The 56,218-nt window shown below is 61.3% G+C and carries 56 protein-coding genes and 1 tRNA gene (2 of these 57 only partly in view); 35 read left to right on the forward strand and 22 right to left on the reverse strand.

Features of this window, described 5'->3' with window-relative positions; translation table 11 throughout:
- A protein-coding gene (chrA, locus tag C7U61_RS03220; protein WP_106996666.1) for a chromate efflux transporter crosses the window boundary here: on the forward strand, positions 1-909 show its 3' portion. It extends 495 nt beyond the left edge of the window; the window shows 909 of its 1,404 coding nt (coding positions 496-1,404); the start codon falls outside the window, past its left edge; the stop codon is at positions 907-909.
- A 20-nt stretch (positions 910-929) separates the two neighbouring features.
- On the opposite strand, the gene C7U61_RS03225 is transcribed toward chrA, so the two are convergent.
- The gene (locus C7U61_RS03225) at positions 930-1,826 is read right to left on the reverse strand and encodes a DMT family transporter (protein WP_106996667.1); all 897 of its coding nucleotides are present in this window, start codon (positions 1,824-1,826) and stop codon (positions 930-932) included.
- A 174-nt stretch (positions 1,827-2,000) separates the two neighbouring features.
- Here C7U61_RS03225 and C7U61_RS03230 point away from each other — a divergent pair, with 174 nt between their 5' ends.
- Positions 2,001-2,891, forward strand: a complete 891-nt coding sequence (locus tag C7U61_RS03230) for a LysR family transcriptional regulator (RefSeq protein ID WP_106996668.1) — start codon at positions 2,001-2,003, stop codon at positions 2,889-2,891.
- 262 nt (positions 2,892-3,153) lie between these two features.
- The gene (locus C7U61_RS03240; protein ID WP_106996670.1) at positions 3,154-3,555 is read left to right on the forward strand and encodes an aldehyde-activating protein; all 402 of its coding nucleotides are present in this window, start codon (positions 3,154-3,156) and stop codon (positions 3,553-3,555) included.
- A gap of 18 nt (positions 3,556-3,573) precedes the next feature.
- On the opposite strand, the gene C7U61_RS03245 is transcribed toward C7U61_RS03240, so the two are convergent.
- Positions 3,574-7,212 (reverse strand): ATP-binding protein, encoded by a 3,639-nt coding sequence (locus tag C7U61_RS03245; protein ID WP_106996671.1) that lies wholly within the window; start codon positions 7,210-7,212, stop codon positions 3,574-3,576.
- A gap of 221 nt (positions 7,213-7,433) precedes the next feature.
- Between C7U61_RS03245 and C7U61_RS03250 the strand changes: the two genes are divergently transcribed.
- Together C7U61_RS03250 and C7U61_RS03255 are read left to right on the forward strand one after the other, a co-directional pair.
- Complete coding sequence (locus C7U61_RS03250; RefSeq protein WP_069612335.1) at positions 7,434-7,880, forward strand: phasin; 447 nt, start codon at positions 7,434-7,436, stop codon at positions 7,878-7,880.
- A gap of 216 nt (positions 7,881-8,096) precedes the next feature.
- Positions 8,097-8,173, forward strand: a tRNA-His gene (locus tag C7U61_RS03255).
- A 52-nt stretch (positions 8,174-8,225) separates the two neighbouring features.
- Here C7U61_RS03255 and C7U61_RS19440 read toward each other — a convergent pair.
- Positions 8,226-8,372 carry a hypothetical protein gene (locus tag C7U61_RS19440; RefSeq protein ID WP_181315773.1) on the reverse strand — a complete coding sequence of 49 codons (147 nt, stop codon included), beginning with the start codon at positions 8,370-8,372 and terminating at the stop codon, positions 8,226-8,228.
- Positions 8,373-8,554: 182 nt separating this feature from the next.
- Here C7U61_RS19440 and C7U61_RS03260 point away from each other — a divergent pair, with 182 nt between their 5' ends.
- On the forward strand, positions 8,555-8,761 hold the full coding sequence (locus tag C7U61_RS03260; RefSeq protein ID WP_106996672.1) for a hypothetical protein: 207 nt from the start codon (positions 8,555-8,557) through the stop codon (positions 8,759-8,761).
- Positions 8,762-8,782: 21 nt separating this feature from the next.
- Here C7U61_RS03260 and C7U61_RS03265 read toward each other — a convergent pair whose 3' ends face one another.
- On the reverse strand, positions 8,783-9,664 hold the full coding sequence (locus C7U61_RS03265; RefSeq protein WP_106996673.1) for a LysR family transcriptional regulator: 882 nt from the start codon (positions 9,662-9,664) through the stop codon (positions 8,783-8,785).
- Positions 9,665-9,788: 124 nt separating this feature from the next.
- On the opposite strand from C7U61_RS03265, the gene C7U61_RS03270 reads away from it, so the two are divergent.
- From C7U61_RS03270 to C7U61_RS03310, 9 genes are all read left to right on the forward strand, one after another.
- Positions 9,789-11,285, forward strand: a complete 1,497-nt coding sequence (locus C7U61_RS03270) for a CoA-acylating methylmalonate-semialdehyde dehydrogenase (protein WP_106996674.1) — start codon at positions 9,789-9,791, stop codon at positions 11,283-11,285.
- Between the two features lie 145 nt (positions 11,286-11,430).
- A complete protein-coding gene (locus C7U61_RS03275) occupies positions 11,431-11,778 on the forward strand; it encodes a VOC family protein (protein ID WP_106996675.1) in 348 nt (115 codons plus the stop codon).
- Positions 11,779-11,933: 155 nt separating this feature from the next.
- Positions 11,934-12,422: an iron-responsive transcriptional regulator RirA gene (gene rirA, locus C7U61_RS03280; protein ID WP_106996676.1), complete on the forward strand. Its 489-nt coding sequence runs from the start codon at positions 11,934-11,936 to the stop codon at positions 12,420-12,422.
- Positions 12,423-12,763: 341 nt separating this feature from the next.
- On the forward strand, positions 12,764-14,359 hold the full coding sequence (locus C7U61_RS03285) for an ABC transporter substrate-binding protein (protein WP_106996677.1): 1,596 nt from the start codon (positions 12,764-12,766) through the stop codon (positions 14,357-14,359).
- An 89-nt stretch (positions 14,360-14,448) separates the two neighbouring features.
- Positions 14,449-15,453, forward strand: coding sequence for an ABC transporter permease subunit (locus C7U61_RS03290; protein ID WP_106996678.1), 1,005 nt, complete (start codon positions 14,449-14,451; stop codon positions 15,451-15,453).
- A 9-nt stretch (positions 15,454-15,462) separates the two neighbouring features.
- Positions 15,463-16,356 (forward strand): ABC transporter permease subunit, encoded by an 894-nt coding sequence (locus C7U61_RS03295; protein ID WP_106996679.1) that lies wholly within the window; start codon positions 15,463-15,465, stop codon positions 16,354-16,356.
- A complete protein-coding gene (locus C7U61_RS03300; RefSeq protein ID WP_106996680.1) occupies positions 16,356-17,372 on the forward strand; it encodes an ABC transporter ATP-binding protein in 1,017 nt (338 codons plus the stop codon). The genes C7U61_RS03295 and C7U61_RS03300 overlap by 1 nt, the downstream gene beginning before the upstream one ends.
- Entirely contained in the window at positions 17,369-18,322 is a 954-nt protein-coding gene (locus C7U61_RS03305; RefSeq protein WP_106996681.1) for a peptide ABC transporter ATP-binding protein, read from the forward strand. The genes C7U61_RS03300 and C7U61_RS03305 overlap by 4 nt, the downstream gene beginning before the upstream one ends.
- A gap of 264 nt (positions 18,323-18,586) precedes the next feature.
- Positions 18,587-19,114, forward strand: coding sequence for a gluconokinase (locus C7U61_RS03310; protein WP_106996682.1), 528 nt, complete (start codon positions 18,587-18,589; stop codon positions 19,112-19,114).
- A 9-nt stretch (positions 19,115-19,123) separates the two neighbouring features.
- On the opposite strand, the gene C7U61_RS03315 is transcribed toward C7U61_RS03310, so the two are convergent.
- From C7U61_RS03315 to C7U61_RS03325, 3 genes are all read right to left on the reverse strand, one after another.
- On the reverse strand, positions 19,124-20,371 hold the full coding sequence (locus tag C7U61_RS03315; RefSeq protein WP_106996683.1) for an FAD-binding oxidoreductase: 1,248 nt from the start codon (positions 20,369-20,371) through the stop codon (positions 19,124-19,126).
- A 116-nt stretch (positions 20,372-20,487) separates the two neighbouring features.
- Entirely contained in the window at positions 20,488-20,985 is a 498-nt protein-coding gene (locus C7U61_RS03320; RefSeq protein ID WP_106996684.1) for an isoprenylcysteine carboxylmethyltransferase family protein, read from the reverse strand.
- A complete protein-coding gene (locus C7U61_RS03325) occupies positions 20,985-22,037 on the reverse strand; it encodes a type III polyketide synthase (protein ID WP_106996685.1) in 1,053 nt (350 codons plus the stop codon). Before C7U61_RS03325 ends, C7U61_RS03320 begins: the two co-directional genes overlap by 1 nt.
- 196 nt (positions 22,038-22,233) lie before the next feature.
- Here C7U61_RS03325 and C7U61_RS03330 point away from each other — a divergent pair, with 196 nt between their 5' ends.
- From C7U61_RS03330 to C7U61_RS03350, 5 genes are all read left to right on the forward strand, one after another.
- Complete coding sequence (locus C7U61_RS03330; RefSeq protein ID WP_106996686.1) at positions 22,234-22,776, forward strand: tetratricopeptide repeat protein; 543 nt, start codon at positions 22,234-22,236, stop codon at positions 22,774-22,776.
- 61 nt (positions 22,777-22,837) lie between these two features.
- Positions 22,838-23,482, forward strand: coding sequence for an RNA polymerase sigma factor (locus tag C7U61_RS03335; protein WP_245410724.1), 645 nt, complete (start codon positions 22,838-22,840; stop codon positions 23,480-23,482).
- The gene (locus C7U61_RS03340) at positions 23,475-24,278 is read left to right on the forward strand and encodes an anti-sigma factor (protein WP_181315774.1); all 804 of its coding nucleotides are present in this window, start codon (positions 23,475-23,477) and stop codon (positions 24,276-24,278) included. Before C7U61_RS03335 ends, C7U61_RS03340 begins: the two co-directional genes overlap by 8 nt.
- Positions 24,279-24,424: 146 nt before the next feature.
- Complete coding sequence (locus C7U61_RS03345; RefSeq protein ID WP_106996687.1) at positions 24,425-26,002, forward strand: Ppx/GppA phosphatase family protein; 1,578 nt, start codon at positions 24,425-24,427, stop codon at positions 26,000-26,002.
- Complete coding sequence (locus C7U61_RS03350; protein ID WP_106996688.1) at positions 25,999-26,736, forward strand: RlmE family RNA methyltransferase; 738 nt, start codon at positions 25,999-26,001, stop codon at positions 26,734-26,736. The genes C7U61_RS03345 and C7U61_RS03350 overlap by 4 nt, the downstream gene beginning before the upstream one ends.
- A 74-nt stretch (positions 26,737-26,810) precedes the next feature.
- On the opposite strand, the gene C7U61_RS03355 is transcribed toward C7U61_RS03350, so the two are convergent.
- Positions 26,811-28,241, reverse strand: coding sequence for a DHA2 family efflux MFS transporter permease subunit (locus C7U61_RS03355; RefSeq protein WP_106996689.1), 1,431 nt, complete (start codon positions 28,239-28,241; stop codon positions 26,811-26,813).
- Between the two features lie 345 nt (positions 28,242-28,586).
- Between C7U61_RS03355 and C7U61_RS03360 the strand changes: the two genes are divergently transcribed.
- The 6 genes from C7U61_RS03360 (at position 28,587) to C7U61_RS03385 (ending at position 34,144) form a co-directional block, all read left to right on the forward strand.
- Complete coding sequence (locus tag C7U61_RS03360) at positions 28,587-29,459, forward strand: MBL fold metallo-hydrolase (protein ID WP_106996690.1); 873 nt, start codon at positions 28,587-28,589, stop codon at positions 29,457-29,459.
- Positions 29,460-29,639: 180 nt separating this feature from the next.
- Positions 29,640-31,124, forward strand: a complete 1,485-nt coding sequence (gene guaB, locus C7U61_RS03365; RefSeq protein WP_106996691.1) for an IMP dehydrogenase — start codon at positions 29,640-29,642, stop codon at positions 31,122-31,124.
- Positions 31,125-31,127: 3 nt separating this feature from the next.
- Positions 31,128-31,718: a hypothetical protein gene (locus tag C7U61_RS03370; protein WP_106996692.1), complete on the forward strand. Its 591-nt coding sequence runs from the start codon at positions 31,128-31,130 to the stop codon at positions 31,716-31,718.
- A 149-nt stretch (positions 31,719-31,867) separates the two neighbouring features.
- Positions 31,868-32,290: an MAPEG family protein gene (locus tag C7U61_RS03375; RefSeq protein WP_106996693.1), complete on the forward strand. Its 423-nt coding sequence runs from the start codon at positions 31,868-31,870 to the stop codon at positions 32,288-32,290.
- A gap of 144 nt (positions 32,291-32,434) precedes the next feature.
- Positions 32,435-33,316: a dienelactone hydrolase family protein gene (locus C7U61_RS03380; protein WP_106996694.1), complete on the forward strand. Its 882-nt coding sequence runs from the start codon at positions 32,435-32,437 to the stop codon at positions 33,314-33,316.
- 198 nt (positions 33,317-33,514) lie between these two features.
- Complete coding sequence (locus tag C7U61_RS03385) at positions 33,515-34,144, forward strand: TetR/AcrR family transcriptional regulator (RefSeq protein ID WP_106996695.1); 630 nt, start codon at positions 33,515-33,517, stop codon at positions 34,142-34,144.
- A 39-nt stretch (positions 34,145-34,183) separates the two neighbouring features.
- Here the strand turns inward: C7U61_RS03385 and C7U61_RS03390 are convergent, their stop codons facing one another.
- Entirely contained in the window at positions 34,184-35,137 is a 954-nt protein-coding gene (locus tag C7U61_RS03390; protein WP_106996696.1) for a LysR substrate-binding domain-containing protein, read from the reverse strand.
- Between the two features lie 200 nt (positions 35,138-35,337).
- On the opposite strand from C7U61_RS03390, the gene C7U61_RS03395 reads away from it, so the two are divergent.
- From C7U61_RS03395 to C7U61_RS03405, 3 genes are all read left to right on the forward strand, one after another.
- A complete protein-coding gene (locus C7U61_RS03395) occupies positions 35,338-35,637 on the forward strand; it encodes a DUF1127 domain-containing protein (RefSeq protein WP_106996697.1) in 300 nt (99 codons plus the stop codon).
- A 191-nt stretch (positions 35,638-35,828) separates the two neighbouring features.
- On the forward strand, positions 35,829-36,407 hold the full coding sequence (locus C7U61_RS03400) for a dienelactone hydrolase family protein (RefSeq protein WP_106996698.1): 579 nt from the start codon (positions 35,829-35,831) through the stop codon (positions 36,405-36,407).
- A 149-nt stretch (positions 36,408-36,556) separates the two neighbouring features.
- Entirely contained in the window at positions 36,557-38,155 is a 1,599-nt protein-coding gene (locus tag C7U61_RS03405; protein WP_106996930.1) for an ABC-F family ATP-binding cassette domain-containing protein, read from the forward strand.
- A 7-nt stretch (positions 38,156-38,162) separates the two neighbouring features.
- Here C7U61_RS03405 and C7U61_RS03410 read toward each other — a convergent pair whose 3' ends face one another.
- From C7U61_RS03410 to C7U61_RS03420, 3 genes are all read right to left on the reverse strand, one after another.
- Positions 38,163-39,041 carry an aldo/keto reductase family oxidoreductase gene (locus C7U61_RS03410; protein ID WP_106996699.1) on the reverse strand — a complete coding sequence of 293 codons (879 nt, stop codon included), beginning with the start codon at positions 39,039-39,041 and terminating at the stop codon, positions 38,163-38,165.
- Between the two features lie 125 nt (positions 39,042-39,166).
- The gene (locus C7U61_RS03415; RefSeq protein WP_106996700.1) at positions 39,167-40,036 is read right to left on the reverse strand and encodes a DUF937 domain-containing protein; all 870 of its coding nucleotides are present in this window, start codon (positions 40,034-40,036) and stop codon (positions 39,167-39,169) included.
- Positions 40,037-40,171: 135 nt separating this feature from the next.
- A complete protein-coding gene (locus C7U61_RS03420) occupies positions 40,172-41,545 on the reverse strand; it encodes a glutamate--cysteine ligase (RefSeq protein WP_106996701.1) in 1,374 nt (457 codons plus the stop codon).
- Positions 41,546-41,787: 242 nt separating this feature from the next.
- Between C7U61_RS03420 and C7U61_RS03425 the strand changes: the two genes are divergently transcribed.
- Positions 41,788-42,402 (forward strand): LysE family translocator, encoded by a 615-nt coding sequence (locus C7U61_RS03425; RefSeq protein ID WP_106996702.1) that lies wholly within the window; start codon positions 41,788-41,790, stop codon positions 42,400-42,402.
- Between the two features lie 4 nt (positions 42,403-42,406).
- On the opposite strand, the gene C7U61_RS03430 is transcribed toward C7U61_RS03425, so the two are convergent.
- The 5 genes from C7U61_RS03430 to C7U61_RS03450 form a co-directional block, all read right to left on the reverse strand.
- Entirely contained in the window at positions 42,407-43,144 is a 738-nt protein-coding gene (locus tag C7U61_RS03430) for a 16S rRNA (uracil(1498)-N(3))-methyltransferase (RefSeq protein WP_106996703.1), read from the reverse strand.
- A 69-nt stretch (positions 43,145-43,213) separates the two neighbouring features.
- On the reverse strand, positions 43,214-44,749 hold the full coding sequence (locus tag C7U61_RS03435) for an inorganic phosphate transporter (RefSeq protein WP_106996704.1): 1,536 nt from the start codon (positions 44,747-44,749) through the stop codon (positions 43,214-43,216).
- Between the two features lie 96 nt (positions 44,750-44,845).
- Positions 44,846-45,343 (reverse strand): NUDIX hydrolase, encoded by a 498-nt coding sequence (locus C7U61_RS03440; RefSeq protein WP_106996705.1) that lies wholly within the window; start codon positions 45,341-45,343, stop codon positions 44,846-44,848.
- A 317-nt stretch (positions 45,344-45,660) separates the two neighbouring features.
- Positions 45,661-46,224 (reverse strand): O-acetyl-ADP-ribose deacetylase, encoded by a 564-nt coding sequence (locus C7U61_RS03445; RefSeq protein ID WP_106996706.1) that lies wholly within the window; start codon positions 46,222-46,224, stop codon positions 45,661-45,663.
- A 30-nt stretch (positions 46,225-46,254) separates the two neighbouring features.
- Positions 46,255-47,151, reverse strand: coding sequence for a LysR family transcriptional regulator (locus C7U61_RS03450; protein WP_106996707.1), 897 nt, complete (start codon positions 47,149-47,151; stop codon positions 46,255-46,257).
- Between the two features lie 119 nt (positions 47,152-47,270).
- Here C7U61_RS03450 and C7U61_RS03455 point away from each other — a divergent pair, with 119 nt between their 5' ends.
- The 3 genes from C7U61_RS03455 (at position 47,271) to glcF (ending at position 51,459) form a co-directional block, all read left to right on the forward strand.
- Positions 47,271-48,710, forward strand: coding sequence for an FAD-linked oxidase C-terminal domain-containing protein (locus C7U61_RS03455; protein WP_106996708.1), 1,440 nt, complete (start codon positions 47,271-47,273; stop codon positions 48,708-48,710).
- The gene (locus C7U61_RS03460) at positions 48,707-49,906 is read left to right on the forward strand and encodes an FAD-binding protein (RefSeq protein ID WP_106996709.1); all 1,200 of its coding nucleotides are present in this window, start codon (positions 48,707-48,709) and stop codon (positions 49,904-49,906) included. Before C7U61_RS03455 ends, C7U61_RS03460 begins: the two co-directional genes overlap by 4 nt.
- Before the next feature lie 233 nt (positions 49,907-50,139).
- Positions 50,140-51,459, forward strand: a complete 1,320-nt coding sequence (glcF, locus tag C7U61_RS03470; protein ID WP_106996711.1) for a glycolate oxidase subunit GlcF — start codon at positions 50,140-50,142, stop codon at positions 51,457-51,459.
- Here the strand turns inward: glcF and C7U61_RS03475 are convergent.
- The 4 genes from C7U61_RS03475 to C7U61_RS03490 all read right to left on the reverse strand — a co-directional run bounded on the left by C7U61_RS03475 (position 51,456) and on the right by C7U61_RS03490 (position 54,564).
- Positions 51,456-51,815, reverse strand: coding sequence for a hypothetical protein (locus C7U61_RS03475; RefSeq protein ID WP_245410725.1), 360 nt, complete (start codon positions 51,813-51,815; stop codon positions 51,456-51,458). The genes glcF and C7U61_RS03475 overlap by 4 nt on opposite strands.
- Before the next feature lie 64 nt (positions 51,816-51,879).
- Entirely contained in the window at positions 51,880-52,551 is a 672-nt protein-coding gene (locus tag C7U61_RS03480; protein WP_106996712.1) for a porin family protein, read from the reverse strand.
- A 312-nt stretch (positions 52,552-52,863) separates the two neighbouring features.
- Positions 52,864-53,550, reverse strand: coding sequence for a L,D-transpeptidase (locus tag C7U61_RS03485; protein WP_181315784.1), 687 nt, complete (start codon positions 53,548-53,550; stop codon positions 52,864-52,866).
- 231 nt (positions 53,551-53,781) lie between these two features.
- On the reverse strand, positions 53,782-54,564 hold the full coding sequence (locus tag C7U61_RS03490; protein ID WP_106996714.1) for a L,D-transpeptidase: 783 nt from the start codon (positions 54,562-54,564) through the stop codon (positions 53,782-53,784).
- A gap of 300 nt (positions 54,565-54,864) precedes the next feature.
- On the opposite strand from C7U61_RS03490, the gene C7U61_RS03495 reads away from it, so the two are divergent.
- Together C7U61_RS03495 and C7U61_RS03500 are read left to right on the forward strand one after the other, a co-directional pair.
- Complete coding sequence (locus C7U61_RS03495) at positions 54,865-55,494, forward strand: DNA-3-methyladenine glycosylase I (RefSeq protein ID WP_106996715.1); 630 nt, start codon at positions 54,865-54,867, stop codon at positions 55,492-55,494.
- A 29-nt stretch (positions 55,495-55,523) separates the two neighbouring features.
- A complete protein-coding gene (locus tag C7U61_RS03500; RefSeq protein WP_106996932.1) occupies positions 55,524-56,018 on the forward strand; it encodes a hypothetical protein in 495 nt (164 codons plus the stop codon).
- Between the two features lie 3 nt (positions 56,019-56,021).
- Here the strand turns inward: C7U61_RS03500 and C7U61_RS03505 are convergent, their stop codons facing one another.
- A protein-coding gene (locus C7U61_RS03505) for an HAD family hydrolase (protein WP_106996933.1) crosses the window boundary here: on the reverse strand, positions 56,022-56,218 show its final stretch. Its footprint extends 508 nt past the window's final position; the window shows 197 of its 705 coding nt (coding positions 509-705); its start codon lies off the right edge, out of view; its stop codon occupies positions 56,022-56,024.

A 56,218-nucleotide genomic window follows, 5' to 3' on the forward strand; every position in this document is an offset into this window, starting at 1 on the left:
TTCGTGGCGATCTTCTTCCTGCATGTTCCGTTCCCGATCATCATCGTCGGAGCCGGACTGACCGGCTACATGGCCTCCCGGGCAGGGGTCGCTGCCTTCAAAACGGGCGGCGGCCACACGTCTGGCTCGGGGGCAATTCTGGAAGACAAGGACTCCGTTCTTGGCGAGGATATCCCTTCGCATGCCAGACCAAACCTCGCCTGGTCTCTTAAGACGTCAGGTGCGCTGGCGGCCGCGTGGCTCATTCCGGTTGCGGCTCTCCTGATGACGGCTGGTCCAGACAATGTCTTTTCGAAAATCGGGATATTCTTCAGCGAAATGGCAATCGTCACCTTCGGAGGTGCCTATGCCGTGCTGGCATATGTCGCGCAGGAGGCCGTGCAGCAGCTGGGCTGGCTGCGTCCGGGCGAGATGCTGGATGGCTTAGGGATGGCAGAAACGACGCCTGGACCACTGATCATGGTCACGCAGTTCGTTGGTTTCCTGGCGGGCTATCGCAACCCCGGCGCCCTCAGCCCTCTTGCGGCGGCAACTTTCGCTGCCGTGCTGACAACATGGGTCACTTTCCTGCCGAGCTTCCTTTGGATTTTCGCAGGCGCGCCCTTCATCGAGAAGATGCGCGGCAATGTGGCGCTGACCGGCGCCATGTCGGCGATAACGGCAGCCGTCGTGGGCGTCATCCTGAACCTTGCTATTTGGTTCGGGCTCCATGTGCTGTTCCGCGAGACCACGAGCTTCACCTATGGCTTCTGGACGATGGATCTGCCTGTCCTGACCTCGCTTTCATTGCCCTCGCTGGTGCTGACCCTTTTGGCCGCCATCGCCATCTTTCGCCTGAAGATGTCGGTGATCTCGACCTTATTGGCATCTGCCGCTTTGGGGGTCGGCTGGGCGGGGTTCGTTTCCTGATAGCAGAGGCCTGCGCGCTCTCAACCACGTGAGGTCAGCCAAACGCCCACCAGCGTCACCGCCAACCCGACAAACATTGCCGTTGTCAGCGGTTCGGAAAACAGAGCCCAGGCCCATAGCATCGTCACGGGCGGGCTGAGGTAGATCGCTGCGCTGACCTGCGCGACGGGGAAGAGCCGCAGGCTGGTATAATAGACCGAATAGGCGACGAAGGTTGCGATCAGCACCAGCCATATGATGCCGATCATAAAGCCGCGCGTCATCGGCGGGGCTAGATCGCCGTGCATCATGGCGCAGATGCCGAACAGCACCGAGCCCGTCAGGGTATGGATGCAGAGGCTTTGATGAACGGGCATATGCCCGGTCCGCCGCCGCTTGTGCAGAACCGATGCGAAGGCAAAGATCAGCATGGACCCGACTGTCAATCCGTAGGCCCAGATCGGCGCGGAACCGAAGGTGAGGCTATCCAATGACACGATCAACACTCCTGAGACTGCGATCGCCGTTCCCAGCCATTGGCGTCCGCTCAGCCTCTCCCCCAGCAGGGGTTGGGAGAGGGCCGCGATCGCGAGCGGCAGGAGATCTGAGATCAGCGCCACCAACCCGGTCGGCACCCGCTGTTCGATCGCCAGCGCAAAGCCGCCGAGATAGAGAAAGACCGACATCACCCCGAACAGCATCTGCTCGGCGATTGCGCGCATCCGCATCCGCGGGCCGATCGAGAGAGCAAGGGGGAGCAGGATCAAACCCGACAGAAGCGTTCGCCAGAACAGGAGCAGCATGACGCTGGTCTCCCGGCTGGCATAGCGGATGCCGACGAATCCTGAGCTCCAGCTGACGATCAGCAGCGCGGCCATCAGCGGCCAAAGGAAGCGCCGCTGGTTCGGCGCGGTCCGGGAGAGGCTTTGATCGATCATCGTGTTCTCGATTGAATGGCCGCACTGCCAGCCATAGGCGAGCGGCCGTCGGATGACACATGACAAATATCGATCAGGCCATGACATTTCAGTCTCAAAGGTCATGGCAATTTGCCAGATCCCGCTAGAAAGGGCATCCTTTATACACGACCATGACCGAGCCCAGTTTTTACCATGACTGAATTGACAAGCCGACGATTGGAAATCGATGCTCTGCGTGCCCTGTGGGCGATCCGCCATCATGGCGGCATTACCCGAGCCGCCGAGGTTCTGGGCCTGTCGCAATCCGCCGTCAGCCACAAAATCAAGCGGCTGGAGACCAGCCTCGATTGCGATCTCTTGAGCCGCAAGCCCGGAGCGCCGATGTTCACCCCTGCCGGCGAGGATTTGCTGGATTATGCCGGGCGCATCCTCGGCCTGCATGACGAGGCGCTTCTGAGCCTCTCGAAGACATCGCTCGCCGGCCGCGTCGCCCTCGGCCTGACGGAAGATACGACCTGCACCGACCTCGCCCGCATATTGGGGCGCTTCCGCCGCCTGCACCCGAATGTCTCCGTGCGCACCAAGGTCCGCATGAGCCTCATCCTTCGGGCAATGCTGGAGCGGGGAGAGCTCGACGCCGCCATTATACAGGTCTTCGCCCATGAGGTTCGCCCGACCGATCTCGTTCTCTTTCGCGAGCAGCTGCATTGGGTCAAACACCCGGATTTCGCCCTGTCGCCGGAAGGCCCGGTGCCATTTCTATCCTTCGATGACGAATGCTTCTATCGTCGATGGGCGCTCGATATCGGGCAGGATGGCGGCGTGGTGCTGGAAACCGTATTCGAATGTGCAAGCGCGGCGGGGATCGTTGCCGCCGTAACCTCCGGCCTGGGCGTGGCCTTGCTGAACGGCCGTCACTTGCAGCCCGAGATGGAGATCATCACCCAAGGCCTGCCTGTGCCGCCCGCCTTGGCCTATGTGGTCAGACGCGGCCGAAGGGTGAGAAATCCCGCGCTCGATACGCTGGTCGGAGAGATCGAGAGCGAGATCAGCCGCTATGGGGGGCTGGCTCTGGTGAGCTAGAGCAATTCCAGGAAAAGTGCGGAGCGGTTTTCCGTCCGGAGTTGCGTAAAAACAAAGAGATAGAGCATTTTCGCGATTCGAAGAAAAGCGAAACGGCTGTAAGCGGTGAGACGATTGTCCAGCAGGACAAGCCATGTCTCCGCGGGTGCATTCGTCGAATACTTGCTGATGTTCGAAGGGCGAAGCCGCTTCGAAGGTTTGCAGGCATTGCTCGACTGAGGCACAATGCTGTTCTCGACCAGGCAGCGAATGGGGCCTCATCATGCTGATCGGCTCATGTCATTGCGGCAAGACGGGCTGGACGCTCGAAGGCGATCCAAGCTCGATTACCGCCTGCAACTGTACGCTCTGCCGGCGCTACGGCACGCTGTGGGCCTACGACTACGAAGGAGTGCGGGTCTCCGTCACCGGGCAGACCGCCTCCTATACTCGCGCCGGCAAGGACAAGCCGTCCCTCGAAATACTGTTCTGCCCGTCCTGCGCCTGCGTCGTGAGCTGGCGAGGCCTAAGACTGCAAAGGAATGGCCGCCGGCGCATGGCCGTCAATGTTCGGCTGGCGCCGCCCGATCTCGTTGCCGACCTGCCGATCGATCATTTCGATGGGCTCGATACGTTCGAAGATCTTCCTTCCGACGGGCGATGCGTGCGCGACCTCTGGTTTTGACGCCGAGCCGAAGTTTTTTCAGTTCGCCAGTACCCTCGGCGAGGGGAAGGTGATCTCGACCAGCGTGCCCTCGTTCGGGGCCGAGTTGATCGAGAAGGTTGCCCGGTTGGCGTCGACCATGGCCTTGGTCAGCGGCAGTCCCAGGCCGGTGCCGTCGCCGCGTTTGCGGGAATTGGTCGAAACCTGCCGGAAGGGCTTCATCGCCTGCTCCAGCTCCGAGCGCGTCATGCCGACGCCGGTATCACGGATGCGCATCACGACGCTGCCATTGCCCTCATAGGAGGTCGATACGACGATCTGACCGCCCGACGGGGTAAAGCGGATGGCGTTCGAGAGAATGTTGAGCGCTATCTGCTTGATCGAGCGCAGGTCGGCAACGACATTCGGCACAGCCTGCGACAGGGCGGTGCGGATGATGACGCGCTGGCTGTTGGCCTGCGGCTGTATCAAAGACACAGCTTCGGTGATCGCTTCGTTCAGGCCGACAGAGGCGAAATCCAGATCCATCTCGCCGGCCTCGATCTTGGAGATATCGAGAAGATCGTTCACGATGTCGAGCACGTGCCGGCCGGAACGGCCGATATCGGTGGCATATTCGATATAGCGCGAGTGACCGATCGGCCCGAAGCGCTCGCCGGCCATCATGTCGGAAAAGCCGATGATGGCGTTGAGCGGCGTGCGGATTTCATGGCTGACACGGGCAAGGAAATCCGTCTTGTGGGCATTGGCGGTTTCCGCAGCGCGCTTGGCGTTGCGCAGCTCTTCTTCCGTGCGCTTCCATTGCGTGATGTCGCGGATGACGGCGCAGTAACCGTTCGAGGAATTCAGCCGACCCATGGTCATGAACAGCGGCACAAAACCGCCGGAAGCCTCGCGGCCGATCACTTCGCGGCCATCGTTCAGAACGCTGGCGACGCCATGGCCCGAAAGGCCGCCGAGATAATCGAGCACCGCCTTCTGGCTTTCATGCGCAAACAGCATGACGAAGGGTTTCCCGCGGGTTTCCTGATCGTCATAGTTGAAGAGTGCGCTCGCCGAGCGGTTCATCGAGCGGATCTCGCCGTCCTGGCCGATGATGATCACGCCATCCGTCGCCGTCTCCAGCGTCGAGCGCAGTTCTTCGATCTCTACCTGCAGCTTGGCGACCTTTTCGAGGATGCGCTCGGGGCGGGCTTCTTCAGGAATTGGCGGCGGGGCCGGCGGCTCGTTTCTTTCCACCGGCATCAGCGCCAGCATCAGGGCCGTACCCTCTTCCCAGCGGATCGACTGCAGCCGGGCCGTCACCGGCACCAGCGCATCATCGGCACGCACGACCATCATTGCGCCGGGCTGCTCGGTCTTGCCTTCGAGGTCGTTGCGCTGCAGCAGCGCATCCAGTCCGCCGACATGCTCGAGTTCATCGAGGCTGTCATAGCCTGTCAGCCGCAGGAACTCCGGATTGCCGTGGATCAGGCGGTCACCGGCATGGATGAGGATCGCGAGTGGCAGCTGGTCGATAATGTCGGGCGACAGGCCCGTGCGCATCTTCACGCGCGGTGGAATGGCGTTGTTCAGAACGTCGAGGGGATCGAAATCCTCCTCCGGCTCGGCCGATGCCGGCGTCACGTCGACGGTAGCCTCATCAGCCGTTTTCAGGCTGTTATCGTCCGTGGTCTCGACGAATGTCACGACCGGTGGCGACACTTTCTCTTCCGCACTTGGCGCGGCCGGCTGGTCATCGACATGGCCATTTTCATCGCTCGTTTCCGGGGTCTCGGGAAGGATCTCGTCAGCCGCATTCGGCTGCGGTGAACTATCGGCACCGTCTTCATGCCGCTCGTCTCGAGGCTCCTCTCCAGGCTGCTCCGCGCGCTTGCCCAAAGGCTCAAGCTGTCGGGCGATTTCGCGGAAGGCTGCCTGTTCGCTGAGCGAAAGGCCGCTTTGCGTCAATGTCCGGCGCTCGTGGAGACGGACGACCTTGTCCGACTCGCGGCGGTTCGGCGTCTCGGAAATCCGCAGGGCCGGGGGTTCATAATGCGAGGCTGTCTCGGCTCCGGTGGTATCCTGACCGGGGCTCTCCGTCTCTTCCGTTGCCGGAGGAGCTTCCGGAGCGGACTGCTCGTCCAATGCCGCCTCTGCTTCCTGGGCCATTTCGGCAACGGCCGCAGCGTCATTGGCGGCCTGTGTGCCGAGAGCCATGCCGCGCTTCATCGGATCTTCAATGGCATCCGCCAGACGGACGACCCCGAAGCCTCGGAAGCCGTCGAATTCGCGGCTGCGCGTATAGGTCGGCAGGGCGGCAAGATCGACCGGCACGGTCAGGCTCGTCCCTTCCACCGGCCAATAGATCGTGCGGCCGGACCATGTATCGCGCCGCGCCAGCAGTTCCGCGATCTTGCCATCCGGATCGAGATTGAAACGGCTCGCCACATCGGCAAAGGCGATACCGGCAATCTGAGCGGCATGCGGCCCCACCGCATCGGCAAATTCGCGCGAAACCTCGCTGAAACGGCCGGCGGCATCGATCTTCCAGACGAAACGGGTGGCGCGTCCGTTGCGCTTGAAATTGAAGCCTTGCGAGGGCGTGTTTTCGGTATCGGCATCTGCTTCCGGCGGAGGTGGTTCCGCTGCTGCGGTTTTCTCTGGGGCAGTGTTATCTCCGCCATTCGTCACGGTTTCCGGCGGATGCTCATCGGCATGAGCTTCGGTTCCGCTAGCTGCTTCGGTCGCGCTATCCGCATCGGCGGTCGCTTGCGTTCCGGCTGCGCTCGGACTTCCGGCGGCCGAGACTGCTTCCCCTGGCTCATCCTCCCGATATTCCGGAGTTTCGTCCAGCTCCTCAATGCCGGCCACCGCATCGATGATGTCGCCGAACGGGGCGGTCGAAGCGGGTCTTGGCTCTTCGTCCGGCGCTGCTGCTTCGAGTTCCTTGCGGGTTTCTTCCGCCTGCGGTTCCAGGGCCGCAGCGGGGCCGGCTTCATCGGCAAGGCTTTCCGTCGGGTCGAGATGGCCAAGCACCGTTTCCACGACGAACAGCAGGTGCAGGGCCGGGATTTCGGAGAGCTTGCCGATGGCGGCAGGCAGATAGCCGTGGCCCGTCGGGATCGGCCGCTTGATGAGGCGATCGGGCTGTGCGCCTGCCATCGTCGTCAGCATCCGCGCCGTCTGCGGCGTTACGCCGAGCGTCCTGAAGCCGGCGGAGGCGGTAACGATTTCGCCGTCGCGGCCGATGACGGCCATATGGGTATCGGGATCGTCGAATCCATCGATCATGCGCTTGGCGCATTCCGCCACCGCGAGCGGCTTCGCGGAGACCGGAGAGGAAAACAACACGGCCTCTTCGCCGGCCTGGATGCGGATGAGCTCCACGGCAGCATTGACGACGGCCCGCTGGAAACCCGAGGCCATGCGGATCAGGAATGTGCGCTGGTCGCCGACAGCACCGAGGCCGCGCGCGGTCGCCTCGATCTGGCGAAACGAAATGTCGCCGGACTTCGGACCCTGCTCGATGAAATCGTAAATAATATTATAGCCGAAAAGGTTGGCGCCGGCGGCATTTGCCCATAGCACGCGGTCCATGCCGGTCGAGAACATGACCATGGCTTCACCGCGCGCAAAACGTTCCCGAACGCGCGGATGCACGGCAATGTCAATGAACGGGTATTGAATTGCGGGCATTTTCCAACCTGTCTTGCGGGCGTAACCGCCTCTCGTGATTTAATAGTTTATTAATAACGGCGCCCTGCTTTTCGGTCCAGCGAGCGCCCCATTTTTCAGCCGGAAAGGTTAACGCCTTGTGCGGCGCACAAATATGTTGCACCGCACAATAATCTATATTATATACTCCTCACACAGGTTCACGACGGCCCCTCAGGGAGGGCCATTTTAGGAGCGTAATCATGGCTACTGTAAAGAAAGACGACGTTTTTTCAACGGCTGCATTCGACCCGTCCAAGTTCTCCGAATCCTTCCGCGACTTCGCCGAAAAGGGCGCCGCCCAGTCCAAGGAAGCCTTTGCCAAGCTGAAGGCTGCCACCGAAGAAGCAGGCAAGACAGTTGAAGCAACGGTGCAGACGGCACAGGCTGGTTCAGTAGAAATCGGCCTCAAGGCTATCGACGTTCTGCGCACCAATGCCGAAAGCTCGCTGGCTCACATGGAAGCCCTGCTGCGCGTCAAGTCCGTTGCAGAGCTCTTCGAACTTCAGACCGCTTTCATCCGCAAGCAGGCCGAAGTCACCGTCGAGCAGGCCAAGTCCATCCAGGACACCACCAAGAAGGTCGCCGAGAAGCTGGCAAAGCCCGCCAAGGATGCCGCTGAAAAGGCAATGGCCTCCTTCAAGGCCTAATCATTTCCGACAAGCCTCCCAAGGCACGAATGTCCCGTTCCCAGCTGAGAGCCTGGGGCGGGACTTTTCATTTGCTGAACAGCCGGCTGGGCCGGTATCTGGCCGCGCATCATCATTTGGATATCTGCAAAGCTTTTTCATATTGCGGGGAGATAGGACTTGAAATAATTTCAAAGTCCTCGTATGTCACCCCCGTTCGCGGCGACGCGAGCAAGTGCGGTTGTAGCTCAGTTGGTTAGAGCGCAGGTTTGTGGCACCTGAGGTCGGAGGTTCGAGACCCCCCAACCGTACCATTTTCTCTCCGGTTCGTTTGTAGAAGATGCCGACGCCTTTGACCTAGCGGGCCTATTTCCTGTCTTCAGGCTTCTTCGCGACATGGCCGGGCGATATCGGATCGCTTGCCGGAAAAGTCTCCTCCAGCGCTTCCTCCAGATAATCGTCCTGCTCCTTGTGTTCTTTCTCGTCCGGTTTCTGCTGCTTCTTGTCGCTCATCGTCCTGGCTCCCTGATCTCTCCGGAAAATACTAGGTCTCGTCCGGTCTTTGTCCAGCAGCAAGGCGGGGGTGGGGAACCGCGCACCTGTGGCGAATGCGTGCCGCATACCGAAATTATCTTGGAACCGTCCGCATCGCTCGTAGTTGTGTCCGTATCGGCAAGCAGACGAAAGGAACGGGCATGTCTGTACCGAACGAGCCTATCCCCGATGCACCTCCGATGCCGGAGCCAGGCTGGGCGCCGAAGCCGCCGATTGGAGAGCCGGAGCCGGACAGGTTGCCGGATGAGGCTCCCGTCCCTAATCCCGACGAGAACGAGGAGCCGCCGAAGCATGCGGAGGCTCAGCCGCCGCATGCGCCGTCCTGGTGGTGCAGCCTGATAGCCTGATGCGTGACCTTCGGCACCCTTTCAAAGGAAGATTCGCCGCTCCTCGCTGACCAGCTCCTGCAGAAAGTCCGCAACAGTACGCACGCGCACCAGATCGCGGGCGCTTTCATGATAGGTCGTCCAATAGGCACGCTTGATGGAGACATCCGGCAGAATGCGGACCAGCTCCGAAAACTGTCTGGCAATATAATCATGCAGAATGCCGATGCCGGCGCCGGAACGCACCGCTTCCGTTTGGCCGATCGCGGTGGAGATCTCGAAGGAGGCGTCCCAGCTGCGCATGATCTCGCCGGAAAAATTGAGCGATGCCGTAAAGATCAGGTCCTCGACATAGCCGACGCGCGGATGCAGCTTCAGCGCCTCGACGCTGTCGGGCAATCCGGCCTGCTCCAGATAGCCTTTCGAGGCATAAAGGCCCAGCGTATAATCCGTCAATTTCGATGAGACGAGGCGACCCTGCTCGGGACGTTCGAGCGTAATCGCGATATCGGCCTCGCGCTGCGACAGCGAGAAGGAGCGGGGAACGGGCACGAGCTGGATGCGCAGTTCCGGATAGCGGGCGATCAGCCGCCCGAGCCGCGGCGCGAGGAAGGAAACTCCGAAGCCATCAGGCGCGCCGATACGCACCGTGCCTGTTATGGCGCTGTCGAGGTGGCCGACGCTCGCCTGGGCGCGCAGCATTTCGGTTTCCATGCGCTCCGCCGCATGCAGGAAGATTTCGCCCTCAGCGGTCAGGTCGCAGCCATTGGTGCGCCGCACCAGCAGCCGCGTCTTCAGCCGCTCCTCCAGCGTCGTCACGCGACGGGAAAGAGTGGCGTGGTTGACGCCGAGCCGCTTGGAGGCGGCAAGAATCTGCCCGGTGCGCGCCACCGCCAGAAACATGCGGACGTCATCCCAATCCATTGGCATCCTCTCTTCAATAGGAAGGACTTTAATTTTTGCACAACGGTTGCTTATAGCAGCTCATTGATTTGTGCAAATTGAAGTGCCATCCTGTCAGCATCCAAGAAAACGAGGAGGCACATCCATGCGTGAGATCGGTCATTTCATCGGCGGCAAGCGCGTCGCCGGCACGAGCGGACGCACGAGCAACGTCTATAATCCGGCAACCGGCGAAGTGCAGGCGACCGTCGCGCTTGCCAGCGTCGAGGAAATCCGCGCCGCCGTCGAAAATGCCAAGGCCGCGCAGCCGAAATGGGCCGCCACCAACCCGCAGCGCCGCGCCCGCGTCTTCTTCAAGTTCGTCGAGCTTCTGAACAAGAACATGGACGAGCTGGCGACGCTGCTCTCGACCGAGCATGGCAAGACGGTCGAAGATTCCAAGGGCGATATCATCCGCGGCCTCGAAGTCTGCGAATTCGTCTGCGGCATTCCGCACCTGCAGAAGGGCGAATTCACCGAAGGCGCCGGCCCGGCGATCGACATGTATTCCATCCGCCAGCCGGTCGGCGTCGGCGCCGGCATCACGCCGTTCAACTTCCCCGCCATGATCCCGATGTGGATGTTCGCCCCGGCCATTGCCTGCGGCAACGCCTTCATCCTCAAGCCGTCCGAGCGCGATCCATCCGTTCCGATCCGTCTCGCCGAGCTCCTGATCGAAGCCGGCCTGCCGGCGGGCATCCTCAATGTCGTCAACGGCGACAAGGCTGCCGTCGATGCCATCCTGACGGATCCGGATATCGCCGCCGTTTCCTTCGTCGGCTCCACGCCGATCGCCCGCTACGTCTATGGCACGGCCGCCATGAACGGCAAGCGCGCCCAGTGCTTCGGCGGCGCCAAGAACCACATGATCATCATGCCCGACGCCGATATGGACCAGGCCGTCAACGCCCTGATGGGCGCCGGCTACGGCTCTGCTGGCGAACGCTGCATGGCTGTTTCGGTCGCAGTTCCGGTCGGCGAAGAAACCGCCAATCGTCTCGTCGAGAAGCTGGTGCCGAAGATCGAATCCCTGCGTATCGGCCCCTACACCGACGAGAAGGCCGACATGGGCCCGCTCGTTACCAAGGATGCCTATAACCGCGTCAACAGCCTGATCGACCGCGGCGTCGAGGAAGGCGCCAAGCTGGTCGTCGACGGCCGCGGCTTCAAGCTGCAGGGTTATGAAGACGGCTACTTCGTCGGCGGCACGCTGTTCGACCACGTCAAGCCTGACATGGACATCTACAAGACCGAGATCTTCGGGCCGGTTCTCTCCGTCGTCCGTGCCAAGAACTACGAGGAAGCCCTCGAACTGCCCATGAAGCACGAATATGGCAATGGGGTCGCCATCTATACCCGCGATGGCGATGCAGCCCGCGATTTCGCCTCGCGTATCAATATCGGCATGATCGGCGTCAACGTTCCGATCCCTGTTCCGCTCGCCTACCACTCCTTCGGCGGCTGGAAGGCTTCGAGCTTCGGTGACCTCAACCAGCATGGCACGGACTCCATCAAGTTCTGGACGCGCACGAAGACGATCACCGCGCGCTGGCCGTCCGGCATCAAGGATGGCGCCGAATTCGTCATGCCGACGATGAAATAAGCATCGTAATCACTGGCTCTTGTCGGCCGTCGTCCGGAATTTTTCGGACGGCGGCTTTTTTATTGCGTTTGTTTTCAACGGAGTCATCTTGTCACGGCCGCTGTTTTGATTTAGAACAAAAAGAGAACAACGGGAGGGCCGCGCCATGGCCATGACCTATCAGATCGACTATCTCGAATTTCCGTCGAAAGACGGCCTGAAGACCCGCCGCTTCTTCGAAGAAGCATTCGACTGGAGCTTTGTCAGCTACGGGCCGACCTACCATGTCATCGAGGCGGCCGGAATAGATGCCGGTATAGACGGGGATGCGGGAGAGGCCGCTGGAACGCCGTTGCCCGTCGTGCGCACCACCGATCTGGAGGCCGCACAGCGCGCCGTCGAATTTGCCGGCGGCGTCATCACCCGTCCGGCTTTCGATTTTCCCGGCGGCCGCCGTTTTCACTTCCGCGAGCCGGGCGGCTGTGAAATGGCGGTCTGGATCTCCGTGCCCTAGGTTTCGTGCATGGTCGGGCAGAGGCTGGCAAGGACTGGATCGTGGCTTTCGAAATAAGCTGAATATGAATTTCATATTTTGGAATTGTTCAAAACTGCGAAAGCCACTATATACGGGATCAGCCCCCTAAGCAGCCTCGATTCCAGGAGATCGGCATGCGCTTGACCAAGCAGACCAATTACGCAGTGCGCATGCTGATGTATTGCGCCGCCAATGAAGGCCATCTCAGCCGAATTCCGGAAATCGCCCGGGCATACAGCGTATCCGAGCTGTTCCTCTTCAAGATTCTGCAGCCGTTGACCAAGGCAGGTCTCGTCGAAACCGTGCGCGGCCGCAATGGCGGCGTGCGCCTTGCAAAGCCCGCGGCCGATATCAGCCTGTTCGATGTCGTCCGCGTCACCGAGGACAGTTTCGCCATGGCCGAATGTTTTGAGGAGGGCGTGGTGGAATGCCCGTTGGTCGATAGCTGTGGTCTCAACTCTGCGTTGCGCAAGGCGCTCAACGCTTTCTTCGACGTTCTGACCGAATATTCCATCGACGACCTCGTCAAAGCCCGGCCGCAGATCAACTTCCTGCTCGGCCTCACGGACAAGGATCACAAGGCGATTGCGAAGAAGCCGGTGGTCGCAGTCCCCGCAGCCTGATCAGTCATCTAAAATTTGGACATGTTTCGGTCCGCAGTTACTGCCGGTAGCTGCGGATTTTCGTTTGTATTGCCTGCTACCCGGGCAATAAATGGTTCGTGCATTGAAAGAGGAAAACGGCAAATCGTTCTGAATCTACTAAAAGCATGCAAATTTTTGCCAGAAAATTACCAATTCAGAGGTTTTTTCATCCAAAAATTTCCAAACTCCAGAAATTGGAAAAATTTTAGGCGGCACTTGTTGCTTTCAAACTTAAAATAAAGTTCCATCGGCGCGATCCGGATGGGAACCTCTGGTGGTGTCCACGGCTTCAAAAGAATAACAATCTGGGAAACGATATCATGAAAAAGATTTCTGTCCTGCTGGCAGTGACAGCCTTGGCTTCGGTCATGGCGACGTCCGCCTGGTCGAAAACGCTTGTCTATTGCTCGGAAAGCTCGCCGGAAGGTTTTGATCCGGGTCTCTACACCGGAGGCAACACTTTCGACGCCTCGTCGCGCACGGTCTACAGCCGCCTTGTCGAATTCAAGCATGGCAGCACCGAAATCGAGCCCGGCCTTGCCGAGAGCTGGACCGTATCTCCGGACGGCAAGGAATACACGTTCAAGCTCCGCAAGGGCGTGAAGTTCCAGACGAACGACTATTTCACGCCGACGCGGGATCTCAATGCCGATGACATCATCTTCTCGATCGGTCGTCAGCTGAATTCGGACAATCCGTGGGCAAAGTATGTTGCCGGCGGCTCCTATGAATATGCCGAAGGCATGGGCTTCCCGAAGCTCATCAAGTCGATCGACAAGGTTGACGACCTCACGGTCAAGTTTGTTCTGAACCGTCCGGAAGCTCCCTTCCTCGCCGACCTGGCGATGGACTTCGCCTCGATCCTCTCGAAGGAATATGCAGACAAGCTGCAGGCCGACAAGAAGATGGAGCAGATGAACCAGCAGCCGCTCGGCACCGGTCCGTTTGCATTCGTCGCCTATCAGCCGGATGCCGTTATCCGCTACAAGGCGAACGAAACCTACTTCAAGGGCAAGGAAAAGATCGACGATCTCGTCTTCGCGATCACGCCGGATGCTTCCGTCCGCGCGCAGAAGCTGAAGTCGGGCGAGTGCAACATCATGCCTTACCCGAACGCAGCCGACATCAAGGACCTCAAGGCCGACAAGAACCTCAAGGTTCTCGAGCAGGCCGGCCTGAACGTTTCCTACCTCGCCTACAACACGCTGGTGGCTCCGTTCGACAAGGTCGAAGTGCGCAAGGCGATCAATATGGCCGTCAACAAGCAGGCCATCGTCGACGCCGTCTTCCAGGGCTCTGCCAAGGTTGCGACGAACCCGATCCCGCCGACCATGTGGTCCTATAACAAGGACATCAAGGACGACGCCTTCAATCCGGAAGAAGCCAAAAAGCTGCTGGAAAAGGCCGGCGTCAAGGATCTCAGCATGAAGATCTGGGCTATGCCGGTGTCGCGTCCCTACATGCTGAACGCCCGCCGCGCTGCCGAGCTGATGCAGGCAGACCTCGCCAAGATCGGCGTCAAGGTCGAGATCGTGACCTACGACTGGGCTCAGTACCTGAAGCTCTCGTCCGCCAAGGACCGTGATGGTGCGGCTATCCTCGGCTGGACCGGTGACAACGGCGATCCGGACAACTTCCTTGACACGCTGCTCGGCTGCGACGCCGTCGGCGGCAACAACCGTGCGCAGTGGTGCAACAAGGAGTTCGACGATCTGGTGAAGAAGGCCAAGCAGACGGCTGACGTCAAGGAGCGCACCAAGCTCTACGAACAGGCTCAGGTCGTCTTCAAGCGCGAAGCCCCGTGGATGACCATCGACCACTCGGAAGAGTTCGTCCCCATGACGAAGAATGTCTCCGGCTACCATCAGGACCCGGTTGGCGTTCACCGCTTCGACGGCGTCGATATCGCCGAATAACGAAAAATCTGTGAAAATGCCCGGCTAGGATCGGGCGACCCGGCGGTCAGGCTACTTGCCTGACCGCCGGAAAAATTTGGACATCTGCCATGTTGCGATTTCTTCTCAGCCGGCTAGCGGTGCTGATCCCGACATTCCTCGGTGTATCGATCGTCGCCTTCTCCTTCATCCGCCTGCTTCCCGGCGATCCTGTCATGCTGCTGTCGGGCGAACGCGTCATGTCGCCGGAACGCCATGCACAGATCACCCACGATCTCGGTTACGACCAGCCGATGGTCGTCCAGTACGGCCGATATATCTGGAATGCTCTTCACGGCGATCTCGGCACCTCGATCACGACAAAGCGTGACGTGCTGACCGACTTTTTGACCTTCTTCCCGGCAACGCTCGAGCTGTCGATCTGTGCCATGATCCTCGCGATCTGTCTTGGCATACCGGCCGGCGTTTTCGCCGCAGTCAAGCGGGGCACATGGTTCGACCAGAGCGTCATGGGCGTGGCCCTCGTCGGCTATTCCATGCCGATCTTCTGGTGGGGCCTGCTGCTCATCATCATCTTCAACGGCTATCTGCACTGGACGCCGGTTTCAGGCCGTATCGGTCTCATCTATTTCTTCAAGCCGATCACCGGCTTCATGCTGATCGACAGTCTGCTGTCCGGTCAGAAGGGCGCCTTCTGGTCCGCTTTCAATTCACTGATCCTGCCGACCATCGTGCTTGGCACGATCCCGCTTGCCGTCATCGCCCGCCAGACGCGCTCGGCGATGCTCGAAGTGCTGGGCGAGGATTATGTACGCACGGCTCGCTCCAAGGGCCTCTCACCGCTGCGCGTCGTTTCCGTGCATGCATTGCGAAATGCGATGATCCCCGTCGTGACCACGATCGGCCTGCAGGTCGGCGTGCTGCTGGGCGGCGCCATTCTGACGGAAAGCATCTTCTCCTGGCCGGGTATCGGCAAATGGATGATCGATGCGGTCTTCAAGCGTGATTATCCGGTGGTGCAGGGCGGCCTGCTGCTGATCGCCGGCATCGTCATGCTCGTCAATCTTGCTGTCGACCTGCTCTACGGCTTCGTCAATCCACGCATTCGTCACTAGGAGCGGTCCATGAGCACGGTAAGCGTCAAATCCGACCGTCCTTCCGCTCTCGCGGAGTTCTGGTATTATTTCTCTCGCAACAAAGGGGCCGTCATCGGTCTTGCGATCTTCCTTTTCGTCCTGTTTCTGGCGATCTTCGCCAGTCTCGTAGCGCCGCATAATCCCGATATTGCCTATGGCAGCGACATGCAGCGTCTGCCGCCCGCCTGGGCGGAGGGCAGCAACAGCAGTTTCCTTCTCGGCACCGATGCCAACGGACGCGATCTCCTGTCGCGTCTCATCTACGGCACGCGCTTCTCGCTGTTCATCGGCCTCGTCGTTGCTTCGCTTTCGGCGATCGTCGGCATTTTGATCGGACTTGTCGCTGGCTACGCCCGTGGTCGCATCGACACGATCATCATGCGTGTCATGGACATCATTCTTGCGGTTCCGTCGCTGCTGCTTGCCCTGGTGCTCGTGGCAATCCTGGGTCCGGGCCTGATCAACGCGATGATCGCGATCTCGATTGTCAACCAGCCGCATTTCGTCCGTCTGACGCGCGCCTCCGTCATGGCCGAGCGCGACAAGGAATATGTCATCGCCTCACGGGTTGCCGGCGCGGGCCATCTGCGGCTGATGTTCAAGACCATACTTCCGAATTGTCTGGGTCCGCTGATCGTACAGGCCACACTCGCCTTCTCGGCTGCCATTCTCGAAGCCGCGGCGCTCGGCTTTCTCGGTCAAGGCGCGCAGCCGCCGACGCCCGAATGGGGCACGATGCTCGCCGACTCGCGTGAATTCTTCCAGAGCAACCCTTGGCTCGTAACTTTCCCCGGTCTCTGCATCCTGATCACGGTGCTCGCCATCAACCTGATGGGCGACGGCCTGCGTGATGCCTTCGACCCGAAGCTGAAGAGGTCGTAATGGCACTCCTCGATATTGAAAACCTCTCCGTCGAATTCCAGACCTCGTCCGGCCTGTTCCGGGCCGTCGATGGCGTCTCGCTGACATGCGACAAGGGCGAAATTCTCTCGATCGTCGGCGAATCCGGTTCCGGCAAGTCGGTCTCCATGCTTGCCATGATGGGTCTTCTGCCCTGGACGGCGAAAATCACCGCCGACCGCATGATGTTCGATGGCAAGGACCTGCGCGGCATCTCTTCGCGTCAGCGCCGCAAGATCATCGGCAAGGACATGGCCATGATCTTCCAGGAGCCGATGTCGAGCCTCAATCCGTGCTTTACGGTTGGCTTCCAGCTCGGCGAGACGCTCCGCATCCATATGGGTCTCGACCGCAAGGCGCGCCGCGAACGATCGATCGAGCTCTTGAATCTCGTCGGCATTCCTGCTCCCGCGGATCGCCTGTCGAACTTCCCGCATCAGATGTCCGGTGGCATGAGCCAGCGCGTCATGATCGCCATGGCGCTTGCCTGTAACCCGAAGCTCCTGATCGCCGATGAGCCCACGACCGCACTCGACGTGACGATCCAGGCACAGATCCTCGACCTGCTCGTGCGTCTGCAGCGGGAGCAGGGCATGGCGCTCGTCCTCATTACCCATGACATGGGCGTCGTCGCCGAAACGGCGGAGCGCGTACAGGTGCAATATGCCGGTCAGAAGGTCGAGGAGCAGCCGGTCAAGGAGCTCTTCCGGGACCCGCATCATCCCTATACGGCAGCTCTTCTTTCGGCTCTGCCGGAGCGCGCCGAAGTCGGCGAGCGCCTGCCGTCGATCGCCGGCGTCGTTCCCGGTCAGCACGATCGGCCGACGGGTTGTCTCTTTGCGCCGCGCTGCTCCTTTGCAACGCCGGAATGCGACAAGGGCGTGAGGCGTCAGGGGCCTGAACTGGGCGTCGCCCTATGCAATTATCCGCTGGAACATGGCAAGCCGCTCGGCCATCCCGGCATTGCCGCCACCCAAAAAGCAGGAGGTGCCGCATGACCGGCGCTGTTCTCGAAGGGCGCGATCTCGCCCGCTTCTACACCGTCAAGCGCGGCACCTTCAAACCGGAAGCAACGGTCAAGGCGCTGAACGGCGTCAGCTTCAGCCTGCAGTCGGGCCGCACGCTCGCTGTCGTCGGCGAATCCGGTTGCGGAAAATCGACACTTGCTCGCCTCGTGACGATGATCGAAAATCCGACGGCCGGCGAATTGCTGATCGACGGCAAGCCTGCCAGGCTCGGCGACCGCAGCCTGCGCAGCGCCGTGCAGATCGTGTTTCAGAACCCCTATGGCTCGCTCAACCCGCGCCAGAAGGTCGGCTCCATCCTGGAAGAGCCGCTGAAGATCAACACGGATGACGATGCCGCCACCCGACGCCGAAAGGTGGAGGAAATGATGGCACGCGTCGGCCTGCGCCCGGAGCACTATGATCGCTATCCGCATATGTTTTCAGGCGGCCAGCGCCAGCGCATCGCCATCGCGCGAGCCCTGATGCTGCGGCCGAAGGTCCTGGTGCTCGACGAGCCGGTGTCCGCGCTCGATCTGTCCATCCAGGCACAGGTCCTGAACCTGCTGATGGATCTGCAGAAGGAGATGGGGCTTGCTTATCTGTTCATCTCGCATGGCCTCTCCGTCGTCCGTCACATCGCAGACGACGTGATGGTCATGTATCTCGGACGCCCGGTGGAAACCGGCACCGCGGACGAGGTCTTCAGCCGGCCGCGCCATCCCTATACCGCCGCCCTTCTGTCGGCGACGCCGATCGCCGATCCGGATCGCGAAAAGAACCGTATCCGCCTGCAGGGCGAACTGCCGTCGCCGCTCAATCCGCCGAAAGGGTGCCACTTCAATCCGCGCTGCTGGCGTGCCCAGGACAAGTGCCGGCAGGTCGATCCGCAGCTTGCGGGAGAGGGAACGCATAAATTTTCCTGTTTCTTTCCGTTGGATTGATCCAAGTTGCGAGTCGGGCAGATGTCGCTTTGCCGCGCCTTTCTGCCTGGCGCCTCACCCCAACCCTCTCCCCGCATCCGGGAGAGGGGGCCGATCTCGCACGGAGCTGGCTTGTCTTAGTCCTGGCCGCCGATTGGCTTGCTTGGTCTTCTCTCGCCACGTTTACAGCGAGAGGGTTAGGGTGAGGGGCCAGGCACCGAGATGCGTCAGTGGCGGATCCCGCCTGACAGTTATTATCGGCCATGATCCAAGGCGGAAAACAACATGAACGAACAATCCAAGACGCCCCTTGCCATCATCGTCATGGGTGTGAGCGGCAGTGGCAAATCCTCGATCGGTGAGGGTGTCGCGGCCAAGCTTGGCATCCATTTCATCGAAGGCGATGCTCTGCATCCGGCGGCCAATGTCGAGAAGATGAGCAAGGGCATCCCGCTGACGGATGAGGATCGCTGGCCCTGGCTGGAAAAGATCGGCCGGGAAATATCGGCAAGCCTTGCGAAAGGCGAGGGCGTTGCCGTTACCTGCTCGGCGCTGAAGCGCATCTATCGCGAGCGTCTGCGAGCTGCCGCCGGCGGCCATCTCTATTTCATCTACCTTGAAGGCTCGAAAGAGCTGCTGACGAAGCGCATGGGCGAGCGCAAGGGGCATTTCATGCCGACCTCGCTGCTTGAAAGCCAGCTGCAGACGCTGGAAGTGCCGACGGGCGAGCCCGGCGTCGTCACCGTCGATATCGACGCCACGATCGAAGAGATCGTCGATGCCTCTGTCAAAAGCCTTCGGGCGATCCTCTAAGCTAAAGGCTCAGGGTGCAAACCGGCTCGGGGCGTAAGCCGAAATATCGATAAACGGCGTCTCGCCGGTGATGAGCTCGGCGAGCACGCGGCCGGTCACAGGCCCGAGCGTCAGCCCGTGATGGGCGTGCCCGAAGGCGAACCACAAGCCGTTGTGGCGCGGCGCCTTGCCGATGATCGGCATCATGTCCGGCGTGCAGGGGCGCGCCCCCATCCAGGGTTCCGGGTCGAGCCGTTCGCCGAGCGGGAAGGCGGTGCGTGCGACGGCCTCGGCGCGGTCCAGCTGGACCGGCGTTTTCGGAGCATCGCGCAGGGCGAATTCGGCGCCTGTCGTCAGCCGGACGCCGCGGCTCATCGGCGCCAGCAGATAGCCGCGCTCGGCATCCAGCGTCCAGTTGTTGAGGATGGCATTGCCCTCGGTGGCATAATGCATGTGGTAGCCGCGCTTGACGCCGAGCGGGAAAGCATAGCCGAAGCGTTTCGTCACGATATCGGCCCAGGGGCCGAGTGCCACGACGACATCCTCCGCCTCGATCGATCCTTCCGCCGTCACCATTCTCCAGGCCTTGCCGGCCATGCCGAGCGAGACCGCATTCCCGGTCGTCACACGCCCGCCAATGCTTTCGAAATATCGCCGATAGGCGGCCGTCAGCCCATGCGGGTCGAGCACCGACCAGGGATCGCGCCAGCGAAGCGCGCCGGCAAAATCGCCCCTCAGATGCGGCTCCATGGTTGCGATCTCCGCGCTGCTCAATGCGTCGTAACCGATCCCGAATTCACGGCTGAGCCGCTCTGCCTCGGCAAATTCGGCGTCGCGCTTTTCACTCGAACGGAACAGCTCCACCCAACCGTTCTTGCGAATGAGCTCTTCGGCATGCGAGGCTTCGATGAGGTCGTTGTGCTCGCTGACGGAATGCTCGATCAGCGGCGCATAGGCGCGTGAGATCATCTCGTGGCGCTTGGTGTTGGAGTTCCACCAATAGCGCGCGAGGAAGGCGATCTGCGCCGGCAGGGCACGCAGATGGTAATGCGCGTCGATGCGGTTGTTGAAGGCATAGCGCAGCAGCAGGCCGAATTGCTGTGGAAAGCCATAGGGCACCACGCCCTCCCGCTGAATAAGGCCGGCGTTGCCGAAGGATGTTTCCCGGCCGGGATCCCCCCTGTCGACGAGAGTGACCTGCCGTCCCCGCCGCTGCAGATGGATTGCCGTCGAAACGCCGACGATGCCCGCGCCGAGAACGATTGCGTCCTTTGTCATCTTATCCTGCTATCCGCATGCTCATGCATTGCCGTCCGGTCGTTCCGCATAGCCTGACCGAACTCTAAGCATCGAAAATGCCTGCCAAATTTCTGCGGCGCAATTGAAAAATGCGGTCAGGCCCTACTCTGTTTCAGGCCGGCGTTTTCGGCGCGGATGCGGATCGCAAGAATGATGCCGTTGAGAAGAGAAAAGATCGCGGCATAGAGCGGCAGCCCAAAGGCAAGCGGCAACACCGCGATCTCGCCGACGACGACCGCATAGTTCGGATGGCTGAGGAAGCGATAGGGGCCTTTGGTCACGGGAGCCACGCCGGGCAGTGTGATGATGCGTGTCGTCCAGCGTTCCCTCAGCGTCGCCAGGACCCAAAGGCGCAATCCCTGAAGCATCATGAACAGCACGAACCAGGCGGGATCGACTGGCCGGCCGATGGCGAGAAACCACAATCCGAGCAGCCAGGCCGCGTGCATCGCCACCATGAAGGGATAGTGTTCCCTCGCATATTCCCGTGCGCCACGCGCCAGCAGGGCGGCGGTGTTGCGCCTGGAATAGACGAGCTCCGCCAGCCGTTGCAGCGTCACGAAGGTAAGAAGCGCGATCGATAGCCAAAGCATCAGGCAACTCTCCTCAAGGTAATGCAGCTTGCCGAAAATCCCGGCCCCATGGCGAGTAGGGCGGAACGCTCCGGCAAGCCGGCCGCAATGGCCCGCTCCAGTACGAACAGCACGGTGGGAGAGGACATGTTGCCGTAATCGCGGATCACCTCGCGTTCGATATCGAGCGAGCCCTCTTCAAGGCCGAGTGCGCTTTCGAGCGCCGCCAACACCTTGGCACCGCCGGGATGGCAGATGAAGCGGTCGATATCGGAGATCAAAAGCCGGGATCGCTCCAGAATGCCGGCAACGGCGCCTCTGAGATGGGTCTCGGCAAAGACCGGCAGCGATTGTTCGAGGATGATGCCGAAGCCGGTATCGTCGATCTTCCAGCCCATGATGCCGAGACTGTCGGGGAAGAGATGTTCGCCCGTCGATTCGATCTCTGCGATGCCGCTCTCGCCGGCTCGCAGCACGCAGGCCGCCGCTCCGTCGCCGAACAGCGCGGTGGCTATGATGTTGGGCCGTGTGAGTTCGTCCAGCCGAAAGGCAAGGGAGCAAAGTTCGATTGCGATGAAAAGCACGACGGCTCCCGGCCGGCTCCTTGCCATCTTCGTCGCGGCGGCAAGACCGGATACGCCGGCTGCGCAGCCGAGTCCGAAGATCGGCACACGCTCGATATCGCTGCGGAAGCCCATCGAGCCGGCAAGCCGCGCGTCCAGGCTCGGCGTCGCAAGTCCGGTCGATGAGGCTGTCACAACGCAGTCCACATGCCTCGCCTCAAGTCCGGCGCGTTGCAGCGCCGCAGTCGCCGTCCGGCGGAAAAGCTCCGAGGCCACCTCCGTATAGGCGGCCATGCGGTCCTGCCAGCCATGCGGCTCTTCGAACCAGGAAAGCGGCCGCGCCACGTGACGCTTACGAATGCCGGTGCTTTCGAACACGCGGGCTAGATATTTGAAGTCTTGAAAGCGGTCCGAGAACAGGCGCGCCGCTGTCTCGGCGGCGTCCGTCTGGAGGATGATGTTATCGGGCGTTGTGACAGCGAGGCTTAGAAGTTTGACGGTATCAGTCACGAGTTTCTCCTGTGCCTTTGAGGGGCATGGGACGAAAACACGCGATGACGAGGGTCTATTCGGTGCCAAAGCGGTCACGAAAGAGTGACAGCGTCGCGGTATGGTGTGTGTCAAAAAAATCTGACCACCGTCCGAATAAATGATGCTGGTGGTGTGTTCTCCCCTCGCAACGTTCATTTTGCCAAGGAGACATTCCATGACGACCAAAGCATTTCGCCTGGCTTCCATCGCTCTCGGCGCAAGCCTGACCCTCGGCGCCTTCGCCATCCCCGTCTTCGCCGCCGGCGACGATTCCAGCACGACGCCGACCTGCAAGAAGGGCGAGATCTACGATCAGAAGGCGAAGAAATGCGTCAAGCAGCAGAGCGCCAATGTCACGGACGAAAACCGCGCCGACTACGCCTATTCGCTCGCCAAGAAGGATCATCGCTACGAGGAAGCCCTGGCGGTCCTCGACACCATGAAGAACCCGAATACGGCAGAAGCGCTGAACTATCGCGGCTACGTAACCCGCAAGCTCGGCCGCACGGACGAAGGCATCTCCTACTACCAGAAGGCTGTCGCCATGGACCCGAAGTATACGCTGGTCCGCGAATATCTCGGCGAAGCCTATGTCATCAAGGGGCGGATGGACCTCGCAAAGGACCAGCTAAACACGATCAAGACGCTCTGCGGCAATACGAGCTGTGAGGAATATCGCGATCTTCACGCTGCGATCATGAACCCGTCCAGCCTGTAACCGCAGGTCACGGCCGGGATGAAGATGATAGGCAGGGAGCTTTGCGAGGGATATGGGAGTGATGCCGGTCGCTCGTGGTGCAATTTCTGTCTATAGTCTGACGGCAACGGAGCCGCCGAAAGGATCGGCGGCTCCCGGACATGCGAAAGCGGCGGAGGATGTCATAGCGAGCGAAGAGGATATCAGGGTGGGCCTGTCCCAACATCTGACGCGGCTGTGGCGCTATGGTGTCGTGTTGTCGCGCCAGCGCGACGTGGCCGACGATCTTGTGCAGGCGACCTGCGTCAGGGCCCTGGAGCGAGCGGCTCAATTCACATCGGGCACGCGGCTCGATCGCTGGCTCTTTGCCATCCTGCATTCGATTTGGCTGAACGAGGTCCGTTCGCGCCGGGTGCGCATGGGGCAGGGCTTTGTCGATGCCGACGAGACGCTGGTTTTCGACGGAGCACGCGAGACCGAAACGCATATTTTGGCCGGGCAGGTGTTGCAGCGCGTGCAAGCCCTGCCGGAGGCGCAACGCACCGCGGTGTTCCTGGCCTATGTCGAAGGGCTTTCCTATCGCGAGGTGGCCGAGGTTCTCGATGTGCCGATCGGGACAGTCATGAGCCGGCTCGCGGCGGCGCGGGCGAAACTCGCCGAGGGGATGGAAGTGGCGGCTGACGGAAAATCGTCCGGAGGTGAGCGACTGGGGAATAGAAATGAGTGAATTGCATAAAGGACAGATGCCCTCGGACGAGCAGCTCACCGCCTTCATCGATGGCGAGTTGGATGCTGCCGAGCGCGAGCGGATCGAACGATTGATCGCCGACGACGTGCGCGTGGCGGAGCGATTCGATTTTCTGTCGCGCGGCACCTTGCCCTTCGCGGAGGCATTCCAGCCGATGCTTAGCCAGGCGCCGGCTGCGAAGCTGGATGCCATGCTTGCCGGCATTCCCTCGAGAGACGAGAGCAGAGTCCGCACCGGCGGTATCGGCCGCCGTGGTTTCCTTGCGGCCCTTGCCGCAAGCTTCGTTGCCGCCATTGCCGTCGATCGTGCCGTGATCGGCATCGGCCACCGGCTTTCGAAGCCGGACGAAGCTAACGAATGGCGTGCCGTGGTGGCGGAATATCTTTCGCTCTACACGGCGGATACGCTGAGCGCTCCGGCCGGCGATCACGCGCAACAAGTTGCGCAATTGAATGAAGTCGGGGCCAGATTGGATCTGTCGCTGGTGCCCGAAGCGATTGCCATGCCGGGCATAGAGTTCAAGCGTGCTCAGATCCTGAACTATGATGGCAAGTCACTCGCCCAGATCGCCTATCTCGACCCGGAGAGCGGCCCGATGGCGCTCTGCATCGTCCGATCCGCCACGGGTGCGGCCGCGCCGGATGTGGAAAACCGCAAGGGCATGAATGTCGTCTATTGGTCGAGCGCTACCCACGCCTTCATGCTGATCGGGCATGCGCCGATCGAGCGGATGGAGCAACTTGCGGCTGATGTCAGGGCGCATCTGGTCGCCTGAGGGCTGTTTGGTGGGCGACTAAAACGGCCTGATTCAAAAAGAATTTGGCGAAAACCCATCCTGCTGGTATTCTTTGCCCAACGAAAATCGAACGAGCGCCAGCAGCATACCCTCAAGGGCCTTGCGCGGCGCGGTGGAAAAGATACGTGAGTGACCCCGACAGCGGCCTGACGCCGCAGGCAGACGGGGCGTCGGCAGCAGAGCGCAGGAAGGGTAAATCCTCCCGGCGCGCGAAGCGTAAGCGCGGTCATGGCCGCCCGAACGCTCATTCTGCGGAGGCCATCCAGGCAGGCAAGTCCAGCCAGGTGGCGCAACGCCCAGCAGAGGATGAGGCCGGCTCCCCGGCCAAAAAGCGCAAGCGCCGGCGCCGTGCACGCGCAGCCCAAGGTGGCGCGCAGCCTGCTTTCCAGACACAGCAGCTTTTGGCATCGGCGGAGCATCGCTCGCCCGATCATGCCCATCCGTCTTCGCATAAAAGCGGCAAGAACCGGCGCAAGCATCGCAGCAAGCGTGGCCTGCAGGGCCGGCCTCTGGTGCATGAGAAAGTGGCGCAGATCGTCGCTCCTGCTAGTGCGCCTTCGAACGCGCATGTGCCAGTGGCCCATGACGATCATCGCCAGAACCGCCAATCGCAGCCGCGCCGCGAAGGGCAGGGGCAACATCACCACTATGCCGACGCCGATTCCCGGCCGCTCGACCTCTATGCCGCCCTCGATCTCGGCACCAACAATTGCCGCCTGCTGATTGCGCAGCCGACCCGCCCCGGCCAGTTCCGGGTGGTCGATGCGTTTTCCCGCATCGTGCGCCTCGGTGAGGGGCTCGGTGCCAGCGGACGTCTGTCGAGCGATGCCATGGATCGCGCCGTTGAGGCGCTGCGCATCTGTGCGGCCAAGCTGAAGACGCGCGAAATCCGCCGCATGCGGCTGATCGCGACCGAAGCCTGCCGTGCCGCCGCCAATGGCGAAGCCTTCCTTGCACGTGTGACGGAAGAGACGGGATTGCGGCTCGAGATCATCGACCGCGAAACCGAAGCTCGGCTTGCCGTCTCGGGCTGCTCGTCGCTCGTCGGGCCGGAGGCGCGCTCCGTGGTGCTGTTCGATATCGGCGGCGGCTCTTCGGAAATTGCCGTCATCCGCATCGGTGAGAATCGCTCCAGCCGGCTTGCCAATCACATCACCCATTGGACCTCGCTGCCGGTCGGCGTGGTTACGCTTTCGGAGCGGCATGGCGGTCGCGACGTGACGCCGGAACTATTCGAGACGATGGTCTGCGAAGTTCAGCGCATGCTCGAGCGCTTCGATTGCCCGCCGGTGCATGGCGCAGCGCGGGACAGCGGCGATTTCCATCTGATCGGCACCTCCGGCACGGTGACGACCCTTGCCGGCGTTCATCTCGATCTGCCGCGTTACGATCGGCGCAGGGTCGACGGCGTCTGGCTTTCGGACGATGAAGTGAGCGCGATGCAGGCCAAGCTCCTGTCCTGGGATTTTGCCGGACGCGCCGCCAACCCGTGTATCGGGCCGGATCGCGCCGATCTGGTACTGGCAGGCTGCGCCATTCTGGAGGCGATTCGCCGCCGCTGGCCGAGCCCTCGCATGCGCGTTGCCGACCGCGGCCTGCGCGAGGGATTGCTGACCGACATGATGGCAGACGATGGTGTTTGGCGGCGGGGCCGCTCGCGCCGGGGTCATCGACCGAGGGATATGAAGGGGCCGCAGACGTGACCAAGCCAACCATCGCCGGCAACCGCACGGGCCGCAAGCTCGGCCAGCGCGTCAAGAAAAAGAAGCTGAAGGCTTCGTCGCGCCAATGGCTGCAGCGCCATATCAACGATCCCTATGTGCAGCGCGCCCAGCTCGAAGGCTATCGCGCCCGCGCCGCCTTCAAGCTGCTGGAGATCGACGAGAAGCATCAGATCCTGAAGGGTGCTCGACGCATCATCGATCTGGGTGCGGCTCCGGGCAGCTGGTCGCAGATTGCCGCCAAGGTAACCGACTCGACCGAGGAGGATATCCGCGTCGCCGCCATCGACTTCCTCGAAATGGCGCCGATTCCCGGCGTCAGCGTCCTGCAGCTCGATTTCCTCGATCCGACAGCGCCGCAGCGGCTGATCGAAGCCGTCGGCGGCACGCCGGATTTGGTAATATCCGATATGGCGGCGCCAACGACCGGCCATCACCGCACCGACCATCTGCGAACCATGCATCTCTGCGAAGTGGCAGCCCACTTCGCCGTCGAGGTGCTTGCCGAAGGCGGGCATTTCCTAGCCAAGACCTTCCAGGGCGGTACGGAGCGCGACCTGCTGACTTTCCTCAAGCAGAATTTCCGTCAGGTCATCCATGTAAAGCCCGGCGCATCCAGAGCCGAGTCGGTGGAGATGTTCCTGCTGGCGAAAGGCTTCAAGGGCCGCAAGCGGGAAGACCAGGCGGAAGAAGAGCACTCCGCCGCCGAGCGTTAAATCTGAGCACTTCTTCATCGAAGGACAGACGCCATCAAGCACCGGCTTAGCGGTGCCTGACAAGGCTCGTGTCGTTATTTGGCAGCCGTCTGCTCCACCTGTGGCTGCAGCGCTGCCACACGCTTGAGGCCGGCCTTGTGGCCGGAAACCATGGCGCCGGCGCTGCGATCCATCCGGATGAAGGGGATGGTGGCAAGCACGGTCAGGATCGAGATGCAGAAGAATGCGATGTGGAAATCGCGAACCTGCAGCTCCGTGCCGCTGAAGAAGGTCGAGGCTTCCAGGATCAGGGCGGCGACGGCGACGCCAAGCGCAAGACTGATCTGCTGCATGACCGAGCTCATCGATGTCGCCTGGCTCGCCTGCTTGTCGCTGATATCGGCAAAGGCGAGCGCATTGATGCCGGTGAAGAAGAACGAGCGCGAGAAGCCGCCGATCAGCAGGACGCCGACGATGATGAGATGCGGCGTCCACGGCTGGAAAAGGCCGGTGCAGATCGTCGTGGCCGTGGTAACGGCGGCAGCCGAAAGCAGTGCCGTCTTGAAGCCGACGGCGGTAAAGACGCGGCGCGCGATGAACTTGGTGGAGATCGCGCCGATCGCACCGGCAAAGGTGATGAGGCCGGACTGGAATGGATTGAGGCCGAACCCCAGCTGCAGCATCAGCGGCGTCAGGAACGGCATGGCGCCGATGCAGATGCGAAATAGCGTGCCGCCTGTCACCGAGGCGCGGAAGGTGGCATTTTTCAGCAGCGACAGGTCCAGAATCGGCGCCGGGTGCCGGCGCGCGTGGCCGATATAAACAATGCCGCAGACAAAGCCGATAATGACGGCCGAGATGCCTATATAGGACGGCAGCGCCGGCAGGCTGATGACAGACATGCCGAAGACGACGCCGGAAGCTGCAAAAGATGTCAAAAGGAAACCGACGACATCGAGCTTCGGCGGCTTGGTCGCGTCCACTTCAGGCAGGAAGATGGACGCCAAGATGACGCCGAGGATGCCGACGGGCACGTTGATCAGGAAGATCCAGTGCCAGGAAGCATAGGTGGTGATGAAGCCGCCGAGCGGCGGGCCGGCAAGCGGACCGACGAGCGCGGGAATCGAAAGCAGCGCCATGGCGGAAACGAGATCGCTCTTCCGCGTGGTGCGCACCAGCACGAGCCGCCCGACCGGCGTCATCATCGAGCCGCCGACCCCCTGCAGGAAGCGGGCGAAGACGAACTCCAGCAGGCCGCCGGAAAAGGCGCACATGATGGAGCCGATGACGAAGACGCAGATGGCGACGCGGAAAATGCTCTTCGCGCCGAAGCGATCCGCCATCCAGCCGCTGATCGGGATGAAGACGGCGAGCGACACCATGTAAGAGGTCAGCGCCAGCTTGAGCGTGATCGGACCGACATGGAGATCGTTGGCGATGGCCGGCAGCGCTGTCGCGATGACGGTGGAATCCATCTGTTCCATGAAGAGTGCGACGGCAAGGATCAATGGAACGATGCGATTCATAGGCATGTGCCTTGATTGGTCTGTCTTCGGAAAGCCGTCGCTCAGGGCGCGATCAGCCGCTCTGTAGTCTTATGCGAGGCTGCTGCCAATCCCCGATTTCGCCCCATGGACGACAGAGGATCACGTCTTCGTGATGTCCGCCAGCGCAGGGCATGGAAAGCAGGATTTGACATATGCTAAGAGCATGGAAATGCTAAGCGCATAAAACGGTGCCGGTGTATTAGCGGATTCGGATCGTCCTGTCATGACCAATTTTTCGGTCAAGCAGCATGCTTCCAGGGCCGTCGCCGCAGACGATGTCGATAGGCGCAGCTTACGCTGCGCATCAGCACAAGGAGTAAGATCATGACGGCTGTCCCGCCCCCAGAGACGCATCAGTTCAAATTGGGATCCTGCACCATCACCGTCGTCAAGGACGGCGCCAGCGTCATGGACAATCCCTGGGAGACTTTCGGCACAAACCAGACGCCCGATACGGTTCGCAAGCTGCTGGAGCAGAATTTCCTGCCGACGGAAAAGCTCGTGAACAGCTATGCGCCCGCCATCATCGACACCGGCGCCGACGTCATCGTCGTCGATACCGGCTTTGGCGCAGCCGGACGCGCGCGTGGCCTGGGCCGTTTTCGCGAGGGGCTGAAGGCGGTCGGCTACACGCCCGAGCAGGTCACCATCGTTGCGCTCACCCATCTGCATGGCGATCATATCAACGGATTGATGGAGGAGGACGGCCCGGCCTTTCCGAACGCCCGCTACGTTGCCGGCGAGATCGAGTATGGGTTCTGGACTGACAAGGCACGCGAGGGGACTCCAGCGGAGGGCGGGCATAAGGCTGTGCTTACCAATGTCGTGCCGTTCGCCGAGAAAATGACCTTGCTAAAGGATGGTGACCAGATCGTCAGCGGCATGACCGTAATGCTCGCGCCCGGCCACACGCCCGGCCATCTCGTCTTCCATTTAGAATCTGCGGGCAGGCAGCTCGTCATGACCGGCGACACGGCCAACCACTACGTCCTGTCGCTCGGCCGTCCGGACTGGGAAGTCCGCTTCGACATAGACAAGCCCCAGGCCGCCAAGACCCGCCGCCGCATCTTCGATATGATCGCTGCGGACCGCATTCCCTTCCTCGGCTTCCATATGCCTTTCCCCGCCGTGGGCTTCGTCGAGAAGCAGCCGGAAGGCTTCCGCTACGTTCCGAAAACCTATCAACTCGACCTCTGACAATTCACGGTCTGAGAAGAAGCCTGCACGCGCGGCATATCTGCCGGGCACTTTTTGCTATTCCCTTCCTGTCATAGACGTGTTACCAGCCCTCGCCAACTTCCAAGCAACACTTGCAAGATCGCCCGGTAGACGATTCGTTCCGGGCTTTCCTGTTTTTCACAGACGAAGGAATTGGCCATGGCACGCATCATTGAAACGTCAACTGGGTTGGATGCTCTGACATTCGACGACGTGCTCCTGCAGCCGGGACACTCCGAGGTCATGCCGGGCCAGACGAATATCGCCACCCGCATCGCCCAGGACATCGAGCTCAACCTGCCGATCCTTTCCGCCGCCATGGATACGGTGACGGAAAGCCGCCTGGCGATTGCCATGGCTCAGGCGGGCGGCATGGGCGTTATCCACCGCAACCTGACGCCGGTGCAGCAGGCCGAAGAGGTCCGCCAGGTCAAGAAGTTCGAAAGCGGCATGGTGGTCAATCCTGTCACCATCGGCCCGGATGCGACACTTGCCGAGGCGCTTGCCCTGATGAAGGCGCATGGCATTTCCGGTATCCCGGTCGTCGAAAAGTCGCATCGCCTCGTCGGCATCCTCACCAACCGCGATGTCCGCTTTGCGTCCGACCCCTCGCAGAAAATCTACGAGCTGATGACCCGCGAAAATCTGGTCACGGTTGCCGAAAGCGTCCAGCAGCAGGAAGCCAAGCGCCTGCTGCACAAGCATCGCATCGAAAAGCTGCTCGTCGTGGATGGCGACGGCCGTCTGGTCGGCCTGATCACCGTCAAGGATATCGAGAAGTCGCAGCTCAACCCGAACGCCTCGAAGGATGCGCAGGGCCGCCTTCGCGCCGCTGCCGCCATCAGCGTCGGCGATGACGGTTTCGAGCGCGCCGAACGCCTGATCGAGGCCGGCGTCGACCTCCTGGTCGTCGATACCGCCCATGGTCACTCGCAGCGCGTTCTCGATGCCGTTACCCGCGTCAAGAAGCTTTCCAACTCCGTCCGCATCATGGCCGGCAATGTCGCCACCTATGACGGTACGCGGGCGCTGATCGATGCCGGTGCTGATGCAGTCAAGGTCGGTATCGGCCCGGGCTCCATCTGCACGACCCGTATCGTCGCCGGCGTCGGCGTGCCGCAGCTCGCCGCCATCATGTCGGCTGTGCAGGCGGCACAGGATCAGAACATCCCCGTGATCGCCGACGGCGGCATCAAGTTCTCCGGCGACCTCGCAAAGGCGATCGCCGCCGGCGCATCCGCCGCCATGATCGGTTCGCTGCTTGCCGGCACGGATGAAAGCCCGGGCGAGGTCTATCTCTACCAGGGCCGCTCCTTCAAGGCCTATCGCGGCATGGGCTCCGTCGGCGCCATGGCGCGCGGCTCGGCTGACCGTTACTTCCAGGCCGAGGTCCGTGACACGCTGAAGCTCGTTCCGGAAGGCATCGAAGGTCAGGTTCCCTATAAGGGCCCTGTCTCTGGCGTACTGCATCAGCTCGCAGGCGGCCTCAAGGCGGCCATGGGCTATGTCGGCGGTGCCGATCTCAAGCAGTTCCAGGAGCGGGCCACCTTCGTGCGCATCTCCGGCGCGGGCCTGCGCGAAAGCCACGCCCATGACGTGACGATCACCCGCGAAAGCCCGAATTATCCGGGCGCCGGCGGCTGATCGATGGCGGATCGCGCTTCGGACAATGCTAGCTCCTTGCAGGGCTTGGCGGCGATCCTTGCGGCTCTTTCCCTAGCACTCTTCGCCTGGATCCAGGCCGGCTTCGTCAGGGCATTCAGCGATGCCGCAGCCGGCCAGCAGATGCTGGATGCGCGCATCGGTGGCTATGAGCGCGAAGACGTCGTCGCCATGCTGCGCTATCTCAGGGATCATCCCGATCCGGCCGCGATCCTGCATTCCATGTATCTCGGGCCGGAACTGGTCTTTCCGCTGATATTGGGCGGGTTGCTGTTTTGCCTGGTGCGGCTGATCGGCCCCGGCGGTTTTTTCTTCGGCCGGCCGATCCCGCCTGGCGCTACCACAATCATCTTCTGCCTGCCAATCTTCTACACCCTTGTCGATTACGTCGAAAATATCGCCGGCCTCTTGCTTTATCCGCCGGCTGCGCCCTCCGATGCCATGATATCGCTGCTGGCGAACCTGCTGCCGATCATCGTTCGGCTGAAATTCCTGACGCTTGTTGTGACGGTTATTCTGCTGGCCCGCTTCGCGATTTTTCGCTACCTCTCGCCGGACGGCTCCAGACCGTCCTGATCGACTACAGCGCCGCGCCTCATACGTGACACGCAAAGCTCGCTGTAGCATTTTAGATCTACTGTCTAGCTTTGTCCTTCAATCGATTCTGATTTAAGGACAAAGCTAGACAGTGGTTCGGCTTTCGGAAGGTCAAAGGAGTTGGCGGCGTGACAGGCTACGAAATGTTCTGGCCCATGGTGGCGCATGCGGTATTGGTTTTCATCCTCTATGCGCTCCTGGGATGGCGCCGCCGCGTGTTGGTAAAGGCCGGCCGCATCCAGCCAGCGCAATTCCGCGAAAACCATGCAGCCGACGAGCCCGCGGAAAGCCTGGTGGTGCGCAACAGCCTCGCCAATCAGTTCGAGCTTCCCTTGCTCTTTCATGTCTGCTGTATCGTCCTATACACCGCTCAGGCGGATAATCTGCCGGCCGTGATCCTCGCCTGGATCTTCGTCGTCACGCGCTACGCGCATGCTTTCGTGCATGTGACCAGCAACGATCTGCGCTACCGCAGCCCCCTCTTCGCTCTTGGTTTTGCGGCTCTGGTCTGCATGTGGGGCTGGCTTGGCATCTGGCTCGCCTTCTCCTGAGGTGCCTGCATTGCCGCAAGCCGCAACCTGCGGTAACGTTTTTGTGTTTTTCCTTTACCGTTGCGCTGGGACCTGCTGACCTATCTTGTCAGCGAGTGGCGGGCTGCTTACTGCCTGCAGCCGGGGAAACAGGAGAATAGGATCATGAGCACGGAAAAGCCAGTCGTGACGCAGGCGATGATCAACGCCTATGACGAATACACGCATCTGACGCTCGACCGTCGGAGTTTCATGGAAAAGCTGACCAAGCTCGCGGGCTCGGCAGGCGCCGCCGCTGCCATCGCGCCGCTGCTGGCTGCCAATCAGGCGAGCGCCGAGATCATTGCCGCCGATGATGACAGGCTGGAGGCAAAGGATGTGACCTATGCCGGCACCAAGGGCGAGATGAAGGGCTATCTCGTCCGTCCGAAAGACGCCACGGGCAAGCTCGGCGGTGTCATCGTCATCCACGAGAACCGCGGCCTCAATCCACACATCCGCGATGTCGCCCGGCGTGTGGCGCTGGAAGGCTTCATGGCGCTGGCGCCGGATTTCCTCACTCCGCTCGGCGGCACGCCTGAGGACGAGGACAAGGCGCGCGACATGTTCACCAATCTCGATCCAGCATTGACGGCCGCCAACGCCGAGGCGAGCCTGACCTATCTCGCCAAGCTCGATGGGGCCAACGGCAAGGTCGGCGCCGTCGGCTTCTGCTGGGGCGGCGGCCTCGTCAACCGTTTCGCGACCATCTCGCCCGAGCTGAAGGCAGGTGTCGCCTATTACGGCGCGCAGCCGCCGGCAGGTGACGTGCCGAAGATCAAGGCTGCCCTTCTGTTGCATTACGCCGGGTTGGACGATCGCATCAATGCCGGCATCGAGGCCTATCGCAAGGAGCTGCAGGCAACTGGCAAGACCTTCGAAATCTTCGTCTATGAAGGCGTCAACCATGCCTTCAACAACGATACTTCGGCTGCCCGCTATGACAAGAAAGCTGCCGACCTAGCCTGGGGTAGAACCGTCGATTTCCTGAGGAAATATCTATCCTAGAACGATATGGGTCCGTGACGCGGGCTTACCGGTTGCAAGGGCCGAAACCCTATTCCGGCCCTCGTTCCGGAGTTCGCGCCGGCTCCTAAGTGATGATTAAAATTCGATTTTTTCCGTTTACGCGCATTGAACCCGTCAAGTGCCATAGCGTCGGGCGCACTTGAACGCCGTTTAGTGCCAGAATGAAACGGGAAGAGCATGAATCCGGATAATCCCGACCGTATCACGTTCCGAAGGAGGCCGCAGCAGGAGCGAAGCATCCAGCGTGTCGATGCCATCCTGTCGGCCGCAGCCGCGCTGATCGCCGAAAAGGGGGTGAGCGCAATGAAGATGACCGAGCTGGCTGCGGTCGCCGCAATCCCGATCGGCTCCGTCTATCAGTATTTTCCGGACAAGGCGGCGATCGTCCGCGCCTTGCTCGATCGGCATTCCAGCCGGATCCGGCAAAAGGTCGGAGAGACTTTTGCCCTCGTGACATCGCTCGATCATGCCATCGAGCTCGTCTGCGCCATGGTCGATTGGTACTATCGCGAGTTTCGCAGCGATCCAGCCTATCTCGGCGTCTGGCTCGGCACGGATATCGACAGGGATATCCTCCAGCTTAACATGCAGCACAGCGATCGCGTCGCCGAAATTTTCCTGGGGAGCATCCGGCCCTTCCTGCCGGCCGGAAGCCGCATCGACCTTGAGGCGCGCACGCAACTGTTCAGCCATCTGATCGGTGCATCCATTCGCTTCGCCATCATGAGCGAGGAGGAAATGGCGCTTCGCATGCTGTGTGAATGGAAGCAGGTGATACGCGCCACCTTGCTGGCGGAGCCGGCGTAGTGACGTTTTCCGAAGGCGATTGTCTGCCGACCTCCGGGCTCACCAGCCGGGCAGAATGTGCCCGGCGCGCAGCCGCGGGTAGAAGCGCGTATAGGTTTTCACATCGCCATCGAGATCGTCATCCACCGCTGCCGGCGTGATGTTGTCGAGGCAGGCCGAGATATGGGCCGTAATGGCGTTCATCAGCGATACCGAAAGCCCAGCCCGCTTCATGATGCCGATCTGCACCGGCGGCAGCGGCGGGAAGCCGTCCGCCTGGCTCAGCACCTTCATGCCGGTGCGCAGGGCCGATTCCGGCATGACCGATACCGCCATGCCGGCAAGCACGGCAGCGGCAACCACCGTGCAGGACCAACTGGTGAACAGGATCTGGTAGTCGCGGCCGCCGGCGTCGAGCGCAGAGCAGGCAAGCTGCCGCCATTGACAGTCGCGTCGCCCCACGGCGAGCGGAATGGGTGCATCGTCGCGCAGCGGATGGTTGGCCGAGCCAACCCAGCAGAGCGGCTCCGTTCGAACCACGTCGGACATGCGTTCGCGTGGATTGTGGGTGACGAGCGCGATATCGAGCTCGCCGCGATGCATCCGCTCGGCGAGATCGACTGAGGGTTCGCAGACAATATAGAGCTCGACATTCGGATGTGTTTTTGCAAAGCGGCCGATGATTTCGGGCATATAGCGGTCGGCATAATCGTCCGGCGTGCCGATGCGCAGCGTGCCCTCGAGCCGGTTGTCATCGAAGGCGGCCATCGCCTCATTGTTGAGGCGGATGATGCGGCGCGCATAGTTCAGCAGCTTTTCGCCTTCGGCCGTCAGGCGGTTGCCACGACCGTCCTTGATGAAGAGCTGCTTGCCGACACGCTCTTCCAGGCGGCGCATCTGCATGGAGACGGCCGACTGCGTCTTGAATACCCGATCCGCCGCCTTGGTGAAGCTGCCAGAATCGACGATGGCGATGAAGGTCTGCAACTGATCGATATCAAGCGGCGCGGACATGGGTTTACCTATAAAGGAGTTTGATAGTTATCATTAGAAACATTCGTTGGACTGATCAATAGGCCTTTGGCATCTTCCTAATGCAATTCAGCATACCAATCGCACAGAACTCTTGTCGAACTCCTCCCGGCCTATGCCCTTTTCCGATCATCGGAAAGGGGCTTGGCTGACGCGCGTGCCTCAAGGAAAGGAATACGGAAATGCGCACGACAGATCGGACACTTGACCTCGGTTTGGCAACGTCATCGCTGTCGCTGACGGCACGCATGATGATTGCTTTGGGCAATGTCGCATCGATCTGGCGCGCAATCCGGAATCGTAAGGAAATCGAATATCTGAATGAGTTGAACGACAGTCAGCTGCGCGATATCGGCCTCACGAGGCAGGATTTGAACGTTGCGCTGACCACCTCGACCTTCTTCGGAGATCCGTCCGGCCATCTCACCAATTCGGCGCGCCGGTGCGCGCGCCTCTCCGCCTTCAGCAGCTTTAGAGGCTGATGGCGGACAATAGTTTCCCCGCAGGGTGATAGCCAATAAGCCCTGCCTCTTTCCCGGTGTTCGGCCCAAGGGCCAACACCGGGTTTTTTCTTTCTGAAGGCCGTGTCGCGTCATAGATCGTGCGCGGGCAAGTTGCTTCCGGCGGCAACTGTCTTATCTAACGACCTGATCCGAACAGTAGGGGAGCGATAATGGCAACGGTGATCTTCTTCCATTCCGTCTATGGTCTGCGCTCGCTCGAGCATGAGGCGGTGGAACGGGCGCAGGCAGCCGGCCACAAGGCTTTCGCGCCGGATCTCTATGACGGGCTGATCGCGCGATCCATCGAAGAAGGGTTCGAATTCAAGGACGAAATCGGCTGGCAGACAATCTGCGAACGCGCCGAATGGGCGCTGGCGGGCCTGCCGGCCTCGACCGTATTGGCCGGCTTCTCAATGGGGGCCGGCGTTATCTCCAGCCTCTGGCCCAGGCGGGAAAAGACGGACGGCATCCTTTTGCTGCACGGCGTCGCCCCGATCGCCGAAAATGCGCGGAAGGGCCTGCCCTTGCAGCTGCATTTGGCCGAACCGGACCCGTTCGAACCGGAGGAAGACGTGGCCGCCTGGCGGCAGACCGTCGAGCGCTCCGGGATCGCTGCGGAGATTTTCCGATATCCGGGCGTCGGCCATCTCTACACCGATGCCAGCCTGCCCGATTACGATGCCAAGGCGGCCAATCTCACCTGGAAGCGGGTCATCGATTTTCTCGATGCCGTCGACGCCAGGAGTTGAACTTGGCTCCGTCTATGCGCGCGGCACTTGAACTGAAGGCACTGGTCGCCTAGTTTAGGTGCACCCGCAATACCAACAGGATGTGTGCAATATGGATTCCACTTCGACCGCAATGCCGTTCAGCCTTGCCATCGGGGAAATTCATGCTCATGCCCATATCCATCGTTCTATCCAATCTTTCGTGGTCCACGCCTGACGGCCGGCCGCTCCTTTCCAATCTCGATCTGAGCTTCGGTGCCGAACGTACCGGTCTTGTCGGACGCAACGGCGTCGGCAAGACGACGCTGATCAAGCTCGTCTGCGGCGAACTGCAGCCGCAATCCGGCAGCATCTCGTTCAACGGCCGATTGGGGATCCTGCGCCAGAGCGTGCAGGTCGCGGCAAACGAGACGGTTGCCGATCTCTTCGCCGCGAGCGAGGCCCTTGCCGTGCTGAAGCGTGCGGAAGCGGGCGAGGCAACCAATGACGAACTCGCTTCAGCGGACTGGACGCTCGAGGCGCGTATAGCCGCAGCGCTTGACCGCGTCGGGCTCGATGTTACTCCCGAAACGCCGCTCGTGGCGCTGTCGGGAGGACAGCGTACGCGGTGCGGGCTTGCTGCACTCATCGCCGACGATCCCGATTTCCTGATCCTCGACGAACCCACCAACAATCTGGATCGCGACGGTCGGGTCGCGGTGATCGATCTGCTTGCGGGCTGGCGGGCAGGCGCGATCGTCATCAGCCATGACCGTGAATTGCTCGACACCATGGATGCGATCGTCGAACTGACCTCGCTCGGTGCATCGCGCTACGGCGGCAACTGGAGCCAATATCGCGAGCGCAAGGCGCTGGAGCTTTCCGCCGCAGAGCATGATTTTGCGGAAGCGGAGAAGCGTGTTGCCGAGGTGGAAAAAAGCGCCCAGGCAGCCGTCGAACGGCAGGCACGGCGGGACAAGGCAGGCCGGAAGATGGCGGCAAAAGGCGGTATTCCCCGCATCATGCTTGGCGGTTTGAAGGAGCGGGCCGAGATGACGAGCGCCGAAATCTCGCGGCTTGCCGAACGCCGCCGCGCCCAAGCCTTGCAGGATGCTGCCGCCGCTCACGAAAAGATCGAGATCCTGCAGCCCCTGACCGTGAAGCTGCCGACATCCGGGCTGCCGGCAAACAGGATCGTCCTCAGGATGGAAGACATCACCACCGGCTACGAGCCGGAACGGCCGATCCTGCGCGACTTCAATTTCATCATCACGGGGCCGGAGCGTGTAGCGATTACCGGGCCGAACGGGTCAGGCAAGACGACGCTGCTGGCGTTGATTTCAGGTGCGCTGAAGCCCTGGAGCGGAACGGTACGGGTGGTCCATTGCGCCCTGCTGGATCAGCGAGTGAGCCTGCTTGATCCGTTGCTGTCGATCCGCGATAATTTTCGCAGGATCAACCCGGATGCGGACGAGAATGCCTGCAGGGCCGCGCTCGCGCGCTTCATGTTTCGGGCCGATACCGCGCTGCAGATCGTCTCCAGCCTCAGCGGCGGCCAGCTTCTGCGGGCGGGGCTTGCCTGCGTGCTTGGTGGCGCGGCGCCGCCTTCGCTGCTGATCCTTGATGAACCGACCAATCATCTGGACATCGATTCCATTGCCGCGGTCGAAGCGGGGCTTCGAGCCTATGACGGCGCGCTTCTAGTCGTCAGCCACGACGAGGTGTTTCTCGAGAATATCGGAATAAAGAGACGGCTCGAATTGCCTGCCCGAGCCGTCTCGGATCGATGAGGGTGCGTCAGGCGTGGTCGGCACGGGCGATGCGATCGAGTTGGGCGATCGCATCTTGCGGCAGCTTGAGTTCAGCGGCCGCGAGATTCTGCCTGAGGTGATCAAGCGACGAGGTGCCTGGGATGAGCAGGATGTTCGGCGCCCGCTGCAGCAGCCAGGCAAGAGCCACCTGCATGGGCGTCGCATTCAGCCGGGCAGCCACATCGGAGAGAGCCGAGGATTGCAGTGGCGTGAAGCCGCCGAGCGGGAAGAAGGGCACATAGGCGATGCCATCGCGTTCCAGTTCATCGACCAGTGCGTCATCCGTGCGCTGCGCCAGATTGTAGAGATTCTGTACGCAGACGATCTCGGTGATCTTCCGGCCCTCGGCGATCTGGTTGCGCGTGACGTTGCTCAGCCCGATATGGCGCACCAGGCCCTGCCGCTTGAGCTCGGCAAGGGCGGTCAGTGGCGCCTCGATCGAACCCTCGCTCGGGTGATGCGGGTTGAGCATGACGCGAAGATTGACGACATCGAGCACGTCGAGCTGCAGATTGCGCAGATTGTCGTGCACCGCCTGCTTCAGCTCATCAGCGGAGAAGGCCGGCAGCCAGGAGGCATCGGCGCCGCGCCGCGCGCCGATCTTGGTGACGATGACGAGATCGTCGCCATAGGGATGGAGCGCCTCCCGGATCAATTGATTGGTCACATGCGGACCGTAGAAGTCGCTGGTGTCGATGTGGTTGACGCCTGATGCGATGGCTTCACGCAGGACCGCGAGCGCGGTGTCACGGTCTTTCGGCGGGCCGAATACGCCGGGCCCTGCGAGCTGCATGGCGCCGTAGCCGAGCCGTTTGACCTTTCGGTCCCCGAGGGTGAAGCTTCCGGATTGATCGATGCTGGACATGCTATCTCCTTTTCACGATGAAAACAGAAATAGGCTCAGTCTCGGTGTGTGATAATCGGGTGCGATCCGCACGGCCTGTGCGGAATAACGAACAATGGGTGGAATTGAAAGCGGCGGGCTGAGCGTTACTTCTGTTTCGGCGCCGGCTTGTCCTCGCTCTTCAAATAGCTGTCGAAGATGGCTTCCATGTTCTTCTGATAATTCTTCTGCACTTCAAGGCCGCTGTCGAACATGGCGTTGAACATCTCGGTATAGGCGGCCATGTCGACGCCTGTGGCAGGCTTGGGCGTCGGCTCCTCCTTCGGAGGCTCGGCCGGCATCGGGAAGTTCCTCATCATGTCCTGAAAGGCTTGGGCAAAGGGATTGTCGAGGAAGGGATTGGTCGGCGCCGGCTTCTCGCGCTTGACCGCATCGGCGCCGAACATCAGCTCCATCGCCTGGGTGAAGGGATTGTCGAAGATGCTCGCCTGCGGCGTCGGCTGCTGCTTGGGCGCAAAGCCGATGCTCTGCAGCCAGCCCTGCATCATCTCGCCCATAGAGGTGTTGAGGAAAGGGTTGGCCATCTGCGGGATCTGGCCGCTCGTTTCCTTGAAGAGGCCGCCCATCAGCGTATCGGCCATGACAGGCAGCATGCGTTTGTAGATTTCCTGGCCGATGCCGGTCATCTGCGCCGCCTGGGCGGCAATCGCGCGCGACACATCCTTCGAACCGAACAGCCGTCCGAGCACGGCATTGCCGTCGGCAATGCCCTCGGGCGTAAAGGCCTTGGTCATGTCTTCGAAATATTTGGCATAATTGCCCGAGCTGATGTCCTGCATCACGCCCATGAAATTATAGGGATCGGCGGCGCTGCGCTTGAAACCGGAGGAAAAGGCCGGCATCAGCGCGGCCATCGCCTTCGTCGCCTGCTCCTGCGCCAGATTGAACTGCTTGGCCATGGCCTCCGTGGCGGCGCCATTCTGTGCCTGCATCATCATGTCGAAGAGTGGCAGCATCGAAGTCCCTTTCCCCGCTATGAGGCCGCTTCGGAATCAGGCGGCGCTTGCTTGCAGCAGTATAGCGGGAAAAAAGGGGGCGCCTACCGGTTTCTGTCCTGACCTGACGGGGCAACGACGGCAGGCGATCGCCTATCAATATTGATATTCCTCGAAGATCGGCTCGACCGACTGGTTCCAGCGGCCATTGTAAAGCATCAGCAGATCGTCGGCGAGGGTGCCCTTCTTGGCAAGCACCTCTTCGAGCGGCGAAAGGAAGACGGTTTCGTCCTGGCCGTCGCCATTCAAGCGCTTGCGGTTCTTCAGGCCAAGACGGGAAATGCCGACCACGTCGCGTGCGATATCAAGCAGGCCGTGGCCCTTGATGGAAGCCTTCAGCCCCTGTGCCGGCACGGCATCACGCAGCGCGTTGACCTCTTGGAGGTTCCAGTCCTTGGTCAGTTCGTCGGCCGCCGCCAGTGCCTCGTCGTCATAGAGCAGGCCGACCCAGAAGGCCGGCAACGCACAGATGCGGCGCCACGGGCCGCCGTCGGCGCCGCGCATTTCGAGGAAGCGCTTGAGGCGGACATCCGGGAAAAGGGTGGAGAGATGGTTCGTCCAGTCGCCCATCGTCGGTTGCCAATCCGCGATTTCGCCCTTCAGCGCTCCATCCATGAACTGGCGGAAGGTGACATGCGTACAGTCGTGATAGCGGCCGTCGCGAACGACGAAATACATGGGAACGTCCAGCGCCCATTTCACATAGTCTTCAAATCCGAAATCGTCGCGGAAGGTGAAATCGAGCAGGCCGCCGCGGCGGTTGTCGGTATCTTTCCAGATTTCGCCGCGCCAGGAGGAAAGCCCGTTCGGCTTGCCTTCGGTGAAGGGAGAGGAGGCAAAGAGCGCCGTTGCCAGCGACTGCAGCTTCATCGACACGCGCATCTTGCGGCGCATGTCGGCTTCCGACGAGAAGTCGAGGTTCACCTGGATGGTGCAGGTGCGGTACATCATGTCGAGACCCTTGGTGCCGACCTTCGGCATGTAGCGGGTCATGATGTCGTAGCGCGATTTCGGCATGCGCGGGGTTTCGGCGAGCGTCCACTTCGGGCTGCCGCCGACGCCGAGGAAGCGGATACCCATCGGCTCGGCGATCTCGCGCACCGTCGCCAGGTGATTGTTCGATTCCTTGCAGGTCTGGTGAATGGTTTCGAGCGGCGCGCCGGAGAGCTCGAACTGACCGCCCGGCTCGATCGAGATCGCACCCATGCCGGAGGGCTCGCCGAGCCCGATGATGTTGTCGCCGTCCATGATCGGGTCCCAGCCGCTCTTCTTCTGCAGGCCCTTCAAGAGCGCAGAGATGCTGGCCTCGCCGAAATAGGGGACCGGGCTGTTGTCGGCGCGGAAGAACACGAATTTTTCGTGTTCGGTGCCGATGCGGAATTTCTCTTTCGGCTTGTTGCCGGCGGCCAGATACGCCGTCATTTCCGAGACCGAGGAGAGCGGGGTCTGGTCGGTGGTATCGCGCGCCATGGTATTACCTTAGATCTCGGAAAAGAACCCGCGCCAGCCGCAGGTCAATAGGAGGGTGATTGACGCGGATTGAGGTACGGTGCAAGTGAATTTCTTTCAAGGGTCGTTCAAAAAAATAGGATTTTATGTCTCGCAAGTGCATCACAACTGCGGCAGCCGCTGGCATATTTGCACAAGCGTTCAAGACACATCGCTATCAACGACGATAGTTTTACTCCGTCGACATTGAACGGAACATATCGATGAACGGTACGAACGCCCTTTACTATTCCATGCTGACACTACTGCTGGCCTCGCTGGTCATCATGGGCAGTCCAGGCCCGTCCACGATCAGCGCGACGGCAATGGGCGCGGCCTACGGTTTCCGGCGGTCGCTCGCCTATGTCTCCGGTCTCATCGCAGGCACCGTCGCGGTCTTGCTGGCCGTCGCCGCCGGCGTCGTTGCAATCCTGCTGTCCGTGCCACACGGCGCCTTGGCGCTGACGGCGGTTTCCGCCGTCTATATCCTCTATCTCGCCTTCAAGATCGCCACGGCGCCGCCGCTGTCTCGCCGCAACGATCAGGTCACGGTGCCCACCTTTTCCGGTGGGTTCCTGCTCGCCGTCGCCAATCCCAAGGCCTATCTGGCGATTGCCGCCGTCTTCGCGGGCGTCAGCCTGTTTCCGGATGAGCGGGCGCTCGACGCTACTGTGAAAATTATCCTGCTCGCGGCCATGATCATCGCCATTCATATGGTCTCGCTTCTTCTCGGCGCTTCCCTATCCCGTTTCCTGCGAGACCCGAAAATCTCACGGATCGTCAACATCTCGCTGGCGATCCTGCTGATCGTGGCAACCGTCGTCGCCGTACTGGAGTGAAGCCTCAATTCCAATCGCCGATCGCGGCCTGGATCACCGCCATGGCAGCGACGGCGGCCGTATCGGCGCGCAGGATGCGCGGCCCGAGCGGAATGGCCGTGACGAAATCGAGGCTGCGCAGCAGGGCGCGCTCCTCTTCCGAAAAGCCGCCCTCGGGCCCGACCATCAGCGCCAGATGTTTCTCCTTGACCTGCGTCAGCAGCGGCAGCGGATTCTGGCCGGCATCGCCCTCGTCGCAATAGATGATGCGGCGTTCGCGCGGCCAGCTTGCCAGCAGATCGGTGAGCTTCACCGGCTCGGCGACGTCGGGAATGCCGAGAATGCCACATTGCTCGGCAGCCTCGATGACATTGGCCCTGACCTTGTCGAGATTGGTGATCTTGCCCTGCACATGCTGCGTCATGACCGGTTGCAGCAGCCCGGCACCCATCTCCACCGCCTTCTGGACGAGGTAATCGAGCCGTCCTACCTTTAGCGGCGCGAAGAGATAATGCAGGTCGGAAGGGGCCGGCTGGGGCCGTGTTTCCTCCAGCGGCGTCAGCAGGATGCGCTTGCGTGTCGGGAAGGAGACGCCGGCTTTCCACTCTCCGTCGCGGCCGTTGAAGATCAGGAGTTCGGCACCATCCTCCATGCGCAGCACGTTGGCGAGATAGTTGAACTGGTCATGGTCCGCCTCGATGGCGGCGCCTGCCTTGATGCCTGATGTCACGAACAGCCGCTGCATGCGGAAATTGGCGCGCATGGATGATCCCCGGATTGCCTAGAACGATGAGATAAAGCGGTTCGAAGATTCGGAGGGCGCCGAACCGCTCTAAATGAAGAGCGCGACCATAACCCAATATACGACGGCAGCAAGCAGGGCAGCGACCGGCACGGTGATCGCCCAGGCGGCGATGATGGTCATGAAATGCGAGCGGCGCACGAGCCGCCGGCGATGAACCTCATCGGGATTGCGCTCTTCGCTGGTTTCCGGCTCGTTCCAGGGGATGCCCGCCGCCTCCGCCTTTTTGCGCATATAGGCGAGCCGCCGTTTTGAATGGACGGTGGACCACTCGCGGAAGAAGCCGACCCCGAAGACCGCGCCGACGGCGATATGGGTCGAGCTCACCGGAAAGCCGAACCAGGCGGCAATGATGACGGTAAGGGCCGCAGAAACGGCGACGCAATAGGCCCGCATAGGATTGAGTTTGGTGATCTGTTCGCCGAGAAGACGAATGAGCCGCGGTCCGTAGAGCAGAACGCCGACCGAGATGCCGCAGCCGCCGATCATGACGACCCAGAAGGGTGCCTTCTGCGCCGCCGTTTCCGCGAAGACATTGAGCGAGACGCCAAGTCCGATGTCACGGACGATCGCGGCCAGCGGCCCGATGGCATTGGCGACGTCGTTGGCGCCATGCGCGAAGGACATGAGGGCCGCCGAGCAGATCAACGGCAGGCGGAAAAGCTTGCGCAGCGAGCTGTTCTTGTTTTCGAGTCCGGCCGACTGTGCTTTGACCAGCGGTCGCGCCCCCAGCCAGGCGATGATGCCGACCCCCAGGCCGATCGCCAGATTGAGGATATTGGGTATCGCGCCTTTGGGTTCGAGCTGGACCACGAGATAGCCAGAGAAAGTACCGGCCATCAGCCCGATCAGGATGGGAATCCAATATCTGGCGGCGGCGATCTTGTCGTCACGATAGATGATGCAGGTCTCGATGAAATAGAGGATGCCGGCCGCGATGGTGCCGCCGAGAAAGGGTGTGATGACCCAGCCTGCGGAAATCGCCGCCAGCATGTTCCAATTCACGAGTTCCGGGCCGGCGGCGGCTGCACCTGCGCCGACCACGGCGCCCACGATCGTATGTGTGGTCGAAACCGGCGCCTTTCGCCAGGTGGCTAAATTGATCCAGAGGGCTGCGGCGAGAAGTGCGGCCATCATCAGCCATGCAAGCTTGCCGATGCTGATGATGCGGTTGGTGTCGACGATATGCGTCGAGATCGTGTTGATGACCGGGCCGCCGGCGATCGTCGCGCCGAGGATCTCGAAGATGGCGGCCATGACCAGGGCCTGTGTCATGGTGATCGCACGCGCACCGACCGCCGCGCCGACATTGTTGGCGACATCTTTCGCGCCGATGTTCATAGCCATGTAGCCGGCAAGGGCAACGGCGGCAAAGATCAGCGTCGCGCGCGGCTGGTCGAGCACGTAGATACCGGCAAAGACCATGGCAAGGCCGAGAAAGATCAGGCCGATGCCCGGCGCCACCAGACGCCTCGCGACGTGATGGGTAGCGTCCTCGACATAGGTGAATTTGTCGAGGTCCTTGTCGAGCGTCCTCTTTACTGGTGTGGCCGGTCGGTCGGGCATTCAATTCTCTGGATCAAAACTCTCGTATTGCGCTCACCGATGAGGCGCGCAATAGCCGCCCCGCACACTGGCACAGTTTTTTGTGACGAATGTGGCTTATTTCGCCTGGATCTCAGCGGAAGCGGCTGTCATCCGCTGGGCGAAGGCAAGAATGAGATCGTGCAGCTCCGGTTCGCGAACACGTTCGGCGGCTTCCTCGAAGGAGACCCACTCCATGGAGCGCTCACCCTTTTCCTTGAAGTTCTTCGCGAGTTCGCTGACTTCGAGGGCGTAGACCTGCACCCGGCACGGCACCTGAATGCCATCCTTCAGCACCTTGTCATAGCCGAACGAGCCGAGCGGTTCGGTTTCCACCACGCCGCGCACCCCTGCCTCCTCATAGGCCTCGCGGGCGGCGACCTCGTGGGAGAGCTTGCCCGGCATCGGCCATCCCTTGGGAATGACCCAACGCCCGGTGTCGCGGCTGGTCAGCAACAGCATCTCGAATTGACCCGTCTTCTTCTTCACCCGATAGCAGAGCGCAGCATATTGCTGTCGCGGCGGACGCCGAAACATGAGTTGCACATCATTTGCTATGCGGCTGAGAAAGGCCAATTGTCGGTTCACCTTTAAGAGTTGGAGTGACGGCTCGATTCTATATTATCACGGTGGAGAAAAATTTTGCGCTCTATAGAGGGCTATATGGTATTTCCCCACACATTTATTGAGTGCTGCGTAGATAAAAATATAAAGATTTGCCTTCTGATATTCGCCAGCCCTTATGCTGAAAGCGACATTCCACAACGGTTGCGTGCCGCAGATGGCGCAATTGGCAAAGCAGCGGTGCTTTCATTCTGGAAGGAAAGATAAAAGCCCGCCCGTCGCTGTCGCATTCGGCATTCCGCCGACTTCGCGGTCTTGCGCGCTAAGCATCAGGTTCCGGCAAGCGCCTCCGGCAGCAATCGATCATAGAGTGCCGCCATCTCGTCGCCGAAACAGCAGAAGATGATCTCATCGAAGGCGCCATCCGTGCTTTCGGCTAGGGCGGTGCGGATCGCAATCCTGGCGGCCGGCTCGGCGGGAAAGCGGTAGATGCCGGTCGAAATCGCCGGAAAGGCGATGGTCCTCAGACCGTGTTGCCGGGCAAGGCCGAGGCTGTTGCGATAGCAGCCGGCAAGCAGCTCCTCTTCGCCACGGTCTCCACCATTCCAGACCGGACCGACCGTATGGATCACCTGCCTCGCCGGCAGGCGATATCCGCCCGTTATCTTTGCCTGTCCGGTCCTGCAGCCGTTCAGTGTCCGGCATTCCGCTAAGAGATCCGGTCCGGCGGCACGATGGATCGCGCCATCCACTCCACCGCCACCGAGCAGGCTGTTGTTGGCCGCGTTGACGATCGCATCGACCTTCAGCGCCGTGATGTCGCCGAGCGCCACCGTGAAGCGCGTCTTCGAATTTGGGGCGAGATCGGAACGGATGGTCTCAGGTGCGGACATGATGGCGGTCTCCTCGAGCCTTAAATGACTCTATCGCTCCCAATAGGGAACGGGGCCGTAAAGTTCCGCCAGAAAATCGATGAAGACGCGCACTTTGGCCGGCAGGAATTGCCGGCTCGGGTAAACGGCCGAGAGCGTCACATTGTGCGAGCCTTCATAGGCCGGCAGCACCTGTACGAGGCGGCCGTCGCGCAGTTCCGGCCCGATATCCCAGGTCGAGCGCAGCGCGATGCCGAGCCCGGCAATGACGGCTTCGCGCACGACCTCACTGGAATTGGTGATGAGCCTGCCCTCGGGGCGGAAGATCAGGCTGCCTTTCGGCCCCTCCAGCCGCCACGGATCGAGATTGTGCGCGGGCAGGCAGATATGCCGGCGCAGATCGTCGATATCTTCGGGCATGCCGTGGGCGTCGATATAGGCAGGCGAGGCGCAGAGCACGCGGCGCACCGGCGCAAGCCTGCGGGCGACGAGACTGGAATCCGTCAATTCGGCGATGCGGATGGCAAGATCGAAGCCGCCGCCGACGATATCGACGAATTCATCGCTGAGCACGAGATTGAGTGCCAGTTCGGGGTGGGCCTGCATGAAGGACTTTAGGTGCGGCGCGATGTGCAGCCGCCCGAAGGATGTCGGGGCGGAGATTTTCAGCGTGCCATGCATCTGCGAGGAGCGCCCGGCAATATAGGCTTCCGCCTCTTCCAGCCCGGCGAGAATGGCGAGCACGCGATCGTAGAAGCCCTGGCCGGCTTCCGTCAGCGAAATCTGCCGCGTCGTGCGCTGCAGGAGCCGGGTGCCGAGCCTGTCTTCCAGGCGCTTGATGCGCTTGGAAATGACGGCGGGCGAGAAACCGAGTGAACGTCCCGTCAGAGACATGCTGCCGGTCGCAACGACGCTGGCGAAGATTTCGAGATCTCCTAAATTCGTCATGCAGAATTATTTCCTGTTTTGGAATAAGTGCTTATCATTTGCTCCAAACTTGGGAAAGCGCTAAGCCTATAATGCGCTAAAAGGGCTGTATCCGTGCAAGGATGCAGGAGGAGGACGGCATGGCCGAGGCCATTTCATTTCTGGAGCCGCGTGCGGATGTTCTGGCGCGCCGCAGCGCGATCGTTGCCGATCTCGCCGATCTCCTGGCGCCGGAATGCCTGATTCACGAGCAGCGTGAGCTCGTGCCTTTCGAAACCGATGCCTTCGTGTCCTATCGCCGCCTGCCGCTCGCCGTCGCTCTGCCCCGCTCGACGGCGGAAGTGGCGGCCGTCATGAAATATTGCCATCGCTACGGCATTCCCGTCGTGCCGCGCGGTGCTGGCACGTCGCTGTCGGGCGGTGCCATCCCGCAGGAAGATGCGGTCGTCCTCGGCCTCTCCAAGATGAACCGCATCCTCGATATCGATTATGCCAACCGCACGGCGACGGTGCAGGCGGGAGTGACGAACCTGCATGTTTCCGAAAGCGTATCGGCCGACGGTTTCTTCTATGCGCCCGATCCGAGTTCGCAGCTTGCCTGCACCATCGGCGGCAATATCGGCATGAATTCCGGCGGCGCGCATTGTCTGAAATACGGCGTCACGACCAACAATCTGCTCGGCGTCAAGCTGGTGCTGACCGACGGCACCGTCATCGATCTCGGCGGGAAGGCGCTGGATGCGCCTGGCTACGATCTGCTCGGCCTCGTCTGCGGCTCCGAAGGCCAGCTTGGCATCGTTACCGAGGCGACGGTACGGCTCATCGCCAAGCCGGAAGGCGCCCGGCCGGTGCTCTTCGGTTTCGACAGCTCCGAAGAAGCAGGCGCCTGCGTCGCAGATGTGATCGCCGCCGGTATCGTGCCGGTCGCGATCGAATTCATGGACAAGCCGGCGATCGAGATCTGCGAAGCCTTTGCCAAGGCCGGTTATCCGCTTGACGTCGAGGCTCTGCTGATCGTCGAGGTCGAAGGCTCCGAAGCGGAAATGGACGATATGCTTGCGAGCATCGTTGCCATCGCCCGCGCTCACAGGGTCAAGACCGTGCGCGAATGCCAGTCGGCAACGGAAGCGGCCCTGATCTGGAAAGGCCGGAAGTCAGCCTTCGGCGCTACAGGGCGCATCGCCGACTATATCTGCATGGATGGCACCGTGCCGCTCAGCCAGCTCTCCTATGTGCTGAAGAAGACAAGCGAGATCGTCGACGGCTACGGTCTGCGCGTCGCCAATGTTTTCCATGCCGGCGATGGCAACATGCATCCGTTGATTCTCTTCAATGCCAACGACCCCGAAGACGCCGCCAAGGCCGAAGCGGCCGGCAACGACATCCTGCGGCTCTGTGTCGATGCCGGCGGCTGTCTCACCGGCGAGCATGGCGTCGGCATCGAGAAACGCGACCTGATGCGGCATCAATATGCCGATGTCGATCTTGCCCAGATGATGTCGGTTCGCGCAGCTTTCGACCCCGGCTGGATCCTCAATCCCTCCAAGGTCTTCCCACTCGAAGGGCGCAACGCCGCATGACTGAATTTCTTCCGAGAACCGAGGAGGAAGCGGCTTCCATCATCGGTGATCATGCCGCGCGCGGCGCGGCCCTTGCAATCGTCGGCGGCAATACGCGATCCGGCTTCGGCAATGCAGTCGTGTCCGAAGCGGTACTCTCATCCCGCGATCTTGCCGGCATCGTCGCCTACAATCCGGGTGAGATGGTGATGACGGCCCGCGCCGGCACGCCGGCCGCCGAGATCGAGGCCGCTCTTGCCGAAGCCGGTCAGATGATGGCCTTCGAGCCCATGGATCACAGGCCACTGATGACGACGGAAGGCGAGCCGACGATCGGCGGCGTTTTCGCCGCCAATGTCTCCGGCCCGCGCCGTTTCGTCAGCGGCGCGGCGCGCGACAGCCTGCTTGGCGTCCGCTTCGTCAATGGCAAGGGCGAGATCGTCAAGGCCGGCGGGAGGGTGATGAAGAATGTCACCGGCCTCGATCTGGTCAAGCTGATGGCCGGATCACACGGCACCCTCGGCCTTTTGACCGAGGTAACGTTCCGCGTGCCGCCGAAGCCGAAGACGGAGGAGACGATCGTCCTTTCCGGCATCAACGATGCGGAAGCCGCAAACGCCATGGCTGCGGCCATGGCTCTGCCGCTCGAAGTCTCGGGCGCCGCTCATCTGCCCTTGACCGTCGCCTGGTCCTTTCTCGACGGCAGGCTGCCGCAAGGCGAGGCGACGGTGCTGCGCATCGAAGGTCTTCCCCGCTCTGTCGCGGTCCGCGGTGAAAAGCTTGCGGCTGCCATGGGCCGGCTCGGGCCGGTGAAGCGTCTCGAAGAGGATGACAGCCGCCGGCTCTGGCGCGAGATTCGCAATGTGAAGCCCTACGCCGATGGCACCTCCCGTCCTGTCTGGCGCGTCTCGGTCGCTCCCGGCATCGGCCACCGACTTGTCGCGGCCCTTCGCCTGGAGGAGGGCGTGGATGCCTATTATGATTGGCAGGGCGGGCTCGTCTGGATGCGCATGGAAGCCGAGCCGGAGGGCGATATGCTCAGGCGCTACATTCATGCGCTTGGCGGCGGGCACGCCACCCTGATGCGCGCCACCCCAGCCCATCGCGCCACGACGGCGGCCTTCCAGCCGCAGCCGGAGTCCGTGGCGCTGCTGTCTGCGCGCATAAAGGAAAAATTCGATCCGGCGGGGATTTTCAATCCAGGGAAGATGGGGTGATGCGGATGGAGTCTTTTCTACGATTGCCCCTCACCCTAACCCTCTCCCCGCAGGCGGGGAGAGGGAACGACCTCATTTGTGGCGCCTTATCGGCTCGAGAGAGATTGAGGAATGACGGAGAGTGCGTCTATGCCCTTCTCCCTGTTGATACGGGGAGAAGGTGGCCGCCCTTCGGCAAAAGCTCAGGAGGCCGGATGAGGGGCACGATCTTGCTCGAACGGGGACACGTGTAAATGCAAACCAATTTCACGCCCGAACAGCTTGCCGATCCGCATGTAGCCGAGTCCGAAGCGATCCTGCGCAAATGTGTGCATTGTGGCTTCTGCACCGCCACCTGTCCGACCTATGTGACGCTCGGCAACGAGCTCGACAGCCCGCGCGGCCGCATTTACCTCATCAAGGATATGCTGGAAAACGGCCGGCCCGCCGATGCCGAGGTGGTGACCCATATCGACCGCTGCCTTTCCTGTCTCGCCTGCACGACGACCTGTCCCTCCGGCGTCGATTATATGCACCTGATTGATCATGCCCGTGTTCATGTCGAAAACACCTATAAGCGCCCACTGATGGATCGGCTGACCCGCAATATGCTGGCAGCCGTCTTGCCCTATCCCGGCCGGTTCCGACTGGCCTTGCGGCTTGCAAGCCTCGGCCGGCCGTTCAAGGGGCTGTTGAAGCGCGTTCCGGCCTTGAAGGCTTTCGCCGCCATGCTGGATCTTGCGCCGCGCAGCATTCCCGCGCCATCGCCTCTTGCGAGGCCGGGGTTGCATGCACCGCAGGACGAGAGGCGCGGTCGCGTGGCGATCCTGACCGGTTGCGCCCAGCCGGTGCTCGATCCGGAAATCAACGCAGCCACCATCCGTCTGCTGACGCGTCTCGGCGTCGAGGTCGTCGTGCCGGAGGGGGAGGTCTGCTGCGGTTCACTGGTCCACCATATGGGGCGTGAGGAACAGGCGCTTGCCGCCGCCCGCGCCAATGTCGATGTCTGGATAGGCGAGATCGAGGCCGGAGGGCTCGACGCCATCATCATCACCGCGTCCGGCTGCGGCACGACGATCAAGGACTACGGCCACATGCTGCGCCTCGATCCGGTCTATGCCGAAAAGGCCGCCCGGGTTTCGGCGCTCGCCAAGGACATCACCGAATATCTTACAAGCCTCGATTTGCCATCGCATATGCCGCGCGGCATCACCGTCGCCTATCATTCCGCCTGCTCCATGCAGCACGGGCAGAAGATCACCATGGCGCCGAAGCTCCTGCTGAAAGCCGCGGGCTTTACGGTGCGTGACCCGGCGGAAGGGCATCTGTGCTGCGGCTCAGCCGGCACCTACAACATCATGCAGCCGGAGATCTCGGCCGAGCTGAAGGCACGCAAGGTCCGGAATATCGAGGCGACGAAAGCCGACATCATCGCGACGGGCAATATCGGCTGCATCACGCAGATCGCCACGGGAACGGCAATTCCCATTTTGCATACGGTGGAACTGCTGGATTGGGCCTATGGCGGCGAAATGCCCGCGAAACTGAGGGGCCTGCAGCCGGCGGCCGCCTAATGCAGCTTGTCTGGCGTCGGCAGACGGTGTGCCTGCCATTCGCCTTCGAATCTGTCGGCAGCGATGCGCGTCATGCTGATGCGATCCTGGCCTTCCTCGAAGAACATGCCGTCCGCGAGGCCGGCTATTCCGTCGTAAAACGAGCCTTCGACCAGGCTGGTGATGCGTTGCATCTCATGTTCGCGACCGGAAACATCGGCAACCGACATGCATTGCCGGCGACCATCGGCAAACACGTCGATCAGCCGGGGAACATCGCCGGTGATGTCAACCTCGTAATAAACGATGACCGGCTCCTCGCTTTCCGGATGGATCCAGTCGCATCTGTAATAGGAAAAGCTCATGTGCTGGAACATAGCACAGGATCCCCCAAGCCTGAACCGGTTTGAGGGATCGATTGCGACTTCAGCCTGAGGAGGGTCAGAAGTTGAACGAGACGCCGAAGTCGAGAGCGTGGGTGAAAACCCTCGTCTTCAGCGTATCGCCGCTGTCGATCGAGACGTTGTTCACGAAATTGTAGTTGCCCTTGTATTCGACAAAGGTCGACCAGTGCTTGGCGAACTGGTAGCTGACGCCGGCCTGCGCCTGAAGCGAAGCGCCGCCGAACTGGTAGTCGAAGGTCGTGCCCGATGCGCGCGTGACTTCGACGTGCGGCACGTTGATCCCGGCGCCGAGGCCGACATAGGGCGTCCAGTTGCGGCTGGGGTCCTGAAAGCGGTAGAGCGCGTTCAGCGTCAGCATGTTCAGGCCGTCGGTGAACTCGAAATGCGACCAGCCGGGCGTATTGCCGAGATCGCCATAGACCTTCGCATGGGTGTAGTCGAGCGACACGCCCCAGTTCGGCTTGTCGAGTTCATCAAGCCACCAGATGCCGCGGAAGCCGAAATAGGGTGGCATCTTGAAGGACTTGCCCGACCAGTTCGGATCGAAATCGGCGCCGTCCGATGTGGTCACATTGCTGCCGGTTGCGGCCTGTATGCCGCCATACGCGGAAAATTGCATCTCCGCCGAGGCAGAGCTTGCGGCAAATATGAATGCGGAAGTCGCAAGGGCGGCAAGTGCCGGCTGCTTGATGCGAAATGCACGATGCATGTGAGATCCCCGGATGGCAAGGTGCGCTATCTAAACGCGCTTCCGTGACACTTCTATTGCAGTCACGGGTAGGCAAATGTGGCTTAGGAGGGAAAACTGACGCTAAACTGAAGATGACGGCCCGCTTTTCAGCGACGCGGCACGATAAATGCCCGGCTGTAACACTGGTGCAACAGTGTCCTTACCCGGGCCTGCAGCCAATAAGCTATTGCAAGTGACACGAGCGCCCCGATCTCGCATAAAAGGCATGCCATCGTTCGGAGCGCGCGCTATACCGATGCCTGATTCGGGAGAGGTAGACAGGCGGCTTTTTCAACCGCCGAACAGGGTTCTCAGCACATCGACGCCGCGATCCTGATAGCTGACTTCGCCCTGCTTGTTGCCGGGGCCGACGACGATGACCTTGGTGCCGACCGGAACGCGGTCGTAGAGATCGATCACGTCCTTGTTCATCATGCGGATGCAGCCGGACGACATGTTGAGGCCGATGCTCCAGGGCTGGTTGGTGCCGTGGATGCGGAAGGCGGTGTCGTTGCCATTGCGATAGAGATACATGGCGCGCGCGCCGAGCGGATTGTCCTCGCCGCCTTCCTGATAGGGCGGCAGTTTGTGGCCCTTCTTGGCTTCGCGCACGATCATTTCCGGCGGCGGCGTCCAGCCGGGCCACTCCGCCTTGCGCCCGACCTTCACGACGCCCGACCAGCCGAAACCATCGCGGCCGACGCCGATGCCATAGCGTCTTGCGCGGTTATTGCCTTCGACGAGGTAGAGATATTTGTTGTTGGTGTCGACAATGACGGTGCCTGGAGCCTCGTTCGTCGCCAGCCGCACCATGCGCCGCTGAAACTGCGGCTTCACCTGCCCCTGCGGTTCCATCGCGACGCGGACTACATCGGTGCGGGCGACCGGCGCAGTAACGGGTGCTGAAGCGGTGAAGGCTGCTGCGTTCGATGCTGCAAAAAGACACGCCGCAACGACACCTGTCGTCACGATCGACAATGCTGCTTTCATAATGGCATTCCCCTCGTTGAATTCGCTAGGAAACTACCGGAACCGAGGACGGGATCAAGATCAAAATAGCCGATGGGGAGAACGGGAGTGGAAAAACAGCCCGTTCTTCTATCGTGCGCCAGACTATAGTCTGAACTATAGTGGAGGGCTCTCCGTTGTGGCGAATACATCCCCTTCGATAGAGCAGTACCGCCGCACAGGCTGTAGCCTCATTTGAGGCTACATGACGACGACTCGGGTGCCGACCTTCACGCGGTTGTAGAGATCGATGACATCTTCGTTGCGAAGCCGGATGCAGCCGGAGGAGACGGCACTGCCGATCGTCCAGGGGGCGTTGGTGCCATGGATGCGATAAAGGGTGGAGCCGAGATACATGGCGCGGGCGCCGAGCGGATTGCCTTCGCCGCCCTCCATGTGCGCCGGCAGATAATGGCCCTTGGCGGCTTCACGGGAGATCATTTCGGCGGGCGGCGTCCAATCCGGCCATTCCTGCTTGCGGGTTACGGTGTGGGCACCGGCCCATTCGAAGCCCGGCTTGCCGACGCCGACGCCGTAGCGCCGCGCCTTACCGCCATCCATCACCAGATAGAGAAAGCGGTTGTTGGTATCGATGACGATGCTGCCGGGTTTTTCCTTGGTCTGGTAGTCGACGACCTGCGGCAGGAACTGCGGATCGATCTGGCCGCGGACCGACGGATATTGCGGGCGGGCCATGGCGACCTGCTGCACGGCCGGGCGCGCAAACAGACCGCGAGGCTGCACGACCTGGCGCATCTGCGGATTTGCCTGCTGCTCCATGCTGGAATCGACTGCACGTCGCGCCATTGGGCGGGGATAGACGACCGGCTGCACATTGCCGCCGCCGAGCTGCATCACCCAGGGGGCGGTCAGATCGGGACTGACGATGACGGGCGGGCGCGACTGATAGCGGTCGTCGGCGTACGCGGTGGAGGCAAGCAGGCTTAAGACGCCGGCGGCACACAGAACGGCATGTTTCATCATCGGACAAACTCTCTACATATGGGCCGAGGAGGGGCGCAACGCACCCGGTCGAATTCATGGTGCCACTTGCACGCGAGCGAATGGTAAACATCTATTCATCAAAATGCCGCGAAGCCGATAAAGCTTTGTCAGGGTTACCGCCTGGTTTTGAAAGATGGTTTGCAAATGGTAAATCATGAATCGGAATGCGCGGCCGCCGAAATCAGCCTATGAGTTTAAGCATTTGATCGATCTGGTTTTATCCGATAGTTGCTTACCGGTTTCCGGTAGCGCCTGCTGAAAATAGGGACGAATCGCAAAATGGCCGAGACAGGCATCATCACCGGCGAAGATGGCAAGGACCGCTGCTTCTGGCACGGCAATCTGCCGGAATACCAGCGCTATCACGACCAGGAATGGGGCCGGCCTGTCGTCGACGATATCAGGTTGTTCGAGAAGATCTGCCTCGAAGGCTTCCAGTCGGGCCTGTCCTGGCTGACGATCCTGCGCAAGCGCGAGAATTTTCGCGCCGCTTTCGCTGGCTTCGATTTCGAGAAAGTCGCCAGGTTTGGCGAAGCCGATATCGAGCGCTGCCTCGCCGATGCCGGCATCATCCGCCATCGCGGCAAGATCGTCTCCACCATCAACAATGCTCGCCGCGCCATTGAGCTGCGCGACGAATTCGGTTCGCTCGCCCGCTATTTCTGGAGCCACGAACCGGACGCCTCGGAGCGCCCCGAAGTCTTCGATCTGGCCCATCTGCGCGCCAATCCGACGACGGCGGCTTCGGTGCGGATTTCGAAGGATTTGAAGAAACGCGGCTGGACCTTTGTCGGCCCGACTACAGTTTATGCTTTCATGCAGGCCATGGGCTTGGTCAACGATCACATCGAAGGCTGCTATTGCCGGAAAGAGGTGGAGGCAATGCGCTGCGCATTGGTGCGGCCGTGAAAGCTGCGCTTCTCGGTCTTTCGCTGACGATGCTCGCGGTGTCTGGCGCCGCGGCGGCCCATGCTCAAAGCGATACGCAGCAACAGCAGCTGCCCCAGCTCGACCGCGGCGAAAAGCTCGAGAAGATCGCCCTGCCGGCCGTCCTCGAGAGGCTGACGGGCTGGACGAAATTCGGCAAGGGCAAGGTCTACATGCTGCCGCTGAAGAAGGGGCAGCACGTGCGGATCACCTTCAGCTCGAAGAGCAAATATGCCTATATGGCGATCTTCGATCTCTCGTCGAGCGAGGACGAATCCTTCTTCGGCACGGACGAAGACGGCAACACCGCCGACGTGACGGTCAACGAAGACACGACCTGGCTGATCAAGCCCTATTATTCGCGCGTCACGCGCCGGCGCGGTCTCGGGGCTCCTTACGAGATCCTCATCGATCCCAATCCGCCGGCCGCGCAGCAGGCGCCGGCCGATCAGCAGAAGGATCAGGGACCGATGCTGTTTCCCCCGCGTTCGAAGCAGGGGCAGTAAGGATTACTGCAACGCTTCGATCACACCGGGCAGCTCGCCGAGATGGCCGATCTTGCGGAAACGCGGCGCGTCTGTGGGTTCCTCGACATGCTCGAACGACCATGTAAGCTCGTGCGGCACGAAGACGCCGTAGCTGCCGGCGGCAAGCGCCGGCACGATGTCCGATTTCAGCGAGTTGCCGATCATCATGGCTCGCTCGG

This window comes from Rhizobium sp. JAB6 (assembly GCF_003024605.1).
Lineage (GTDB): Bacteria > Pseudomonadota > Alphaproteobacteria > Rhizobiales > Rhizobiaceae > Rhizobium.

Bases quoted from the DNA above. Each gene is read 5' to 3' on its own strand.
- C7U61_RS03225 (WP_106996667.1), bottom strand. From the start codon at position 1,826: ATGATCGATCAAAGCCTCTCCCGGACCGCGCCGAACCAGCGGCGCTTC.
- C7U61_RS03230 (WP_106996668.1), top strand. From the start codon at position 2,001: ATGACTGAATTGACAAGCCGACGATTGGAAATCGATGCTCTGCGTGCC.
- C7U61_RS03240 (WP_106996670.1), top strand. From the start codon at position 3,154: ATGCTGATCGGCTCATGTCATTGCGGCAAGACGGGCTGGACGCTCGAA.
- C7U61_RS03245 (WP_106996671.1), bottom strand. From the start codon at position 7,212: ATGCCCGCAATTCAATACCCGTTCATTGACATTGCCGTGCATCCGCGC.
- C7U61_RS03250 (WP_069612335.1), top strand. From the start codon at position 7,434: ATGGCTACTGTAAAGAAAGACGACGTTTTTTCAACGGCTGCATTCGAC.
- C7U61_RS19440 (WP_181315773.1), bottom strand. From the start codon at position 8,372: ATGAGCGACAAGAAGCAGCAGAAACCGGACGAGAAAGAACACAAGGAG.
- C7U61_RS03260 (WP_106996672.1), top strand. From the start codon at position 8,555: ATGTCTGTACCGAACGAGCCTATCCCCGATGCACCTCCGATGCCGGAG.
- C7U61_RS03265 (WP_106996673.1), bottom strand. From the start codon at position 9,664: ATGGATTGGGATGACGTCCGCATGTTTCTGGCGGTGGCGCGCACCGGG.
- C7U61_RS03270 (WP_106996674.1), top strand. From the start codon at position 9,789: ATGCGTGAGATCGGTCATTTCATCGGCGGCAAGCGCGTCGCCGGCACG.
- C7U61_RS03275 (WP_106996675.1), top strand. From the start codon at position 11,431: ATGGCCATGACCTATCAGATCGACTATCTCGAATTTCCGTCGAAAGAC.
- rirA (WP_106996676.1), top strand. From the start codon at position 11,934: ATGCGCTTGACCAAGCAGACCAATTACGCAGTGCGCATGCTGATGTAT.
- C7U61_RS03285 (WP_106996677.1), top strand. From the start codon at position 12,764: ATGAAAAAGATTTCTGTCCTGCTGGCAGTGACAGCCTTGGCTTCGGTC.
- C7U61_RS03290 (WP_106996678.1), top strand. From the start codon at position 14,449: ATGTTGCGATTTCTTCTCAGCCGGCTAGCGGTGCTGATCCCGACATTC.
- C7U61_RS03295 (WP_106996679.1), top strand. From the start codon at position 15,463: ATGAGCACGGTAAGCGTCAAATCCGACCGTCCTTCCGCTCTCGCGGAG.
- C7U61_RS03300 (WP_106996680.1), top strand. From the start codon at position 16,356: ATGGCACTCCTCGATATTGAAAACCTCTCCGTCGAATTCCAGACCTCG.
- C7U61_RS03305 (WP_106996681.1), top strand. From the start codon at position 17,369: ATGACCGGCGCTGTTCTCGAAGGGCGCGATCTCGCCCGCTTCTACACC.
- C7U61_RS03310 (WP_106996682.1), top strand. From the start codon at position 18,587: ATGAACGAACAATCCAAGACGCCCCTTGCCATCATCGTCATGGGTGTG.
- C7U61_RS03315 (WP_106996683.1), bottom strand. From the start codon at position 20,371: ATGACAAAGGACGCAATCGTTCTCGGCGCGGGCATCGTCGGCGTTTCG.
- C7U61_RS03320 (WP_106996684.1), bottom strand. From the start codon at position 20,985: ATGCTTTGGCTATCGATCGCGCTTCTTACCTTCGTGACGCTGCAACGG.
- C7U61_RS03330 (WP_106996686.1), top strand. From the start codon at position 22,234: ATGACGACCAAAGCATTTCGCCTGGCTTCCATCGCTCTCGGCGCAAGC.
- C7U61_RS03335 (WP_245410724.1), top strand. From the start codon at position 22,838: ATGCCGGTCGCTCGTGGTGCAATTTCTGTCTATAGTCTGACGGCAACG.
- C7U61_RS03340 (WP_181315774.1), top strand. From the start codon at position 23,475: ATGAGTGAATTGCATAAAGGACAGATGCCCTCGGACGAGCAGCTCACC.
- C7U61_RS03355 (WP_106996689.1), bottom strand. From the start codon at position 28,241: ATGAATCGCATCGTTCCATTGATCCTTGCCGTCGCACTCTTCATGGAA.
- C7U61_RS03360 (WP_106996690.1), top strand. From the start codon at position 28,587: ATGACGGCTGTCCCGCCCCCAGAGACGCATCAGTTCAAATTGGGATCC.
- guaB (WP_106996691.1), top strand. From the start codon at position 29,640: ATGGCACGCATCATTGAAACGTCAACTGGGTTGGATGCTCTGACATTC.
- C7U61_RS03370 (WP_106996692.1), top strand. From the start codon at position 31,128: ATGGCGGATCGCGCTTCGGACAATGCTAGCTCCTTGCAGGGCTTGGCG.
- C7U61_RS03380 (WP_106996694.1), top strand. From the start codon at position 32,435: ATGAGCACGGAAAAGCCAGTCGTGACGCAGGCGATGATCAACGCCTAT.
- C7U61_RS03385 (WP_106996695.1), top strand. From the start codon at position 33,515: ATGAATCCGGATAATCCCGACCGTATCACGTTCCGAAGGAGGCCGCAG.
- C7U61_RS03390 (WP_106996696.1), bottom strand. From the start codon at position 35,137: ATGTCCGCGCCGCTTGATATCGATCAGTTGCAGACCTTCATCGCCATC.
- C7U61_RS03395 (WP_106996697.1), top strand. From the start codon at position 35,338: ATGCGCACGACAGATCGGACACTTGACCTCGGTTTGGCAACGTCATCG.
- C7U61_RS03400 (WP_106996698.1), top strand. From the start codon at position 35,829: ATGGCAACGGTGATCTTCTTCCATTCCGTCTATGGTCTGCGCTCGCTC.
- C7U61_RS03405 (WP_106996930.1), top strand. From the start codon at position 36,557: ATGCCCATATCCATCGTTCTATCCAATCTTTCGTGGTCCACGCCTGAC.
- C7U61_RS03410 (WP_106996699.1), bottom strand. From the start codon at position 39,041: ATGTCCAGCATCGATCAATCCGGAAGCTTCACCCTCGGGGACCGAAAG.
- C7U61_RS03415 (WP_106996700.1), bottom strand. From the start codon at position 40,036: ATGCTGCCACTCTTCGACATGATGATGCAGGCACAGAATGGCGCCGCC.
- C7U61_RS03420 (WP_106996701.1), bottom strand. From the start codon at position 41,545: ATGGCGCGCGATACCACCGACCAGACCCCGCTCTCCTCGGTCTCGGAA.
- C7U61_RS03425 (WP_106996702.1), top strand. From the start codon at position 41,788: ATGAACGGTACGAACGCCCTTTACTATTCCATGCTGACACTACTGCTG.
- C7U61_RS03430 (WP_106996703.1), bottom strand. From the start codon at position 43,144: ATGCGCGCCAATTTCCGCATGCAGCGGCTGTTCGTGACATCAGGCATC.
- C7U61_RS03435 (WP_106996704.1), bottom strand. From the start codon at position 44,749: ATGCCCGACCGACCGGCCACACCAGTAAAGAGGACGCTCGACAAGGAC.
- C7U61_RS03445 (WP_106996706.1), bottom strand. From the start codon at position 46,224: ATGTCCGCACCTGAGACCATCCGTTCCGATCTCGCCCCAAATTCGAAG.
- C7U61_RS03450 (WP_106996707.1), bottom strand. From the start codon at position 47,151: ATGACGAATTTAGGAGATCTCGAAATCTTCGCCAGCGTCGTTGCGACC.
- C7U61_RS03455 (WP_106996708.1), top strand. From the start codon at position 47,271: ATGGCCGAGGCCATTTCATTTCTGGAGCCGCGTGCGGATGTTCTGGCG.
- C7U61_RS03460 (WP_106996709.1), top strand. From the start codon at position 48,707: ATGACTGAATTTCTTCCGAGAACCGAGGAGGAAGCGGCTTCCATCATC.
- glcF (WP_106996711.1), top strand. From the start codon at position 50,140: ATGCAAACCAATTTCACGCCCGAACAGCTTGCCGATCCGCATGTAGCC.
- C7U61_RS03475 (WP_245410725.1), bottom strand. From the start codon at position 51,815: ATGTTCCAGCACATGAGCTTTTCCTATTACAGATGCGACTGGATCCAT.
- C7U61_RS03480 (WP_106996712.1), bottom strand. From the start codon at position 52,551: ATGCATCGTGCATTTCGCATCAAGCAGCCGGCACTTGCCGCCCTTGCG.
- C7U61_RS03490 (WP_106996714.1), bottom strand. From the start codon at position 54,564: ATGATGAAACATGCCGTTCTGTGTGCCGCCGGCGTCTTAAGCCTGCTT.
- C7U61_RS03495 (WP_106996715.1), top strand. From the start codon at position 54,865: ATGGCCGAGACAGGCATCATCACCGGCGAAGATGGCAAGGACCGCTGC.
- C7U61_RS03500 (WP_106996932.1), top strand. From the start codon at position 55,524: ATGCTCGCGGTGTCTGGCGCCGCGGCGGCCCATGCTCAAAGCGATACG.